The 45,216-nt window shown below is 64.5% G+C and carries 36 protein-coding genes (1 of these 36 running past the window's edge); 23 read left to right on the top strand and 13 right to left on the bottom strand.

Annotated features, from left to right (window positions below):
• A partial coding sequence (locus UP09_RS19860) for a mannose-1-phosphate guanylyltransferase/mannose-6-phosphate isomerase (RefSeq protein WP_044539938.1) occupies positions 1-1,335 on the top strand: 1,335 nt, incomplete at its 5' end.
• A 61-nt stretch (positions 1,336-1,396) separates the two neighbouring features.
• Here UP09_RS19860 and galE read toward each other — a convergent pair.
• Positions 1,397-2,401 (bottom strand): UDP-glucose 4-epimerase GalE, encoded by a 1,005-nt coding sequence (gene galE, locus UP09_RS19855; RefSeq protein WP_044539937.1) that lies wholly within the window; start codon positions 2,399-2,401, stop codon positions 1,397-1,399.
• A gap of 194 nt (positions 2,402-2,595) precedes the next feature.
• Positions 2,596-2,973: a VanZ family protein gene (locus UP09_RS19850; protein ID WP_052833142.1), complete on the bottom strand. Its 378-nt coding sequence runs from the start codon at positions 2,971-2,973 to the stop codon at positions 2,596-2,598.
• Between the two features lie 256 nt (positions 2,974-3,229).
• Here UP09_RS19850 and UP09_RS19845 point away from each other — a divergent pair, with 256 nt between their 5' ends.
• The 11 genes from UP09_RS19845 to UP09_RS19795 all read left to right on the top strand — a co-directional run bounded on the left by UP09_RS19845 (position 3,230) and on the right by UP09_RS19795 (position 18,445).
• The gene (locus UP09_RS19845; RefSeq protein WP_044539936.1) at positions 3,230-3,898 is read left to right on the top strand and encodes a response regulator transcription factor; all 669 of its coding nucleotides are present in this window, start codon (positions 3,230-3,232) and stop codon (positions 3,896-3,898) included.
• Positions 3,899-4,088: 190 nt separating this feature from the next.
• On the top strand, positions 4,089-5,465 hold the full coding sequence (locus UP09_RS19840; RefSeq protein WP_044539935.1) for an ATP-binding protein: 1,377 nt from the start codon (positions 4,089-4,091) through the stop codon (positions 5,463-5,465).
• Positions 5,466-5,608: 143 nt separating this feature from the next.
• Positions 5,609-7,006, top strand: a complete 1,398-nt coding sequence (locus tag UP09_RS19835; protein ID WP_044539934.1) for a hypothetical protein — start codon at positions 5,609-5,611, stop codon at positions 7,004-7,006.
• Positions 7,007-7,157: 151 nt separating this feature from the next.
• Positions 7,158-8,294 carry a c-type cytochrome biogenesis protein CcmI gene (ccmI, locus tag UP09_RS19830; protein WP_044539933.1) on the top strand — a complete coding sequence of 379 codons (1,137 nt, stop codon included), beginning with the start codon at positions 7,158-7,160 and terminating at the stop codon, positions 8,292-8,294.
• Between the two features lie 59 nt (positions 8,295-8,353).
• Entirely contained in the window at positions 8,354-8,857 is a 504-nt protein-coding gene (gene ccmE / locus UP09_RS19825) for a cytochrome c maturation protein CcmE (protein WP_044539932.1), read from the top strand.
• Positions 8,854-10,836 carry a heme lyase CcmF/NrfE family subunit gene (locus UP09_RS19820; RefSeq protein ID WP_044539931.1) on the top strand — a complete coding sequence of 661 codons (1,983 nt, stop codon included), beginning with the start codon at positions 8,854-8,856 and terminating at the stop codon, positions 10,834-10,836. The genes ccmE and UP09_RS19820 overlap by 4 nt, the downstream gene beginning before the upstream one ends.
• The gene (locus tag UP09_RS19815) at positions 10,836-11,342 is read left to right on the top strand and encodes a cytochrome c-type biogenesis protein (RefSeq protein ID WP_044539930.1); all 507 of its coding nucleotides are present in this window, start codon (positions 10,836-10,838) and stop codon (positions 11,340-11,342) included. The genes UP09_RS19820 and UP09_RS19815 overlap by 1 nt, the downstream gene beginning before the upstream one ends.
• 168 nt (positions 11,343-11,510) lie before the next feature.
• Entirely contained in the window at positions 11,511-13,103 is a 1,593-nt protein-coding gene (locus UP09_RS19810; RefSeq protein ID WP_044539929.1) for a Do family serine endopeptidase, read from the top strand.
• Positions 13,104-13,366: 263 nt separating this feature from the next.
• Positions 13,367-14,047, top strand: coding sequence for a response regulator transcription factor (locus UP09_RS19805; RefSeq protein WP_044539928.1), 681 nt, complete (start codon positions 13,367-13,369; stop codon positions 14,045-14,047).
• Positions 14,031-15,485 (top strand): sensor histidine kinase, encoded by a 1,455-nt coding sequence (locus UP09_RS19800; RefSeq protein WP_044539927.1) that lies wholly within the window; start codon positions 14,031-14,033, stop codon positions 15,483-15,485. The genes UP09_RS19805 and UP09_RS19800 overlap by 17 nt, the downstream gene beginning before the upstream one ends.
• A complete protein-coding gene (locus tag UP09_RS19795) occupies positions 15,482-18,445 on the top strand; it encodes a bifunctional [glutamine synthetase] adenylyltransferase/[glutamine synthetase]-adenylyl-L-tyrosine phosphorylase (protein ID WP_044539926.1) in 2,964 nt (987 codons plus the stop codon). The genes UP09_RS19800 and UP09_RS19795 overlap by 4 nt, the downstream gene beginning before the upstream one ends.
• On the opposite strand, the gene UP09_RS19790 is transcribed toward UP09_RS19795, so the two are convergent.
• From UP09_RS19790 to UP09_RS19770, 5 genes are read right to left on the bottom strand one after another with little or no spacing between them, the layout of a single operon-like run.
• Positions 18,442-18,663: a formate dehydrogenase subunit delta gene (locus UP09_RS19790; protein WP_044539925.1), complete on the bottom strand. Its 222-nt coding sequence runs from the start codon at positions 18,661-18,663 to the stop codon at positions 18,442-18,444. The genes UP09_RS19795 and UP09_RS19790 overlap by 4 nt on opposite strands.
• On the bottom strand, positions 18,647-19,483 hold the full coding sequence (gene fdhD, locus UP09_RS19785) for a formate dehydrogenase accessory sulfurtransferase FdhD (protein ID WP_044539924.1): 837 nt from the start codon (positions 19,481-19,483) through the stop codon (positions 18,647-18,649). Before fdhD ends, UP09_RS19790 begins: the two co-directional genes overlap by 17 nt.
• Positions 19,484-19,485: 2 nt before the next feature.
• Positions 19,486-22,362, bottom strand: coding sequence for a formate dehydrogenase subunit alpha (gene fdhF, locus UP09_RS19780; protein WP_044539923.1), 2,877 nt, complete (start codon positions 22,360-22,362; stop codon positions 19,486-19,488).
• Between the two features lie 11 nt (positions 22,363-22,373).
• On the bottom strand, positions 22,374-23,942 hold the full coding sequence (locus UP09_RS19775; protein WP_044539922.1) for a formate dehydrogenase beta subunit: 1,569 nt from the start codon (positions 23,940-23,942) through the stop codon (positions 22,374-22,376).
• Entirely contained in the window at positions 23,939-24,415 is a 477-nt protein-coding gene (locus UP09_RS19770) for a formate dehydrogenase subunit gamma (protein WP_044539921.1), read from the bottom strand. Before UP09_RS19770 ends, UP09_RS19775 begins: the two co-directional genes overlap by 4 nt.
• Before the next feature lie 247 nt (positions 24,416-24,662).
• Between UP09_RS19770 and UP09_RS19765 the strand changes: the two genes are divergently transcribed.
• The gene (locus UP09_RS19765; protein ID WP_044539920.1) at positions 24,663-25,559 is read left to right on the top strand and encodes a LysR family transcriptional regulator; all 897 of its coding nucleotides are present in this window, start codon (positions 24,663-24,665) and stop codon (positions 25,557-25,559) included.
• Here the strand turns inward: UP09_RS19765 and UP09_RS19760 are convergent.
• Positions 25,553-26,500, bottom strand: a complete 948-nt coding sequence (locus UP09_RS19760; protein WP_044539919.1) for a LysR family transcriptional regulator — start codon at positions 26,498-26,500, stop codon at positions 25,553-25,555. The genes UP09_RS19765 and UP09_RS19760 overlap by 7 nt on opposite strands.
• Positions 26,501-26,755: 255 nt before the next feature.
• On the opposite strand from UP09_RS19760, the gene UP09_RS19755 reads away from it, so the two are divergent.
• The 6 genes from UP09_RS19755 to UP09_RS19730 all read left to right on the top strand — a co-directional run bounded on the left by UP09_RS19755 (position 26,756) and on the right by UP09_RS19730 (position 32,656).
• The gene (locus tag UP09_RS19755; RefSeq protein ID WP_044539918.1) at positions 26,756-27,838 is read left to right on the top strand and encodes an ABC transporter ATP-binding protein; all 1,083 of its coding nucleotides are present in this window, start codon (positions 26,756-26,758) and stop codon (positions 27,836-27,838) included.
• A 32-nt stretch (positions 27,839-27,870) separates the two neighbouring features.
• Entirely contained in the window at positions 27,871-28,569 is a 699-nt protein-coding gene (locus UP09_RS19750) for an HAD-IA family hydrolase (RefSeq protein ID WP_044539973.1), read from the top strand.
• 17 nt (positions 28,570-28,586) lie between these two features.
• Positions 28,587-29,894: an NAD(P)/FAD-dependent oxidoreductase gene (locus tag UP09_RS19745; RefSeq protein WP_044539917.1), complete on the top strand. Its 1,308-nt coding sequence runs from the start codon at positions 28,587-28,589 to the stop codon at positions 29,892-29,894.
• A 39-nt stretch (positions 29,895-29,933) separates the two neighbouring features.
• Positions 29,934-30,986: an ABC transporter substrate-binding protein gene (locus tag UP09_RS19740; protein ID WP_044539972.1), complete on the top strand. Its 1,053-nt coding sequence runs from the start codon at positions 29,934-29,936 to the stop codon at positions 30,984-30,986.
• A gap of 78 nt (positions 30,987-31,064) precedes the next feature.
• Positions 31,065-31,877 (top strand): ABC transporter permease, encoded by an 813-nt coding sequence (locus UP09_RS19735; RefSeq protein ID WP_044539971.1) that lies wholly within the window; start codon positions 31,065-31,067, stop codon positions 31,875-31,877.
• On the top strand, positions 31,874-32,656 hold the full coding sequence (locus tag UP09_RS19730; protein WP_044539916.1) for an ABC transporter permease: 783 nt from the start codon (positions 31,874-31,876) through the stop codon (positions 32,654-32,656). The genes UP09_RS19735 and UP09_RS19730 overlap by 4 nt, the downstream gene beginning before the upstream one ends.
• A 13-nt stretch (positions 32,657-32,669) precedes the next feature.
• Here UP09_RS19730 and UP09_RS19725 read toward each other — a convergent pair whose 3' ends face one another.
• Positions 32,670-34,991, bottom strand: coding sequence for a sensor histidine kinase (locus UP09_RS19725; protein WP_044539970.1), 2,322 nt, complete (start codon positions 34,989-34,991; stop codon positions 32,670-32,672).
• 192 nt (positions 34,992-35,183) lie between these two features.
• On the bottom strand, positions 35,184-36,572 hold the full coding sequence (locus tag UP09_RS19720; RefSeq protein ID WP_044539915.1) for a cation-efflux pump: 1,389 nt from the start codon (positions 36,570-36,572) through the stop codon (positions 35,184-35,186).
• 1,055 nt (positions 36,573-37,627) lie between these two features.
• Here UP09_RS19720 and UP09_RS19715 point away from each other — a divergent pair.
• The gene (locus UP09_RS19715) at positions 37,628-38,872 is read left to right on the top strand and encodes a hypothetical protein (protein ID WP_044539914.1); all 1,245 of its coding nucleotides are present in this window, start codon (positions 37,628-37,630) and stop codon (positions 38,870-38,872) included.
• A 304-nt stretch (positions 38,873-39,176) separates the two neighbouring features.
• Here the strand turns inward: UP09_RS19715 and UP09_RS19710 are convergent, their stop codons facing one another.
• Positions 39,177-39,725 carry a hypothetical protein gene (locus UP09_RS19710; protein ID WP_245302068.1) on the bottom strand — a complete coding sequence of 183 codons (549 nt, stop codon included), beginning with the start codon at positions 39,723-39,725 and terminating at the stop codon, positions 39,177-39,179.
• Between the two features lie 127 nt (positions 39,726-39,852).
• Here UP09_RS19710 and UP09_RS19705 point away from each other — a divergent pair, with 127 nt between their 5' ends.
• From UP09_RS19705 to UP09_RS19695, 3 genes are all read left to right on the top strand, one after another.
• The gene (locus UP09_RS19705) at positions 39,853-41,454 is read left to right on the top strand and encodes an alpha-amylase family glycosyl hydrolase (RefSeq protein WP_044539912.1); all 1,602 of its coding nucleotides are present in this window, start codon (positions 39,853-39,855) and stop codon (positions 41,452-41,454) included.
• 24 nt (positions 41,455-41,478) lie between these two features.
• Positions 41,479-42,486: a glycosyltransferase family 4 protein gene (locus tag UP09_RS19700; RefSeq protein WP_044539911.1), complete on the top strand. Its 1,008-nt coding sequence runs from the start codon at positions 41,479-41,481 to the stop codon at positions 42,484-42,486.
• A gap of 127 nt (positions 42,487-42,613) precedes the next feature.
• Positions 42,614-43,771: a diphosphate--fructose-6-phosphate 1-phosphotransferase gene (locus UP09_RS19695; RefSeq protein WP_044539910.1), complete on the top strand. Its 1,158-nt coding sequence runs from the start codon at positions 42,614-42,616 to the stop codon at positions 43,769-43,771.
• A gap of 109 nt (positions 43,772-43,880) precedes the next feature.
• Here the strand turns inward: UP09_RS19695 and UP09_RS19690 are convergent, their stop codons facing one another.
• Together UP09_RS19690 and UP09_RS19685 are read right to left on the bottom strand one after the other, a co-directional pair.
• Complete coding sequence (locus tag UP09_RS19690) at positions 43,881-44,369, bottom strand: hypothetical protein (RefSeq protein WP_044539909.1); 489 nt, start codon at positions 44,367-44,369, stop codon at positions 43,881-43,883.
• A 99-nt stretch (positions 44,370-44,468) separates the two neighbouring features.
• A protein-coding gene (locus UP09_RS19685; RefSeq protein WP_044539908.1) for a hypothetical protein crosses the window boundary here: on the bottom strand, positions 44,469-45,216 show its 3' portion. The gene runs 44 nt beyond the window's last position; only the last 748 of its 792 coding nucleotides appear in the window; its start codon lies beyond the right edge, outside the window; its stop codon occupies positions 44,469-44,471.

Raw genomic sequence — 45,216 nt, 5'->3', positions numbered from 1 at the left:
CCGAAGCAGTTCCTGTCGCTGTTCGGGACGCGCTCGACCTTCCAGGAGACGCTGCTGCGGGTTTCGGACGCGGCGGTGTTCGAGCGCCCGATCGTGATCACCAACGAGGCCTACCGCTTCATGGTGCTGGAGCAACTGGCCGAGATCGGCCGCGAGGCCGATGTGCTCCTGGAGCCGATGCGGCGCGATTCAGGTCCCGCGATCGCGGCCGGTGCGGCGTTCGCGCAAAGCCGCGACCAGGATGCGATCGTGCTGGCGCTCGCCGCCGATCATCTGGTGCGCGACACCGATGCTTTCGTGGCCGCCTGCCGCGCAGGACTGGTGGCCGCGGAAGCGGGCCGCATCGTGACCTTCGGCGTCAAGCCGGAGCGGCCTGCCACCGAATATGGCTATATCAATCCGGGCGAGGTTGTCGCCGGTGAGGTGCGCGCGGTCGCAAAATTCGTCGAGAAGCCGGATGCGGCGACCGCGGCCAGTTATATCGATGCCGGCTATCTCTGGAACAGCGGCAACTTCATGTTCCGCGCCGCCATGCTGCTTGACGAATACCGCAACGTCGATGCGGATAGCATTGCCTCGGTCGAAGAGTCGGTTGCGAAGGCCGGGCACGACCTCGGCTTCGTCAAGCTCGATGCGGCGGCCTTTGCCGCGGCGAAAGCGATCTCGATCGATTATGCCGTGATGGAGAAGACGGCGCATGCGGCAGTGGTGCCGGTGGCGTGCGGCTGGTCGGACATCGGCTCATGGCGCCAGGTCTGGGAACTCTCGGACAAGGACAGCCAGGGCAATGCGGCGCGCGGTGCCGCGGTGTTCGAGGATTCCCGCAACTGCAACGTGACGACCGACCGCGCGCTGGTGGCGCTCGAAGGCGTCGACGACCTCGTCGTGGTGGCGACCCAGGACGCCGTGCTGGTGTCGCGGCAGCAGGACGCCAATGGACTGAAGCGGCTGGTCGCCAAACTGAAGGTGACGGCGCCAGAAGTCACCGAGAGCCACGTCAAGGTGCATCGTCCCTGGGGCTCCTACCAGTCGGTCGACAATGGCGACCGCCACCAGGTCAAGCGCATCATCGTCAAGCCAGGCGGACGGCTGTCGCTGCAGAAGCATCACCACCGCTCCGAGCACTGGATCGTGGTGCGCGGCACCGCGCAGGTGACCGTCAACGAGCTGGTCAAGACCGTACACGAGAACGAATCGATCTACATCCCGATCGGCGCGGTGCACCGGCTGGAGAACCCCGGCAAGATCCAGCTTGAGCTGATCGAGGTACAGACCGGCAGTTACTTTGGCGAGGACGACATCATCCGCATCGAGGACGATTATCAGCGCGCGTGAGATCGTTTGGTCGTGACGCGATCAACCCGGATCGCGTCACGACCCAATCTCGTTAAGCGTCTCACGCGTATCCGCTCGGATTGCTGCTCTGCCAGCGCCAGTGGTCGGCGCACATCGTCTCGAGCGACCGGGTCGCCTTCCATCCGAGCAGCTTCGATGCGTAGTCGGTCGCGGCATAATAGGCGTCGATGTCGCCGGGGCGGCGGGGCTTGACGTCGTAGGGGACCGGCCTGCCGCTCGCGGCCTCGAAGGCGCTGATGACGTCGAGAACGCTGCTGCCCGCGCCGGTGCCGAGATTGACCGCAAAACATTGCGGCGTGTCGAGCAGTTTCAGCGCGGATACGTGGCCCGCGGCAAGGTCCATCACATGGATGTAGTCCCGCACGCCGGTGCCGTCGGGCGTGTCGTAGTCGTTGCCCCAGACGCTGAGCCGCTCGCGCCGCCCGATCGCGACCTGGGCGACGAACGGGACAAGATTGTTGGGAACACCCTTCGGATCTTCGCCGATCAGGCCGCTTTCATGCGCACCGACCGGATTGAAGTAACGCAGGATCGCGATCGCCCAGTTATTGTCGCTGACGTATTGGTCGCGCAGCATCTCCTCGATCATCAGCTTGGTGCGGCCGTAGGGATTGACCGCCTGGAGCGGATGCTCTTCGGTGTAGGGCAGGAACTGCGGCGTGCCATAGACGGTCGCCGATGAGCTGAACACGATCTTGCGCACGCCGGTGGCCCGCATCGCGCGCAGCAGCCGGTGCGACCCGATCACGTTCTGGTCGTAATATTCGAGCGGATCGGCGACCGAATCCTGCACGGATTTCAGGCCTGCGAAATGCATCACGGCGGTGCAGCCATGCTGCGCCAGCGCCGTTTCGAGCGCGGCCTGGTCGCGCACGTCGCCCTCGACCACGGTCAGCGACTTGCCGCAGATCGTCTGTACCCGTTCGAGTGCTTTCGGGCTGCTGTTTGAGAAATTGTCGAAGACAACGACGTCTTCACCGGCCGACAACAGCGCGACGCAAGCGTGTGAGCCGATATAGCCGGCGCCTCCGGTGACCAGGATCATGCGATGTCTCTGCGTTGTGCGACGGAGCGTGACGCGACGGCGTTGCCCGCGCTCTCGCAGCCTTCATAGCATTGCAGTTTTTTCGACGCCAAGCGCTGTTTGTCGTTATGGCGAATATCTGATCCGCGCGATGCAAAAAGCTCACGCATGTTCGAAATACTCACGCACGCGGATCGTCGACGTTGCGTGGTTAACTATCCGGCGGATTGTCCCGGCAGTTTCCTCGCGCGGTCGATCTGATCCTGCACAATCGCCAGGACGAGCCTGCCGGCCCCGATGCCGCAAACACCGCCCACGGCCTTCACCAGCGCGTCGAGCAGGCGGCCGTGGCGATCCGGCGTCAGCAGCTGCAGCGCTTCCAGTGCGAACGCGCTTCCGACGACAATCACAACGATCGCCAGCGTGCGCCGGGGATAGCCAAGCACCAGCGCCAAGCCCAGCAGCGCAAAGGCCGCGAAATGCTCAAGCTGCGCGCCGGCAATCGACGGCCGGTCGTTGATCGGCGACAGCGTCACAAACGCGATAAAGGCGAGTGCCAGCCAGCCCGCAATCCGGGAAATTCTTTGGGTCATAATGGATAGGGGTAGGCGACAGCTGATCCGATAGCAACTCACGTTCCCCCGCCAGGCAGGGTTTGCCGGTCCGATCCGGTAGTTATCGTTAATACCGCAAGGCCGCCATCCGGCGTGCCGGGCTATTCCAAATCTGCTATCAAGCCGGGAAATGACCAAAAAGTAACATTGCACCTGTTGGCCCGTTCATAACCCGTTCAGCGCCGAAAGCCTCATTTGATGACGAATATCGCAATACTCACTCCCGGAGGCCAACGTGCGTCTGCTTGTCGTTGAGGATGATCCCGATCTGAACCGCCAGCTTACGACGGCGCTGACGGATGCTGGCTATGTGGTCGATCGCGCGTTCGACGGCGAGGAGGGGCATTTCCTCGGCGACAGCGAGCCCTATGACGCGGTTGTGCTGGATATCGGCCTGCCGAAGATGGACGGCATCTCGGTGCTGGAGGCCTGGCGGCGGAACAAGCGGGCGATGCCGGTGCTGATTCTCACCGCCCGCGACCGCTGGAGCGACAAGGTCCAGGGCTTTGACGCCGGCGCCGACGATTATGTGGCAAAGCCATTCCACCTCGAGGAGGTGCTGGCGCGGATCCGCGCGCTGCTGCGCCGCTCGACCGGGCACGCCCAGGTCGAACTGGTCTGCGGGCCGGTGGCATTGAACACGCGCACCAAGCGCGTCACGGTCAATGGCAACCCGATCAAGCTGACCTCGCACGAATACAATCTGCTCGACTATCTGATGCACCATACCGGTCGGGTGGTTTCGCGCACCGAGCTGGTCGAGCACCTTTACGACCAGGACTTTGATCGCGACTCCAACACGATCGAGGTGTTCGTCGGCCGCATCCGCAAGAAGCTGGAAGTGGATATCATCCAGACCGTGCGGGGCCTGGGCTACATGCTGGCGCCGCCGTCCGGCGCTTGATCGGCGCCTCGGCATCGGCACGATCCGGCCTCTATAGCCCCGTTCCGATGGAATCGGAACGGGGCTATAGATTCCTGTTTCTTGTTTTGACGCGTTTTCTTGACGCGAACCGGTATCCACTTCGCTCGAAAACGCTCTTGAGGACTGGATTCGCCATGTCGAGGCCTGCTGACATGATTCTCGTGCCCTGATGCGCGGAAGCTCGCTTGCGACCCGCCTGTTCGTGTCGGCGACCGCCTGGGTGGTGGTGATCCTGGCGATCACCGGCGTCATTCTGTCGTCGGTCTACCGCGACGCGACCGAGCGCGCCTTCGATCGCCGTCTCAACCTCTATCTGCGCACCCTGATCGCCGAAGTCGCCACTCCGGACGAGCCGCCGGACCGCCAGTTCCAGTCGCTCGGCGAGCCGCTGTTCGACCTGCCGCTGTCCGGCTGGTACTGGCAGATCACCCGCACCGACACCGAAAAGGGCGAAACCCGTGCCTCGCGCTCGCTGTGGGACAAGAAGCTGCCGAAACTCGAGGAGCACGGCGCGGAATTGACCGCCGCCGGCGTTCGTCTCGGCTATGTCGACGGCCCTGAAGGCCAGAGCCTGCGCATCGTGGAGCGGCCGGTCGATCTCGGCGCCGACGGCAAGTTCCTGGTCAGCGTCGCCGGCGATGCCACCGAGATATTCGATGAGACACGCAGCTTCGACTATTATCTCGGCGGCACTTTCGCGGCGCTCGGTATCGTATTGCTGCTGACCACGATCTTTCAGGTCCGCTACGGCCTCGCGCCGCTGAAGCGTATCTCGGACGCGATCGCCGACATCCGGTCCGGCCGCGCCGAGCGGCTGGAAGGCCAGTTTCCGGTCGAGATCGCGCCGCTCGCGCGCGAGACCAACGCGCTGATCGATGCCAACCGGGAAATCGTCGAGCGCTCGCGCACCCATGTCGGCAATCTCGCCCACGCGATCAAGACGCCGCTGTCGGTGATCGTGAACGAGGCAGCCGCACATGCCGCCGATCCCTTCGCCAACAAGGTGCTGGAGCAGGCCGATGTGATGCGGGACCAGGTCGCCCATCATCTGGAGCGCGCCCGGATAGCGGCCCGCGTCACCATCGTCAGCACCATCACCGAGGTCGCTCCTGTGATCGAGGCGCTGCGCCGGACCATGGAGAAGATCCATCGCGACCGCGCCATCTCGATCGAGGCCAAGGCCGATCCGGCGGCGCGGTTCCGCGGTGAGCGGCAGGATCTGGAGGAGATGGTCGGCAACCTCGTCGACAATGCCTGCAAATGGGCGGTCTCGCAGGTGTTCATCGAGGTGCTCGTCGAGTCGCCGGAGCAGCCGGGCGCCGGGCCCAGGCTGCGTATCGTGGTCGACGATGATGGACGCGGCCTGTCCGAAGCCGAGCGCGCCCAGGTCTCGCGGCGCGGCCAGCGGCTCGACGAATCAAAGCCCGGCTCGGGGCTCGGCCTGTCGATCGTGACCGACCTCGCGGGCCTCTATGGCGGCAACCTGACGCTGCGGAACGCGCCGATCGGCGGTTTGCGGGCCGAGCTCGTGCTGCCGGGAGTATAGGCCGTGTGGACCTGGCACAGCCCCCTGTCTCGGGGCCGTCATTATTCCTAAACGGGTTCTTAACGCGCCGGCTTCTATGATCCGAAGCGGACGGGCTGCGGCGGTCCGCGGGGCGCGCGCACCAACGATTCATCACTTGACGCATGAGCCAGAGTTCGATCGAGCGGTTGAGGGATTATCTCGCGCAGCTTCCGCCGCAGTCGCAGGCGTTGCTGATGCGGGAGTTCGAACGCGCCATCGAGCGCGGCGAAGACGCCGCCGTCGCCAATCTGGTGCTTGAGCAACTGCGCAAGATCGTTCGCGGCGCCGAAGAGGACGAGGAAACACGGCCGCGCACCGATGACCCAGCGCGGCTCTTGTTCCGGCCGCTCGAGCCGTTCCTCGCCGAGACCAATTTTCCGACGCGAGCGGGTCAGATCCGGCGGGCCTCGCTGCTGCCGGTCTGGCAGTGGCTGGCCCGCGAGGGCGCGCCTGAAGCGGCCCGCGAGTTCCAGGCCGTGCTTGCCACCGCATCGGAAGACAGTTCGGCGGAGGCGGCGACCCGCAAGTTCCAACTCGCCGCCGCGGTAGCCATCGTCAAGATCGCGGCGCCGGTCCAAGGCGACGACCGCCAGCGTGCGTTGTCGCGTGTCGGCCAGCCCAGCGTCGTCGAGGACCTCTTGCCGATCGGCCTGGTTTTGCAGACGCGTGATGCGCTGGAGACGCTGGGGAGCCGCCTGCCGGCCCAGGTACGGGTGTTCGCCGACGCCCAGATCGCGTCCGTCACCGAGGCGCTCAAGGTTCCTTCGCTGCAGACGCCGCAATTGCTGCCGTTTGCGCTGTCGTTGATCGCGCAGCGGCTGGTCGCGCCATGGCAGATCGTTCGCCTGGCCATCAAGATGGCGGCCTCCGACGACGAGTTGCGGGTTGCGGCCACGCCTTATGGTGTCGCCGTCACGATCGCGCTGCACGATCTGTCCTTTGTCGCCGCCTGCTTGCGAACCGACATCAGGCGCGGTCATTTCGAATATGTCGGCGAGCAGCTCAAGACCCTGCACGATGGTGTCCGCGGCTTGCGCACCGAGCTTGATCTGCGCAACGATTCCACCTGGGGCCGCCAGCTCACCTCGATCCGCGCCGATACCTCCAACGCGCTTCAGTCTGAGATCGACAGCGTGCCCGGCCGGGTCCGCCGCATCCTGCGCCAGCGTGCCGACAAGGACATTGGCACGGGCGCCAAGATCGATATGTCCGAGGTCGAGGACGCCGCCGCGTTGATCGATTTCGTCGCGGTATGCCGCACCTATGCCAGCGAACTGGCCATCAACGAGGTGACGCTGCGGACCTATTCCGACCTCCAGCACTATGTCGAGCAGTCGACCGAGGGACTGGTGCAGTCGCTGCGCGGCGGGGAAGCGCGGGTGCTTGCCTTCCGCCAGCAGCAGGTCAAGGCCGCGATCCGCTTCTGCGAGGTGCTGTTCGGGCATGATTATGCCTCGCTGATGAACCGCGCGGTCGAGAACGCCATGACTGGCGAGCGCAAATCGACCCGGGCGAGCTGAGCGTTTTCGATCCCGGAGACCCGGTGGAAACCCCTGCGGCGAGCACCCGCTGCCGATCCAGCGATTGTCAATTGCCGGGCTCGCCGCCAGTAGTGTAAAGCGATTCTAAGGCGGTTTGCCGGAAGCCGCCGTTCCGCCCGGGAACCGCTTGATGACGCTGTGGTTTGTGTTCGCGCTGATGACGGTCGCGGCGATCTTTGCCGTGCTGTGGCCGCTCAGCCGCGCCCGACAGGCCAGTCTTGGAGCCAGTCTTGGCGGCAATGAGGCCGTGGTCTACCGGGACCAGCTCGCCGAAATCGACCGCGACATGGCCGGCGGCATCATCGGCGTTGCCGAGGCGGCGGCCGCACGGGTCGAGATCAGCCGTCGGCTGCTCGCCGCCTCAGACCAAAGCCAGAGCGAAGCTCCAGTTCAAAGCAATCTCAAGCTGCGGCGGACGGCCGCGACCCTGGCCCTAGTCGGGTTGCCGGTCATCGCGGCCGGTGTCTATCTCGCGCTCGGTTCGCCGCAACTCGGCGATTTTCCGCTGTCCGAACGCAGCCGGGCCGCCGACGCTAACCAGCCGCTGGCCAATCTGGTGGCGCAAGTTGAGGCTCACCTGGAAAAGAATCCGACCGATGGCCGCGGCTGGACGGTGCTCGCCCCGGTGCTGTCGCGCCTCGGTCGCTACGATGAAGCGGTTCGCGCCTACCGCAATGCCATCATCTATGCCGGAGACAGCGCCGACCGCCGCGCCGACTTGGGTGAAGCGCTGATGGGAGCGACCGGTGGTGTTGTCACGGCGGAAGCCAAGTCGGAGTTCGAGCGCGCGGTCGCGCTAGAGGCCGACGACGCCAAGGCCAATTATTTCCTCGGCCTCGCCGCCGAGCAGGACGGCCGCAAGGCTGACGCCGCGGCGATCTGGCAGGGGATGTTGGCGAAGGCGCCGTCCGACGCGCCGTGGCGGCCGATGGTGCAGGCGGCCCTGGTGCGGGTCGGCGGCGTCAGCGCCCCCGGGGGCGTCAGCGCCCCGGCGCTGCCCCAGGGTGCGATGGCTGCGGCCAAGGACATGAGCGAGGCGGATCGCAGCACGATGATCCGCGGCATGGTCGACCGGCTGGCAACCCGGCTGAAGCAGAATGGCGACGATGTCGAGGGCTGGCTGCGGCTGGTCCGCGCCTATCTCGTGATGGGCGATCGCGACAAGGCGATGAGCGCGCTTGCGGATGCAAGGCAGGCGGTCGCCAATGATGCGGAGCGGTTGCGTCAGCTCAATGAGGGGCTGAAGAATCTCGGGTTGGATGGATAACGCATGACGCCGAAAAGTAAGCAGCGATTTTCGGAGAACGTCATGCGCAGGGATGGATCATGACCAGGAAGCAACGGCGTTTGACGTTGATCGGCTGCGCGCTCGCGGTGCTCGCCATTGCGGCGGGGCTGGTACTGAACGGGCTGCGCGATTCCATCGTGTTCTTCTCGACACCGTCGATGGTCGCCGAGAAGCATATCGGCCCGGGCAGACGCTTCCGCCTCGGCGGCCTGGTGGAGACGGGTTCGCTGAAGCGCGGCGACAATCTCGCGGTGACTTTCACTGTTGGCGACGGCGGGGCGGCGTTGCCGGTCGCTTACAAGGGCATCCTGCCGGATTTGTTCCGCGAAGGGCAGGGCGTCATCGCGGAAGGTGCGCTCGATGCCTCCGGCGTGTTCCGCGCCGACACCGTCCTTGCCAAGCATGACGAAACCTATATGCCGAAGGATGTCGCCGATGCCCTGAAGAAACAGGGCCATTGGAAGGACGACTACGGCGCCAAATCAAGCAATATGCCGACCGCCGCGGCGGTGCCGCCGTCCACACAGGGAGCCATCAGGTGATCGCGGAAAGCGGACATTATGCCCTCGTGCTCGCGCTCGCCCTGGCGCTGATCCAGTCCACGGTGCCGCTGCTCGGCGCGCGCTGGCGCGATGTCGCGCTGATGAACGTCGCGCGCTCGGCGGCGCTCGCCCAGTTGCTGTTTGTCGGCGTCTCCTTCATTGCGCTGGTGACGCTGCACGTCACCTCCGACTTTTCGGTCGTCAACGTCTACGAGAACTCGCATTCGCTCAAGCCGCTGATCTACAAGATCACCGGCGTGTGGGGCAATCACGAGGGATCGATGCTGCTGTGGGTGTCGATCCTGGCGCTGTTCGGCGGCCTCGTCGCGGCCTTCGGCAACAATCTGCCGCTGTCGCTGCGCGCGCATGTGCTGGCGGTGCAGGCCTGGATCGCGAGCGCCTTCTATCTCTTCATCCTGATCACCTCGAATCCATTCCTGCGCATCGCCAATCCGCCGATCGAGGGGCGTGATCTCAACCCGGTGCTGCAGGACATCGGTCTCGCGGTTCATCCGCCGATGCTCTATCTCGGCTATGTCGGCTTCTCGATCTCGTTCTCGTTTGCGGTCGCAGCCCTGCTCGAAGGCCGGATCGATGCCGCCTGGGCGCGTTGGGTGCGGCCATGGACGCTGGTCGCCTGGATCTTCCTGACGCTTGGCATCGCGATGGGGTCCTACTGGGCCTATTACGAGCTCGGCTGGGGCGGCTGGTGGTTCTGGGATCCGGTCGAGAACGCCTCGCTGATGCCGTGGCTTGCCGGCACGGCGCTGCTGCACTCGGCGCTGGTGATGGAGAAGCGCAACGCGCTGAAGGTCTGGACCATCCTGCTGTCGATCTTGACCTTCTCGCTGTCGCTGCTCGGCACCTTCCTGGTGCGCTCGGGCGTGCTGACATCGGTCCACGCATTCGCGACCGATCCGACGCGCGGCGTCTTCATCCTGCTGATCCTCTGTATCTTCATCGGCGGCAGCCTCACGCTCTTTGCCTGGCGGGCATCGGCACTGAAGCAGGGCGGATTGTTCGCGCCGATCTCGCGTGAGGGGGCGCTGGTCCTGAACAATCTCTTCCTCACCACGGCGTGCGCGACCGTGTTCATCGGCACGCTGTATCCGCTGGCGCTGGAGGTCGTCACCGGTGAGAAGATTTCGGTCGGTGCACCGTTCTTCAATCTCACTTTTGCGCCGCTGTTCATGCCGCTGATGATTGCGGTGCCGTTTGGGCCGCTGCTGGCCTGGAAACGCGGCGACCTGCTCGGCGCGGCGCAGCGGCTGGTGGCAGCCGGCATCGCAGCGCTGGTCGCGATCGCCCTGGTCTGGGCGTGGACCTATGGCGGCGCGACGCTGGCGCCGCTCGCGATCGGGCTTGCGGTGTTCGTGATCGTTGGTGTGCTGTGCGATCTCGCCGAGCGCGTCGGGTTGTTCCGTATTCCGCTGTCGATCTCATGGCGCCGCGCTCGGGGACTGCCGCGCGCGACCTGGGGTACCGCGTTCGCGCATGCCGGCGTTGGCATCGCGCTGATCGGAATCGTCTGCGAGACGACGTGGAACAGCGAATATATCGGCACGATGAAGCCGGACGATGTCGCCGCGATCGCCGGCTACCAGTTGCGGCTCGACGGCATGACGCAGCGCCAGGGACCGAATTTCCGCGAGATGATTGCACAGTTCACCGTCAGCCTCGACGGTGAGAAGCTGAGCCTCATGACGCCGTCGAAGCGCAACTTCACGACACGTGGCTCGTCAACGACGGAAGCGGCGTTGCTGACGCGCGGTGCGAGCCAGCTCTACATCTCGCTCGGCGACACCGCGGCCGACGGCGCGATTGCAGTGCGGATCTATCACAAGCCGCTGGTGCTGCTGATCTGGTGGGGACCCGTGCTGATGGCCTTTGGTGGCCTGCTGTCGCTGTCCGACCGCCGCTTGCGGGTCGGCGCGCCGAAGCCGGCCAAGGCGGTGCGCGCGTTGCAGGCGGCCGAGTGATGCCGCTACGGCGCACTGTCATCGGCGTGCTTGCGGCGGTCCTGATGATCGGCGCAGCACCGGCCTATGCGGTGCAACCCGACGAGATCATGGCCGACCCCGCAAAGGAGGCGAGGGCGCGCGATCTGTCCGGAGAGCTGCGCTGCATGGTCTGCCAGAACCAGTCGATCGACGATTCCGAAGCACCGCTGGCGCGCGATCTCCGGCTTCTCGTGCGCGAACGCATTGCGGCCGGCGACAGCGACGGACAGGTGATGGATTTCCTGGTGGCGCGCTACGGCGAATTCGTGCTGCTGAAGCCGCGCTTCAACCCGCATACGCTGCTGCTATGGCTGATCCCGCCGCTTGCGCTGTTCGGCGGCGGATTTGCGCTGTGGCGCACCAGCCGGCGCAGGGCAAATGCGGCGAAAGCCGGCGGCGATACTGACCTCGCGCTGACTGCCGACGAGGAGTCCCGCCTGGAACGGCTCCTGAACGACGAAATACCTCCGAACAGGCCGATTTAGCCCCGTCTAAGCCCTTCATTTGCCTGCGCTATTCTGCCGCACTTTTGGCCGGCTTAATTACCAAAGTTTAATTCCGCAGCCAGCGCGCCGTAAGGCTGCTGACCCCATGTTCAGGCGCATCAGGTGCCTGCCCCCGCACCGAGATTCTGGCCTTGGAGATTTCAAGAAATGACCGACCGTCCCGACCTCTCATCCTTCCCGTCCTACAAGGCGCCGAAGCGCGCACTGTTCTCCGCCCGCAAGTTCGCGCTGATGGCGTCCGTCGTCGCCGGCCTCGGCGTTGCCGGCTATGGCCTCAGCCCTTCGCACGATCCCGCCGACCTGTTCGCGACCCCGGCGCATGCGCAGGTCAACACCGAGGTCAAAAAGATCCAGCAGCCGATCGGCTTTGCCGACATCGTTGAGCGCGTGAAGCCGTCGGTGATCTCGGTGAAGGTCAACATTCGCGAGAAGGTCGCCAAGGACGACAGCGCTAACAACAACAATGACGATTCGCCGTTCCAGCCAGGTTCGCCGATGGAGCGTTTCTTCCGCCGCTTCGGCGGTCCGGATGGGATGCCCCCGGGAATGCGTGGCGGACCGCGTGGCGGTGGTGTGGTCACCGGCCAGGGCTCCGGCTTCTTCATCTCGCCTGACGGCTTTGCCGTAACCAACAACCATGTCGTTGATGGCGCCGACAAGGTCGAAGTCACGACCGATGACGGCAAGACCTATTCGGCCAAGGTGATCGGCACCGACCCGCGGACCGACGTCGCGCTGATCAAGGTCGAAGGTGGCTCCAACTTCCAGTTCGCCAAGCTCTCGGACACCAAGCCGCGCGTCGGCGACTGGGTGCTGGCGGTGGGCAATCCCTTCGGTCTCGGCGGCACCGTGACGGCCGGAATCGTGTCGGCCTCCGGCCGCGACATCGGCAACGGTCCGTACGACGACTTCATCCAGATCGATGCGCCCGTGAACAAGGGCAATTCGGGCGGCCCGGCGTTCGACATGTCGGGTGAGGTGATGGGCGTCAACACCGCGATCTACTCGCCGTCCGGCGGCAGCGTCGGCATCGCGTTCTCGATTCCCGCCTCGACCGTGAAGAGCGTCGTCGCCCAGCTGAAGGACAAGGGCTCGGTCAGCCGCGGCTGGATCGGCGTTCAGATCCAGCCGGTCACCTCCGACATCGCCGACAGTCTCGGCATGAAGAAGGCCGAAGGCGCGCTGGTTGCCGAACCGCAGGCCAACGGGCCCGCGGCCAAGGCCGGCATCGAGTCCGGTGACGTCATCACCGCCGTCAACGGCGAGCAGGTCAAGGATGCGCGCGAACTCGCCCGCACCATCGGTGGCCTGGCCCCCGGCAATGCGGTCAAGCTGAACGTGTTGCACAAGGGCGAGGACAAGGTCGTCAACATCACGCTCGGCCAGCTGCCGAACACTCTGGAAGCCAAGGCTGACACCGACAACGCCGACAAGGGCAATTCGAGCCGCGGTACCGACGTGCCGAAGCTCGGCCTCACCGTTGCTCCTGCCAACAGCGTGGCAGGCGCCGGCAAGGAAGGCGTGGTCGTGACCGAAGTCGATCCGAAGAGTGCCGCCGCCGAGCGGGGCTTCAAGGAGGGCGACGTGATCCTGGAGGTCGCCGGCAAGACCGTCGCCACCGCCGGTGAGGTGCGCGATGCGATCACCGCGGCGCGGACCGACAACAAGAACAGCGTTCTCATGCGCGTGAAGAGCGGCGGTTCGTCGCGCTTTGTGGCAGTGCCGCTGGCCAAGGGCTAACTATATGAGTTGGGAAGTGTCGCCGGCATTAGTCGCCCCCGCCGACGGCGCTTTCCGGGGGGCGAGCGCCTTGCTCGCTCCCTTTGGTACCTTTCGATGGAATACGCCCCCCTCCGTCGGAAGGGCTAAGGGCGGTGAGGTTCCCCAGCTTCACCGCCCGCTTTTTTCACACAATCTGGATTGTGCGCGGTCGTCTTGCATGTGCAGGCCGGCCGCGCCATGGTGAGAGAAGGCCAATTCCCGTGACTGCAACTGCCCCCCAAATGCGCATCCTGATCATCGAAGATGACCGCGAGTCCGCCGACTATCTGGTCAAGGCGTTTCGCGAAGTCGGTTACGTCGCCGACCTCGCCGCCGACGGCGAGGAAGGCCTGTCGATGGCCGACAGCGGCGACTACGACGTGCTGGTCGTCGACCGCATGCTGCCGAAGCGCGACGGGCTGTCACTGATCGGAATCCTGCGCGAAAAGGGCAACCGGACGCCGGTCTTGATCCTCTCAGCTCTCGGCCAGGTCGATGACCGCATCAAGGGCCTGCGCGCCGGCGGTGACGACTACCTGCCGAAGCCGTATTCCTTTGCCGAGCTGCTCGCACGCATCGAGGTGCTGTCGCGGCGCAATGTCGGCCCCACCGAGGAGACCACCTACCGGGTCGGCGATCTCGAGCTCGATCGGCTGTCGCATCGCGTCGCCCGCGGCAAGGACGAGTTGACGCTGCAGCCGCGCGAATTTCGTCTGCTTGAATATCTGATGAAGCATGCGGGGCAGGTGGTGACGCGCACCATGCTTCTGGAGAACGTCTGGGATTATCATTTCGATCCGCAGACCAATGTCATCGACGTGCACATCTCGCGGCTGCGCTCCAAGATCGACAAGGGGTTCGAGCGGCCGTTGCTGCACACGATCCGCGGCGCGGGGTACATGATCCGTGACGGCATTCGGTAAACTGATCCGCACCACGGCGTTTCGGCTGACGCTGGTCTATCTGCTTTTGTTTGCGCTGTTTGCCGCCTCGCTGCTGGCCTATTTCGCGTGGAACACGCGGCGGCTGATCACCGAGCAGATCACCACCACCGTGAACGCCGAGATCGGCGAGATCACCGGCATCTATAATCGCCGCGGCCTGAGCGGCCTCTTGTTCACCATGGGCAACCGCGCGCTGCGCCCGGGTGCCAACCTCTATCTGGTCACGGCGCCGAATGGGCAGGCGCTTGCCGGCAATGTCGGCTCGCTGGCGCCGGGCGTGATAGGCACGGAGGGCTGGTCCGAGACCGCCTACCGGCGGCTCGACGACCAGGACAATACCGACCATCGCGCGCTGGTGCGTGTCACCCAGATGGCCAACGGCTTCCGCCTGCTGGTCGGCCGCGATCTCGAGGAACGGCGACGGATGTTCGGGATCGTCGCCAAGGCCGCGCAATGGTCGATCCTGGTCGTCGTCGTGCTCGGCATTGGCGGCGGCATCTTCGTCGCCCGCCGCGTGCTGCACCGGATCGACGCCATGACCGGCACCACCAAGCGCATCATGGCGGGGGACCTGTCCGGTCGGCTTCCGGTCGGCCGCAGCGGTGACGAACTCGACCGCCTGGCGGAAAACCTCAATGCCATGCTGGAGCGCATCGAGGCGCTGATGATGGGCCTGAAGGAGGTTTCCGACAACATCGCCCATGACCTCAAGACGCCGCTGACGCGGCTGCGCAATCGCGCCGAGGAGGCGCTGGCGAGGTCCGGCGGCGAGGCCGACTATCGCGCGGCGCTGGAGCGGACGATCGAGGAGTCCGACGGCCTGATCCGCACCTTCAATGCGCTGCTGATGATCGCGCGCGCCGAATCCGGCCAGGCCCGCGGCAACATGGACGATTTCGACGCCGCCGACGTCGCCAACGGCATCCACGAGCTCTACGAGCCGCTTGCCGAGGACGACGATATGACGCTGCGGGTGAAGGCCGCTCCGGCGCCGATCCACGGCAACCGCGAATTGATCAGCCAGGCCGTCGCCAATCTGGTCGAGAACGCGATCAAATACGGCAAGCCCGATGCCGCCGTCCAGCCGCTGAACGCCGCCGCCCGGGAAATCCTGATCGAGGCGCGGCGCGAGGGCAACCAGGTCCTGCTCAGCGTCACCGACCACGGTCCCGGCATTCCCGAGGGCGATCGCAAGCACGCGGTGGAGCGCTTTGTGCGGCTCGAGGCCAGCCGCACCTTGCCCGGGTCCGGTCTCGGCCTCAGCCTGGCCTCGGCCGTCGCCACGCTCCATGGCGGCGAGCTCCGGTTCGGCGATGCGCACCCCGGTCTGGTCGCGACGCTGGTGCTGCCGGTGCGCGTCGGCGGCAGTGACAGGCTTGCGGCTCAAACGCAGGATGTGCCACAGAAGGCGGCATGAATGCCGCCGCGCCGGGAAACGCGGATCGACATCGTCTGGCCGCGCGGTTCGCGGACGGACCGCGTGTCGCCGCATCCCTATCCGCAGAACAGCGCCTGACCGACTGGTTCGCCGAGCTCGAACCGGAGCAATCGGCTGCGCTCGACGCGCTGCTGGCGCATCCCTTCGCACGGGACATCCTGCGCGGCATTGCCGAGTTCTCGCCTTATTTGTTCGAACTGGCGCGTGCTGACGTCGCCCGCCTGATCCGGATCCTGTCATGCGACCCGGAGCCGCACCTCGCAGCGCTGATCGAGAACACCTCGCGCGCGGTGTTTTCAGCCGGTAGCGAGGCCGATGTCATGCATCTGCTCCGCCGCTTGAAGGCGGAGGCCGCGCTGATGATCGCGCTGTGCGACATCGGCGGCGTCTGGCCGGTGATGCGGGTGACCGCGGCGCTGACCGATATTGCGGTGGCTTCGGTGCAATCGGCGCTGCGCTTTTTGCTCCGGCAGGAGGTCGCCCGCGGCCGGATGACGGCCGTCGACCCCGAACACCCCGAAGAGGGGAGCGGCCTGATCGTGCTCGCGATGGGCAAGATGGGCGCCGGTGAGCTGAACTACTCCAGCGACATCGACCTGATCGTGTTCTTTGATCCGGCGGCGACGTCGCTTGCCGAGGACATCGAACCGCAGCCGTTCTTCGTGCGCGTGACACAGGCGATGGCGCGGATTCTGCAACAGCGCTCGGGCGAGGGCTACGTGTTCCGCGTCGACCTCAGGCTGCGCCCCGATCCGGCCTCGACCCAGGTCGCGATCTCGACCGTCGCCGCGCTGCATTACTACGAGCGGGAGGGGCGGACCTGGGAGCGCGCCGCGATGATCAAGGCGCGGCCCTACGCCGGTGACCCCAGGGCTGGCGAAGCGCTGGTCGCCGAGCTCGCGCCGTTCGTCTGGCGCAAGCACCTGGATTTCGCCGCGCTTGCCGATGTCCACGACATGAAGCGGCAGATGCAGACCTTTCGTGGCCAGAGCGAGATCTCTGTCGAGGGCCATAACGTCAAGGTCGGCCGTGGCGGCATCCGCGAGATCGAGTTCTTCGCCCAGACCCAGCAGCTGATCGCTGGCGGCCGGCACCCGGACCTGCGCGTGCGGCCGACGCTGGAGGCACTGAATGTGCTCGCCAACAGCAACTGGATCACCTTTGAGGCGCGTGACGAACTGACGGCGGCGTACGAGTTCCTGCGCCGGGTCGAGCACCGGTTGCAGATGATCGCCGACGAGCAGACCCATTCGTTGCCGGAAGAAGCCGACGCGGTCGAGCGCTTTGCGCATTTCTTCGGCTATGAGCATCGCGAGGCGTTCGCGAAGGATCTGCTCGGCCATCTCAAGACCGTGCAAGGCCATTACGGCAAGCTGTTCGAGGGCGACGATCCGACCGGCACCGCGACGCTGCCGCAGACCGATTACGGCGCCGGGCCCGAAGACTCCCGCCTGCTCGACCATCTCGCCAATCTCGGCTTCAAAAAGCCTGTTGCGGTTGCCGGAACCGTGCAGCAGTGGATCGAGGGCGACTACCGCGCGCTGCGCGTGGAAGCGACGCGCGCGGCCTTCCTGGAATTCCTTCCCGGCCTGATCGACGGCCTCGCGCATGCCGAGGAGCCTGATGACGCGGTGGTGGCGTTCGACCGTTTCCTCGGCGCATTGCAACGCGGCGGGCGGCTGATCTCGCTGCTCAGCCAGAACCGCGATCTCGTCGCGCTGGTGGCGCTGATCCTCGGCGCGGCGCCGCGGCTCGGCGACATGCTGGCACGCCAGCCGCAGATCATGGACGGCCTGATCGACCCGCGGTTCTTCGGCGCGATGCCGGACAAGAAAGAGCTGTCGGAGCGACTGGCGGTGACGCTGCAGGATGCGTCCTCCTACGAGGATTTCCTCGACCGTCTGCGGCTGTTCGGCCAGGAGAGCCTGTTCCTGATCGGCACCCGGATTCTCTCCGGCACCGTCTCGGCGCAACAGGCGAGCGTCGCCTTTGCCGACGTTGCCGAGGGCATCGTGCACACGGTGCATGGCCTCGTCACCGATCAGTTCGCCGCGCAATATGGCCGCATCAACGGGCAGGAGACCGCGATCATCGCGATGGGCCGGCTCGGCAGCCGCGAGATGACGGCGTCCTCCGACCTCGACCTGATCCTGCTCTACGACTACGACCAGGAGGCACCGGATTCCGACGGCGAGCGGTCGCTGCACGGCGCGCAATATTTCGCCCGCTTCACCCAGCGCCTGATCAGCGCGTTCACCACCCGCACCAATTACGGCGTACTCTATGCGGTCGACATGCGGCTGCGGCCGTCGGGCCGCGCCGGTCCGGTCGCCTCGCGGATCGACGCGTTTGCCGACTATCAGGAGCGCGAGGCCTGGACCTGGGAGCACATGGCGCTGACGCGCGCGCGGGTGATCTCGGCGTCACCGCAGTTCCGCGCGAAGATCGAGGCGATCATCCGCAGCGTGCTGACGCGGCCGCGTGATGCGGCGAGCACCGCCGCCGATGTCGCCGACATGCGGCGCGCCATCGCGCTGGAAAAAGGCGAGGCCGATGTCTGGGACCTCAAGCTCGCCGCGGGCGGGCTGGTCGACGTCGATTTCATCGCGCAATATCTCGAGCTCGCGCATGCGGCAGCGAAGCCCGAGATCCTCAGCGTCTCGACGCTGCAGGTGCTCGACCATGCGGCGAAGCTCGGCCTGCTCGGCCAGTCCGAGGCCGAGATTCTGCGCTCGGCGGTGCGGCTCTATCACGACCTCACGCAAATCCTGCGGCTCTGCGTCGTCGGCAAGTTCAATCCCGAGCACGCCGGTGAAGATCTGCTGCGCGTGATGGCGCGGGCCGGCGACTCGCCGGATTTCTCCACGCTGGAAGCCCGCCTGCGCGAGACGCAAAGCGAGGTGCGGCGGGTGTTCAACGCGATCGTGGGCGGCGGTTAGGCCTGCAGCTTCAGCTTCTGCAGCGCGTCGAGGACGTTGGGATCGAGGCCGGCGCCGCCGGCGTCGAGATGGGCGAATATCTGCTTGCGCATCCGCGGATCCCAGAACTTCCAGATGTGTTCGGAAATGCCCTGTACCGCACGGTCGTGGCCCTGGCTCTGGAAGAATTTCCCGATCTGGTTTGCCATGTAAACCAGCCTGTCAGGCGACGACGACATAAGCGGACTCCTTGCCGGTCACCGCGCCCGTGACGCGTTCCGGATGGGTGAACAGTTCAAATCCGTCCGAGCGGGCGATTGCGGCGAGCGTGATGCCGGCGGCATCCGCCGTCCGTAGCGCGAGCGCAGTCGGGGCCGATACCGCGACCATCAGCGGTGCGCCGATCGCCGCGGTCTTCTGCACCATTTCGACTGACACGCGGCTGGTCAGCACCACCATGCCCTCGCTGGTCACGATCTTGTCGCGCGCCAATGCACCGGCGAGTTTGTCGAGTGCATTGTGACGTCCGACATCCTCGCGCAGCGCCACGATGCCACGCCCAGGCGTCCAGAATGCCGCGGCATGCACCGCGCGGGTCTGGTGATTGATCTCCTGCAGCGGCGCCACCGCGGCCACCGCGGACATGATCTCGCGCGGCGAGAACGACCGGCCCGCCGGCACGATCGCGGCCGGTCGGATCGCTTCGGTGATGGAGTCGATGCCGCAGAGACCGCAGCCGGTCGGGCCGGCGATATTGCGCCGGCGCTGGGCGATCAGCGCGGCCTTCTCCGGCTTGAGCCACATCCGAAGCTCGATGCCGTCGTCGAGTTCGACGATGTCGAGCGTCTCGATCTCGTCGGCCGATTGCACAATGCCTTCGCTCAGGCTGAAGCCGACTGCAAAATCGCCGAGGTCCTCGGGCGTCCCCATCATCACGGCATAGGTGCCGCCATTGTAGGTCAACGCCAGCGCGGTCTCCTCCGGGATCAGGCGCGCGCCCTCGCTGAACGCGCCGTTGCGCCAGACCTTCCGGTTTGCCTTGTGGACGGGATCGCGCATCGCTACTCCGCGGCCTCCACCACCGGCGCGATGCGCCGGGAGTGGCGGGCCTGCTCGTCATAGGCCTTCTGCCAGTCGGACGGACCGTTCGACGGCGAGATCTGCACCGCGGTGACCTTGTACTCCGGACAATTGGTCGCCCAGTCGGAGAACTCGGTCGTGATGACGTTGGCCTGCGTGTCCGGGTGGTGGAACGTCGTGTAGACCACGCCCGGTGCAACACGGTCGGTGAGCAGGGCGCGCAGCGTGGTTTCGCCGGCGCGGCTCTTCAGCCGCACCCAGTCGCCGTCGCGCACGCCACGCTGCTCGGCATCGTGCGGATGGATCTCCAGCCGGTCCTCGGCGTGCCAGACCACGTTCTCGGTGCGGCGGGTCTGCGCGCCGACATTGTACTGGCTGAGGATCCGGCCGGTGGTGAGCAGCAACGGGAAGCGCGGGCCGGTGCGCTCGTCGGTCGCGATATATTCGGTGACGATGAACTTGCCCTTGCCGCGGACGAAGCCGCCGATATGCATGATCGGCGTGCCCTCCGGCGCCTTCTCGTTGCAGGGCCACTGCACCGAGCCGAGTTCGTCGAGCTTGGCAAACGAAACGCCGGCGAAGGTCGGCGTCAGCGCCGCGATCTCATCCATGATCTCGGACGGATGGTTGTAGTGCATCTCAAAACCCATCGCCTTGGCGAGGCCAATCGTGACCTCCCAGTCGGCAAGGCCGTTCTTCGGCGTCATCACCTTGCGCACGCGCTGAATGCGGCGCTCGGCATTGGTGAAGGTACCGTCCTTTTCCAGGAAGGTCGAGCCGGGCAAGAAGACGTGGGCGTAATTTGCGGTCTCGTTCAGGAAGAGGTCGTGGACGATGACGCATTCCATCGACGATAGCGCCGCCACTACATGCTTGGTGTTCGGGTCGGACTGCAGGATGTCCTCGCCCTGCACGTAGAGGCCCATGAAGGTGCCTTCGATTGCGGCATCGAACATGTTGGGGATGCGCAGGCCCGGCTCCTTGTTGAGCTTGACGTTCCACATCGCCTCGAACTGCTCGCGCACGGCATCGCCCGAGATATGGCGATAGCCGGGCAGCTCGTGCGGGAACGAGCCCATGTCGCAGGAGCCCTGTACGTTGTTCTGGCCGCGCAGCGGGTTCACGCCGACGCCGGGCCGACCGATATTGCCGGTGACCATTGCGAGGTTGGCGATCGCGATCACGGTGGTCGAGCCCTGGCTGTGCTCGGTGACGCCGAGCCCGTAATAGATCGCGCCGTTGCCGCCGGTTGCGAAGATCCGCGCCGCCTCGCGCAGATCCTTCGGATCGACGCCGGTCACGATGGCGGTCGCTTCCGGGCTGTTCTTGGGATCGGAGACAAACGCCGCCCAGTCCTCGAACTCGCTCCAGTCGCAGCGCTCGCGGATGAACGCCTCGTCGGCGAGGCCTTCGGTGACGATGACATGGGCGAGCGCAGTCACCACGGCAACGTTGGTGCCGGGCATCAGCGGCAGATGCAGCGCCCTGACGTGCGGCGATTCCACCATTTCGGTGCGGCGCGGATCGACAACGATCAGTTTTGCGCCCTGGCGCAGCCGTTTCTTCAGCCGCGAGGCGAACACCGGATGGGCGGCTGCGGGATTGGCGCCGATGATCATGACGACGTCGGTGTGCTCGACCGAGTCGAAATCCTGCGTGCCGGCCGAGGTACCGAAGGTCGCCGACAGGCCATAGCCGGTCGGCGAATGGCAGACGCGGGCGCAGGTGTCGACATTGTTGTTGCCGAAGCCGGCGCGGATCAGCTTCTGCACCAGATAGGTTTCTTCATTGGTACAACGCGACGAGGTGATGCCGCCGACCGCGTCACGGCCATACTTCTGCTGAATGCCCTTGAATTTGGTGGCCGCGAAATTGAACGCCTCGTCCCAGGACACTTCCTGCCAGGGGTCCTCGATCCGCTCGCGGATCATCGGCTTCAGGATGCGCTCCTTGTGCGTGGTGTAGCCCCAGGCGAAGCGGCCCTTGACGCAGGAATGGCCGCGATTGGCCTTGCCGTCCTTCCACGGTACCATGCGCACCACTTCCTCGCCGCGCATCTCGGCCTTGAAGGTGCAGCCGACGCCGCAATAGGCGCAGGTGGTGACCACCGAATGCTCGGGCTGGCCGATCTCGATCACGGATTTTTCCGTCAGTGTCGCGGTCGGGCAGGCCTGTACGCAGGCGCCGCAGGAGACGCATTCAGAGCCGAGGAAGCTCTCGCTCATGCCGGGCGAGACGCGGCTGTCGAAGCCTCGGCCGGAGATCGTCAGCGCGAAGGTGCCTTGCACCTCCTCGCAGGCGCGGACGCAGCGCGAGCAGACGATGCATTTGGAAGGATCGTAGGTGAAGTACGGATTGGACTCGTCCTTCGGCATCCAGGCGTCATTATCGCAGCCATGCGACTTGGCGAACACATGGTTCTCGCCCTCATAGCCGTAGCGGACATCGCGCAAACCGACCGCCCCCGCCATGTCCTGCAATTCGCAGTCGCCATTCGCGGCGCAGGTCAGGCAGTCCAGCGGGTGATCGGAGATGTAGAGCTCCATCACGCCCTTGCGCAGCTTCTTCAACCGCTCGGTCTGGGTGTGGACCACGAGGCCGTTCATGGCAGGCGTGGTGCAGGAGGCGGGTGTGCCGGCGCGTCCCTCGATCTCGATCAGGCAGAGCCGGCAGGAGCCGAAGGCGTCGACCATGTCGGTCGCGCACAGCTTCGGGATCTGGGTGCCGGCCTCCATCGCCGCGCGCATGATCGAGGTGCCCTCGGGCACCGTGATCGTGTTGCCGTCGATGGTCAGCGTGACCATCGTCTCGGATTTGGACTTGGGCGTGCCGAAATCGGTTTCCTGGATCAGCGACATCGTGATCTCCTTTATTCCGCGGCCTGAAGGCGCGCAGGGGCGGGACCTAAATCTCCGCCAAAATCTTCCCGGAAATGTTTCAATGCGCTCATCACGGGGTAGGGCGTGAAGCCGCCGAGTGCGCAGAGCGAGCCGAATTTCATGGTGTTGCAGAGGTCTTCGATCACGGCGAGGTTCTCGGTCACGCGCTCGCCATGGATGATCTTGTTGATGGTCTCAACGCCGCGGGTCGAACCGATCCGGCACGGCGTGCACTTGCCGCAGGACTCGATGGCGCAGAACTCCATCGCGAAGCGCGCCTGCTTGACCATATCGACGCTGTCATCGAACACCACCACGCCGCCATGTCCGATCAGGCCGTCACGCGCAGCGAAGGATTCATAATCGAACGGCGTGTCGAACAACGCGCGTGGGAAATAGGCGCCCAGCGGGCCACCGACCTGCACCGCGCGCACCGGGCGACCGGTGAAAGTGCCGCCGCCGATCTCGTCGATCAGCTCGCCGAGCGTGACGCCGAATGCGGTCTCAAACAGCCCGCCATATTTGATGTTGCCGGCGAGCTGGATCGGCATCGTGCCGCGCGAGCGGCCCATGCCGAAATCGGCATAGGCCTTGGCGCCGTTGTCGAGGATGAACGGGATCGCTGCGAACGACAGTACGTTGTTGATCACGCTCGGCTTGCCGAACAGGCCCTTGTGCGCGGGCAACGGCGGCTTGGCGCGCACGATGCCGCGGCGGCCTTCAAGGCTTTCCAGCAGCGAGGTCTCTTCGCCGCAGACATAGGCGCCGGCGCCGACCCGGACTTCAAGATCGAAGCTGTGATTGGAGCCGCCGATGTTGGCGCCGAGATAGCCGGCCTTGGTCGCCGCTTCGATTGCCGCGTTCATCGCGATGACCGCGTGCGGATATTCCGAGCGGATGTAGATGTAGCCCTTGGTGGCGCCGACCGTGATACCCGCGATCGTCATGCCTTCAATCACGACGAAGGGGTCGCCTTCCATGATCATGCGGTCGGCAAAGGTGCCGCTGTCGCCTTCGTCGGCGTTGCAGACGATGAATTTGCGGTCGGCGCTGGCCTGCGCCACCGTCTTCCACTTGATGCCGGTGGGGAAGCCGGCGCCGCCCCGGCCACGCAGGCCTGAGGTGGTGACGTCGGCAAGGATCTGGTCGGGGGTCAGCGTCAGCGCCCGCTCAAGGCCCCTGTAGCCGCCATGGACCCGATAGTCGTCGACCGAGCGCGGATCGACCACGCCGCAGCGCGCGAAGGTCAGGCGAGTCTGGCGCTTCAGCCAGGGAATCTCGTCTGTGACACCAAGCCGCAGCGGATGCGGGCCGTCGCCGGCCATTGCGTCGAGCAGGGAAGGGACATCCGCTGTGGTCACCGGACCGAACGCGATGCGGCCTTGAGCCGTCGCCAACTCGACCATCGGCTCCAGCCAGTAGAGCCCGCGCGAACCGGTCCTGACGATTTCGACAGCGACGTTGCGCGCGGCGGCGGCCTGCGCGAAGGCGAGTGCGACGTCGTCGGCGCCGACGGCGACCGCACCGGCATCGCGGGGAACGAAAATCCGCATCGTCATCGCTGTGCCTCCGCGACCAGCGCATCGATCCGCGCCGCGTCGAGCCGGCCGACCACGCGTCCGTCAAGCATCGCCGACGGCGCCGTGGCGCAGAGGCCGAGGCAATAGATCGGCTCCAGCGTCACACGCTGATCCGGCGTGGTGTTTCCAAGTGAAATGCCGAGTTGCGTCTCTGCGCGCGCGGCCAGCGCATCGCCGCCGGCGGCCTGGCAGGCCTCGGCGCGGCAGAGTTTCAGGACATGCCGTCCGGCCGGCTGTTTGCGGAAGTCGTGGTAGAAGGTGAACACGCCGTGCACCTCGGCGCGGGAGAGGCTGAGCGCCTCCGCGACCATCGGGATCGCCGGCTCTGGCACGTAGCCGAACGCCTCCTGCAACGCATGCAGGATGACCAGCGTGGCGCCTTCGAGCTTGGCATGTTCGGCGATGATTTCGGCGCCGCGCGCCTCGTCCCAAGGTTCGTATCCCGATGCCATCCGCGCTCTCACGATCAGAGTTCTCGACTCCCCACATGTGAATTGGAATCCCTCAAAATATCAATAAAGCTGTCTCATGCGGCGATTGCGAAAAGCGATTAATAGCGTTGCCGAATGGAGTAATTTAGGATCGCAATAATGGTCTGGAGTCACGGACTTCCGGGGCGCTTTTGGAATTAGGGGTCGCACCGCGGTCGTGATACCTGTTAGCCGTGCTGGGACACCGTTTTCTGATGGGGTTTGATCCTTGATCGACAAGCTGGAACTTTTGCTGGCGCTGGCCAAGGAGCGGCATTTCGGGCGGGCGGCGGAGGCCTGCGGCGTCACCCAGCCGACCATGTCGACCAGCCTCAAGCAGCTCGAGGAAATCCTCGGCGTCATGCTGGTCCAACGCGGATCCCGCTTCCAGGGCTTCACGCCGGAAGGCGAACGTACGCTCGACTGGGCGCGCCGCATCGTCGGCGATACACGGGCGATGAAGCAGGAGATCAATAGCCTCAAGGACAAGCTGTCGGGCGAAATCCGGATCGCCGCGATCCCGACCGTGCTCGGCATGGTGGCGTCGCTGACGACGCCGTTTCGGGCAAAGCATCCCGATGTGCGCTTCCAGATCCAGTCCTGCACGTCGGCGGATGTGCTCGGCCTGCTGGAAAATCTCGAGGTCGATGCCGGGCTGACCTATATCGAGAATGAACCGATCGGCAAGGTCCGCACCATCCCGCTCTACAACGAGAGCTATCGTCTGCTGACGGCGCCGGACAGCATGTTCGGCGACCGCAAGCAGGTGACGTGGAGGGAGGTCGGGCAGGTGCCGCTCTGCCTGCTCACGCCCGACATGCAGAATCGCCGCATCATCGATCGGGCGCTGACCTCGGTCGGCGCGGAGGCCAAGCCGACGCTGACCTCGAATTCGCTGCTGGTGCTCTACACCCACGTCAAGACCGGCCGCTGGGCCAGCGTGATGCCGGCGAAACTTGCGGAGACGCTCGGCCTGGCCGATGCCGTTCGCAGCATCCCGATTGTCGATCCCGTTGTGAACTACAGCATCGGCCTGGTGATCCCGCAGCGCGATCCGATGACGCCGCTGATCGCGGCGCTGGTGCAGGTCGCGCGCGAGGTCGCGCCGACGCTGGAAGCTCAGTAACTCGCAGCTATCAGCTTCAGGCGCGGATAGAGCTTGTCGATCGCAATCATGTCGGTGCGCATCTGCGTGATGATCCAGTCCCTGATCTCGGCGACGACAGGCCGCACCGAGCGGTCGGGCGGATAGACCAGCTCGCACAGGCGCCGTGTGGTGGTGAGCGTCTCCGAGGCCGGCACCAGCGCGCCGGTCAGCAGCCAATGGGCTGCGACCGTGAGCCAGCCCAGCGCGATACCCTGGCCGAGCAGGGCGGCCTGTACAACCACCGCATAGTCCGAGAAGCTCAGCGACTTCGCAGGCCCGGCGCGTCTGGTCAGGAAGGTCTGATACTGGGCAGCCCAGTCGCCCGGTGTTTCGGCGAGGCGGATGATGGTGTTCGCCTCGATCGGCCCATCGGCGCGCGCGGCGTCGCGATAGGCCGGACTGCAGATCGGCAGCATCACTTCCTTCATCACCAGCGCGCCGTTCTGTTCGGGATCGAAGCGATCGCGAAAGCGCATGCCGAGATCGACATTGTCGACCGGCCCGCGCAGCGGACCCGAGATCAGCTGGAAGCGCAGATCGACGGTCGGGAACTGCCGCTGCAGCTTATCGATGCGCGGCATCAGCCAATGCGTCGTGAAAGCTGATGACACCGACAGCGTCACCGTCTCCATGCCCTTGCGACGGCGGTCGATCTCGATCAATCCGCTTTCGATGCTGCGGAAGCCGTCGGACACGCGGCGGTAGAGAATCTCGCCGTCCTCCGTCAGCACGGCGCCGCCGGCCGTGCGGTCGAACAGGCGGACGCCGAGATAGTCCTCGAACTGTCCGAGCATGCGGCTGACCGCCGGCTGCGTCACGTTGAGCTCGGCGGCGGCCGCCGTGAAGCTGCCATTGCGCGCCGCCGCGTCGAACACGAAGAGGGCGTGAGTGGAGGGCAGCTTCCGGCGGAGCTCAGACATAACGTGAGATTATGCCTCTGGTGAGAATTTGGCAATTGCCGGTTCTCGGCAAGTCTGTTTGCATTGACGGAATGGCCCGTTCGTGCGGGTCGGTTGTGAAACCCAAAGCAGCAAGGCCGCCGCGAAAGGCTGGCCGACCTACGCGGGTCTATAAGACGAGATCATGCCGGTTCACCGGCCACAGGCGGCAACCCGCCGGTGGCAACGATGGTGCGCATCGTGGCGCAACCATCCGCAACGCAGCGGGGTCGTCCATTGGACAAGGGCGGAGAGAGCGTCGACATCAGGTCCGCGAGCAAGCATTACGACGCGGTTCGCGCCCTCGATAACGTCTCGCTCAACGTTGCGCCGCGCGAGTTCGTCTCGCTGCTCGGCCCGTCCGGCTCCGGCAAGACCACGCTGCTCGGCATCCTCGGCGGCTTCATCCCGCCGTCTTCGGGCTCGATCCATTTCGGCGACCGCGATGTGACGCTGCTGCCGCCGCACAAGCGCGACATCGGTGTAGTGTTCCAGAACTACGCGCTGTTTCCCCATATGAGTGTCGGCGAGAACGTCGCCTTTCCGTTGCGGGCACGGCAGCTGCCGAAGGCCGACTGGCCGGACAAGGTGCGCGCCGCGCTCGCGATGGTCGGCCTTGCCGGCTACGAGTCGCGCGGCATCTCCCAGCTCTCCGGCGGCCAGCGCCAGCGCGTGGCGCTTGCACGCGCCATGATCTTCGAGCCACGGTTGATCCTGATGGACGAGCCGTTGTCGGCGCTCGACAAGCAGTTGCGCGAGGCGATGCAGATCGAGCTGCGCGAACTCCACAAGCGCATCGGCGCGACCATCATCTATGTCACGCATGACCAGCGCGAGGCGCTGACCATGAGCGACCGCGTCGCGATCCTCAAGGATGGCAAGCTCGTGCAGATCGACAAGCCGCAACGGCTGCACGATCATCCGGCCGATTCCTTCGTGGCGAGTTTCATCGGGGAGGCCAGCCTGCTGCCGGTCCGCCGCGCCGATGCCTGCAGCGTCGTGCTCGGTCCCGCGATCCTGCGCAGCACGCGTCCGGTTCCGGACGGCGACGAATTGATGCTCGCCGTCCACAGCGAGAAGCTGTTGATCGACGACGGCGCCGGCGATGCCGCGCGCAACCGCCTGACCGGCAAGGTCACCGACGTCGTCTATCAGGGCGAAAGCCTGCGCGTGTTCCTGCAGCTTGCGGACGGCACGAGCTTGAGCCTGCGTCAGCCGAGCCACTATGAAGCTGCGCGCCGCATTCCGCCGCTCGGCGGCGAACTCACGGTCACGCTGCATCCCGAAGACACCATCGTCGTGCCGAAGGCGCGGCCATGAGCCTCCATCGTCCAACAACAACAGAGATGACCATGTCCTACGATAGCTTCAAGGTTCTCACGTTCGACGTCGTCGGCACCTTGATCGATTTTGAGACCGGTGTGCTGGAAGGGGTGCGCCGGGTCGGCGGCCCGAGAGCTGCGTCGCTTGGTGATGACCAGATCTTCGCCGCCTACAAGCGCGGCCGTGACGCGCATCCGGAGCGGTCGAGCGAGGTCATGTTCCATGTCTACCGCGATCTCGCGAAGGAACTCGACCTGCCGTCGGATGACCATGCCTGCGATGCGTTCCAGCTCGCGGTGCTGCGCTGGCAACCGTTTGCGGACTCCGTCGAGGCCTTGAAGCGCCTGCGCACCAAATTCCGTCTGGTCGCGATGACCAATGCCGATCGCGTCGCGCTGTCGGCGTACGCGCACGCGCTCGGCAATCCCTTTCACGACACGGTGTGTGCCGACGATACCGGCGTCGCAAAGCCGAATCCCGAGTTCTTCGCTTTCAACAAGGGGCGGCAATCGGCGTTCGGCTACAAGCAGTCCGATATCCTGCATGTTGCGCAGAGCCAGCATCATGACATCGGGATCGCGCGGAAGCTCGGCTACAAGGTGTGCTGGATCGAGCGTCGCCAGGGCCTGAAGGGATTCGGCGGCACGCCTGAAGTGGCGGAGCTGACCAAGCCGGATTTCCATTTCGCGTCGATGAAGGCGTTCGCTGACGCCGCGGTCGGAAGCTGAAGGGCAGGCACGCGGTGATGGCAAACGCCTGGACCCCGATGATTCCGGCGGCTTCGCTCTGGGCCGACACCGCGGAGCCGCTGTCGGCCTTTCCGAGGCTGAAGGGCGAGCAGCAGGCCGACGTCGTGATCATCGGGGCCGGCTATACCGGCCTGTCGGCCGCACATCACATTGCCAAGAGCGGCCTTGCGCCCATCGTGCTCGAGGCCAACCAGCCCGGTTGGGGCGCCAGCGGCCGCAATGGCGGCGTCATCACCGCCAAGTTCCGGCTGTCGTTCCGCGAGATCGATGCCGCGCATGGCCGGGCCATGGCGCGGCGGATGTACGAGATCGCGCATGAATCGGTCGACATGGTCGAGGAGCTGGTGTCCGAATTCGGCATCACCGGCGCTCGGCTGACGCGGACCGGGCAGGTCAAGGCCGCGCACAATGATGCGACGCTGCGGGCCGCGATCGACGAGGCCGCATGGATGACGCGCGAGATGCGCGACACCGAAGTCAGTATCCTGGATCCCCATCAGGTGCGCGATGAAACCGGCTCAAGCGTCTTTGTCGGCGGCATTCTCAATCCCGGCTCCGGCGGGATCCACCCGCTGAATTATTTGCGCGGCCTCGCCCGGGGCCTCAGGCAACGCCGCGTGCCGATCTTCCAGGAAAGCCCCGTGCTCACGCTCCGCCGCGACGGCGCCGGTGTCATTGCGGAGACACCCGATGGTGTCGTGCGGGCACGCCACGCGATCATTGCCACCAACAGCTATTCCGACCTGACATCGGCCACCGCGCGCGTCCAGCGGACGCTGGTGCCGTTCCGCAGCGCGCTGATCGCCACGGAGAGACTGTCGCCCAATCTGGCTGGCAGCCTGATGCCGACGGGGCGAAGCTACACCGAGACCAAGCGGATGATGCGCTGGTTCCGCAAGGTCGACGACCGCGTCGTGTTCGGCGGCCGCGGCGCCTTCGGCAAGCAGGATTCCGACAGCGCATTCGACGCGCTGCGCAAGGCGATGGTCGGTATCTTTCCGGAGCTTGCAGATATTCCGCTGGCGTTCAAATGGTCCGGCCTTGTCGCCATGACGCTGGATTCGGTGCCGCATGTCGGCCGCCTCGACGATCGCACCCTGTACGCGGTCGGTTACAATGGCGCAGGGGTTGCGATGTCGAGCCTGATGGGCCGCTATCTCGCGGCGCTGGTGCGCGGCGAGGCGGTCGATCTCGGCCTGCTCGATGCTGACAGTCTCAAGATCATTCCGTTCTATGCGTTGCGTGAACCGGCCGTCCGTGTGGTGGCCGGCTGGTACCAGTTTCTGGATGCGGCCGGCCGGTAGCCATCACTGGCCCGGCCATAACGAGAGGGATTGAGGATGATGATTGCATTGACCAGCCGGCGCGCAATTCTCGGTGTCTCCCTTGGTGCATTGGCGGCGCTGTCGGGCCTTCCGGCCAGCGCCGACGAGATCACCTTCGTCTCGCAGGGCGGCGCCTATCAGAAGGCGCAGACGATTGCGATCCTCGATCCTTCAGCCAAAAAGCTCGGCATCACCATCAACCAGGACAGCATTCCCGACGCCTGGGCCGCGATCAAGTCGCAGGTCGCGAGCGGCAAGCCGACCTGGGATGTGGTCGACGTGCCGACCGGCTATTGCCTGCGCGGCGGCGAGCAGGGCCTGGTCGAGAAGCTCGACTTCGCCAAGCTGCCGAACGGCGCGGCGATGCCTGAAGCCTATCGCTCTCCCTATTCGGTTGCTTACGAATTCTATTCCAGCGTGCTGGCCTATAGTCAGAAGACGTTCCCGGGCGCTGCGCCATCGAGCTGGGCTGATTTCTGGGACGTGAAAAAATTCCCCGGCCGCCGCGCGCTGCGCAATCACCCGTTCGCGACGCTGGAAGCCGCCCTGATGGCCGATGGCGTCGCGCCCGACAAGCTCTATCCGCTCGATGTCGACCGTGCCTTCCGCAAGCTCGAGCAGATCAAGCCCGACATCACGGTGTGGTGGACCTCGGGAGCGCAATCGGCGCAACTGCTCAATGACGGCGAGGTCGACATGGTGATGGCCTGGAACGGCCGTGTCAGCGCGCTGACCAGCGAGGGCGCCAAGGTCGGCTTCACCTTCAACCAGGGCATCCTGCAGAGCACCTCGCTCTGCATCCTGAAGGGCGCCCCGAATCTCGCGACCGCAACGCGCTTCCTCAACGAGGCGGTCGATCCCGTGCATCAGGCCAATCTGCCGCTCAATATCGACTACGGCCCGGCCAATCCGAAGGCATTCGACACCGGCGTGATCAGCTCGGAGCGCGCCGCCAAATTGCCGAGCGCGCCCGCGAATGCCGAGAAGCAGGCGCTGATGTCCTACGCCTGGTGGTCGTCGCCGGCCGGCGAGGCGGCGGAGAAGCGCTGGGTCGCGTTCATGCAGAAGTAGTCGCTTCGGAGGATCGACGCCGTGCCAGCTCCAATGCCCGATATCTCGCGTCAGTATCAGCGCCGCGAACAGCTGACGATGCTGGCGCTGGCGTTTCCGGCGCTGCTGATGATCCTGCTGCTGGTCGTGCTGCCGGTCGGATGGCTGGCCTGGCAGTCGATCTGGCATGACGGGTTCACGCTGGAGAATTATCGCCGCATCCTGGCTGAGGACATCTACTGGCGCAGCTTCGCCTTGACCTTCGAGATCAGCCTGACGGTCACGGTGCTCGCGGTGCTGCTCGGCTATCCCATAGCCTATGCGGCGAGCATCGTTTCGCGCGGCTGGAGCATCGTCATCCTGGCGCTGGTGGTGCTGCCGTTCTGGACCAGCGTGCTGGTGCGCGCCTATGCATGGTTGGCGCTGCTGCAGCGGACCGGCGTGATCAACCAGCTGTTGCGGCAGCTCGGCCTGATCGACGCGCCCTTGGCGCTGGTTCACAACACCTTCGGCACCGTGGTCGCGACGCTGCATATCCTGCTGCCGTTCATGGTGCTGCCGCTCTACGCCACCATGCAGAAGATTCCCCGCGATCTGCTGCAGGCCGGTGCGAGCCTTGGGGCGGGGCCGGTCCTGACCTTCTGGCAGATCTTCCTGCCGCTGTCGCTGCCGGGCGTGCTGGCCGGCTGCACGCTGGTGTTCGTGCTCAGTCTCGGCTTCTACATCACGCCGGAGCTGCTCGGCGGCGGCCGCACCGTGATGGTCTCGATGCTGGTGAGCCGCAATGTCGAGCTCTACGACCAGTGGGGCGCGGCAAGCGCCGTCGGCGTCGTGTTGCTGCTGGCGGTGGCCGCGATCTTCTTCGTCGTCAGCCGGTTCGTCCCGCTCGATCGGGTGCTGGGGCAGCGATGAACATGTCACGCCCATATCGCGTCGCTTTCGTGCTGGTTTGCGTGCTGGTGCTGCTCTATCTGATCCTGCCGATCCTGATCATCGCACCGATGTCGTTTTCCGGCGCGCGATACCTCGCGTTTCCGCCGCCGTCGCTGTCGACGCGCTGGTACCAGGAATATGTCGGCAACGCCGCATGGATGCAGGCCACGCGCGTGACGCTGACGGTCGCCGTGCTGACGGTCGCGATCGCAACCCCGCTCGGCGTCGCCGCGGCCTATGCCGTCAGCCGCTCGACATGGCGCATCATGCGCGTGATCCACATCACGCTGCTGCTGCCGCTGGTGGTGCCGATCATCATCACCGCGGTCGGCATCTTCTTCGTCTATGCCAAGGTCGGCCTGGTCGCGAGCCTGACCGGGCTGGTGCTCGCCAATGTCATGCTCGGCCTGCCTTATGTCATCATCTCGGTGGTGGCGGGATTGCAGAGCTTCGATGCCACCCAGGAGATGGTGGCGCGCAGCCTTGGCATGAATCGGCTGCGCAGCTTCTTCGCGGTGACGCTGCCGCAGATCAAGGCGAGCGTGATCGCGGGCGGCATCTTCGCATTCATTTCCGCGATGGACGAGACGATCGTCGCGCTGTTCATCTCCGGCGGCCAGTATCAGCCGCTGACCAAGCGGATGTTCACCGCGCTGCGTGACGAGATCGACCCGACCATTGCCGCGATCTCGACGCTGATGACCGCGGCCTCCTTCATGCTGGTGCTGATCGCGACGACGCGGCGGAAGGATAGCTGACCGGCACCGGCTGCTACGCCGCCGCCGCCAGCTTCGCTTGCTGCGCGCGCGGATCGCGCGGCAGCGTGACGCGGACGACGGTGCCGACGCCGAGCTTCGAGCGAAGCCGCATCGTGCCACCGTGCAGGCCGGTGAGCGACCGCGCGATCGCGAGCCCAAGGCCGGAACCCTGGTAGCTCTTGGTGAGCTGGCTCTCGACTTGTTCGAACGGCTTTCCGAGCCGCCGCAGCGAGTCCGGCGCGATGCCGATGCCGCTGTCGGCGATCAACAGCACGATCGAGTCGTCCAGCATCTGGCCACGCACCAGCACGCGGCCGTTGTCGGGCGTGAATTTCACCGCGTTGGAGAGCAGGTTGACGATGATCTGCTTGACGGCGCGGCGATCGGCGACCGCCGAAATCGTGCTCTGGATATCGGATTCCAGCGTGAGGTGCTTGTCCTCGGCGCGGCCGGAGACCACCCGCAGCGACTCCGCGAGGATGCCGGAGAGGTCGAGCGGCTCCATGTCGAACTTCATGCGGCCGGCCTCGATCTTCGACATGTCGAGGATGTCGTTGATGACTTCGAGCAGGTATTTCCCCGATGTCAGGATGTCGTGGCAATATTCCTGGTACTTGTCGGAGCCGAGCGTGCCGAACAGGCCTGAGCCCATGATCTCGGAGAAGCCGATGATGGCGTTGAGCGGTGTGCGCAGCTCGTGGCTCATATTGGCCAGGAATTTCGACTTCGCCGCATTGGCGTCCTCGGCGCGGGTCTTTTCTTCCGAGTATTTTTCGGCGAGGTCGGCGAGCTCGACGGCCTGCCGCTCCAGTTCGCCCTGCGAGCGCTTGAGATCGATCACCGAGGCGCGCAGCCGCAGATCGTTGTCGACCAGCTTCTGCTCGTGCGCCTTGATGCGGGTGATGTCGGTACCGACAGAGACGTAGCCGCCGTCCTTGGTGCGGCGCTCGCTGATGTGCAGCCAGCTGCCGTCGTCGAGCTGCGCCTCGAAGGTCCGCGCGCCCGGCGCCGGTGCGCCGTTTTCGTGCAGGCGGGTGCGGACCTCCGGCATGCTGCCGACTTCGATCACGGTCTCATAGGAGGTGCCGGGGGAGACGGCGGTATCAGGCAGCTTGTGCAGCCGCTGGAAATGCGAGTTGCAGAGCACCAGGCGGTCCTCGGCATCCCACAGCACGAAGGCCTCCGGAATGGTCTCGATCGCATCGCGCAGGCGAAGATCGGCTTCGACCGACTTCTCGGCGAGGCTCTTCTGCTCGGTGATGTCGACGGCGATGCCGATCAGATGCAGGCCGCCGTCGGCTGCCGCCTGGCTGAGCTCGCAGCGGACGCGCAGCCAGATCCAGTGACCGCCGACATGCTGCATGCGGAAGCTCTGGTCGATATGCTTGAGCTTGCCGGCGATCAGCTGGTCCGCGATGTCGAACAGGTTGATGTCGTCGGATTTCACCAGCGCGTTGACCTCGCCGAAGGTGAGCAGGTCGTTGCGCGAGTCGAGCCCGAGCAGGGTGAACATCGACTGCGACCAGAATATCCTGCCGCGCGACAGGTCCCAGTCCCAGAGGCCGCAGCGGCCGCGGTTGAGCGCAGTGTCGATGCGGCCGCGCACGGCGTCGTTGATCAAATCGCCCTCGCGGGCGCGGGTCGACTGCCAGTGGAACGCGAAGCCCAGGATCAGCACCACGAAGCTCGTGGTCGCCGACAGCGTCACCGCGAGCGCCGCGTCCGATCCCCAGATCGGCTCGTTCATCTCCTGGATGACGACGATCTGGCCCGGCAGCGACTTGACGAGTTGCGAGATCGCCAGCGCGCCGGTGCCGTTGGGCAGCGTCATGTCGCTGACCACACCCTGCTGGCCGGGCGCGGCCAGGAGTTGCGCGGTGGAGATGGCATCGAGGATGCGGTCGCTCTCGCCGACGCCGTCGATCGGCATCCGCGCCAGCACGCGGTGATCGGCGCCGGTGACGATGACGTGGCGGCCGAGCGCGATGCCCCAGGATGGAATCAGGTCAGGCAGCAGTTCCTGCAGGTGCTCGATGTTGCTGACCCGATCTCGTCGCACCGAGGTCAGGCGGTCGAGACGCTCGGCAAGGATGTCGGAGAGCGCGGCAAGGTCGCGCTTCGTCGCGCCGCGTTTTTGCCGGCTCTGGTCGATCACCTGGACGAAGGCGCCGAGGCAGATGGTGATCAGGAAGGCGATGATGAGAGTGGGCACAGCGCGGCGCAATGCGGGCTCGGCCGTCAGGAGCCTGTGATAGGCCGGTTTTGCGATCGATTGTGCCAATCCCTTGATCGAATCGGATTGGACACACGCGTTCGCCGCATGCGCGCGCGCCATGCCGTAGACCCCCATTCCAAGCTGCTTTTCACGCGGTTCGGACGCTCCCCACGATGCATCCGAATCATGATGATTTGAATCCAGATTTTCGGGGCTGTCGAGAGTCAACGATTCGTTAATGCGAAATAAATCTTGTCCAATAGAGAATCGGTCTGCGCAAAGTGAGTCCGAAACAGGAACGGCTCCGTAGAACTACGCGCGCGTCGGCTCGGCGTGACTGATCACGCGCTTGATGGTCGGGAACGCGCGACGCAGCGCGCGTTCGATCTCGTCGACAGCTTCGTGCACCTTGATCACGCTCATCGAGGGCGCGGCCCGGCAGTGGAAGTTGACGATCTCGCCGGCATCGGTGTTGCGGACCCGCACATTGTGGATGTCATGGATCGCACCCTCGGCGGCGAAGCGCGTCAACGCCGCCTTGATGCTTTCGACGCGGTCCGGCGCGGCGTCGGTTCCGGACGGCAGTTCCGGCTCGAGCGGCTCGATATGGGTGTCGACCTCGACGTCCTCGCCAAAATCCTCGCGGATCGCGCGCTCGAGGTCGTGGGCGATATCGTGCGCCGCATCCAGCGCCATCTCGCCGTCGACCTCGAGATCGATCGCGACCGTCAGCTTGCCGCCGAGATCGTGCACGGTGACGTGGTGGATGGCGAGGCCGGAATTGCGGGCGATCACCATGATGCGCTCGCGCACGCTTTCATTGTCGCGCGCGACCGGGACCGCCGTGAAGGTCAAATCGGCGTCGCCGAACGTTTTGGTCACAGCCTCCTGCGCCCTGCGCTTGATCTCCTCGACGCGGTCGATCGGATAGGTGCGCGGCACGCCAACGATCGCATCGATGAAATGTGTCGGCCCGACGGTGCGGACGCGCAGGCGCTCGACATCGACCACGCCAGCCACCGCCTTGATCGCGGCGGTGGCTTTCTCCTGCGCGCCTTCGGGCGCGCGGTCGAGCAGGGTCTCGACCGTTTCCCGCGCCATCCGCAAGCCAAGGAGGGAGATCATAACTGCGACCGCGATCGCCGCCGCGGCATCGCCCCACCAGTAGCCGAGCCCCGCCAGGATCAGGCCGACGATGACGGCCGACGAGCCCATGACGTCGGAGGCGAAATGCAGCGCATCGGCCGCCAGCGCCTGGCTCTTGGTGTCGCGCGCAGCCCGGTGCAGCGCACGGGCGCGCCACAGGTTGACGCCGATGTCGATCACGAGCACGACGAACGGGATCGCCGAGACCGCCGGCGGCGCCATTCCTTCGCGGAGGTGGCTATAGGCCTGGACCAGGATGCCGCCGGCCAGCACGTAGAGCAGGGCGATGATGCCGAGCGCGGAGACGCTCTCGAACTTGCCGTGGCCGTAGTGATGTTCGGCGTCGGCCGGCTGGTCTGACACCCGCACCACCGCCCAGGTGATGATGGTGGCGACCAGGTCGATCGTCGAGTGCAGCGCTTCGGAGATCAACGCCAGCGATCCGATCGCGATGCCGACCGCGAACTTCGCCGCGGCCATGCCTGCGCTGGCGAGGATCGAGATCGCGGCGACCGATGACTTGGTGTTGGAAGGATTGGTGTTGGGAGATGTCATGGGCGGCGGTTTAGCAGGGACTCGATGAACATCAAGTGTCGTTCGTAATGCGCGATCGCCACTCACTTGCAACAGCAGCTGTGTTGCGAATTATTCCGAATTCAGAAACGGCTTCGCGCGGGCTCATCAGCCCCATTCGAGATGCGCATCGCCGTCGTCCCTGCGAAAGCAGGGATCCATAACCACAGGGTTGTGTTGTTGAAGTAAGCTGCGGCCCCAGCATTGCGCAACGATAACCATCGGTGGTTATGGGTCCCGGGTCGCGCTGCGCTTGCCCGGGACGACACTGAATTGGTACCTGAGTCATACATCCACGTTCTCGCGGCGTGATTTCGCCCGAGCTTTGCTAAATCTCTCGCCCTCGAAGCAGAGGGCGCAGGGAATGCCGGGTGCACGCTGCACCCGCGGTCTCGTGTGCACAGTGAGAGAAAGAAACGCACACGAGCATACAGGTTCAGCGGAGGCACTCCGGCATTCCCTGCGCGATGGTTTTACGGTTTATACGTGCTCTCCCCGGCGAAACCGGGCTTGTTTGTCACCGTCGCCTGCAAGAAGTGTTGGCTTCTTGCAAGCTTTCAGCCTGCCACTGGGGCTCGGGACCACACGACTTCACCGTCCGCATCATGCGCTCTCGTCAGTTGCGCATTCCGCGGCCACCGCATCTCACCGCAACACCCGTGACGATCGCGAACGCCCCTCAATCGGATGAGATGAGGGATTCATACACTGATTTGTTATTAAGATAAACCGAAATATTTTCCGTGCGACGGCTTGACGGGTTTTTGCTGAGTTGCCCGTCGTGTCGAATGCGCAACACTGATGGCCACAACGACCCTCACTGTAGGATGGGTAGAGCAGAGCGAAACCCATCATCTCACCGCGCGGACCCAGTCGATTGACATCGCTGCGCTCAACCCATCCTACGCCGACTGGGCGAATTTTTCTTCTATCCGAGGCGTGGGCAATGAGCCATCGTCAGATGGCTTCATAGACATCAATCAGCCTTAAATTGAAGAGCATTTGTTGCGATCCGCACGATTGCTCGGGGGCGTCAAATGGCTTTAAAGCACGCTTTCATAGCGTTGGCGCTACTTCCTGCTGCAGCCTACGCCGATTGTGAAAGTGCGGCAGGCAAGGCGCGGGAGAGCATCCTCGCTTCCGGCCCTTTTCACTACAGCAGCCGACAATGGAACAAGAATTTCGATCGGCTGGAAGTCGGTATGATAGAGCCCAACAAGGCTGAGCATATTGTCGAGACAACTCAAAACGGCCAGCGAGGTCATGAGACGATCTACATCGACAAGCAGAGCTGGGACAATGACGGCTTTGGCTGGCTTCCACCGCTGGCGACGATGTGGTCGCATCAGTTCAGGGTGCCGGACAGCCCCTATCAAGCCGTGAAGACGAAATGCCTTGGAGACGTGGAGATCGAGGCGAAGCGTCTTATCGGATATGAAGTGGAAGCGAAGAACTCAGTGCAGATGTTTACTGAGAAGATCTTTGTGGACCCGGATACCGGGTTGAGCGTCCGATATGAAAGGACGGGAGACAGGCCCGAAGCGATCAATGTCATCAACACCTATCGCTATGATGCCTCAATTAGGATCGAGCCGCCGGAGATCGACCTTGCGAGCAGGAAGGCCAAATCTCTCGAAGCATTTCAGCGTGCCGTCGATTCCGCCGATGCCAAATGCAGGCAAGAGGTGATTGACAAGATAGATCACAGTCAAACGTCTCTTCCATTCCGGTACGAAATTGCCGGATCATTCTGGAGCGGCATATCGGGGATCCACGGCACTTTCGTTCCACCCGGTTCAGTCCACAACACACTCGATGGCGCTCCCTACCATGGGGGTGGAAGTGAGACGCTCATCATCGGCAATCGGGTATGGAGGAGGGGCGCCAGGCGGGAGTGGGTTCAGGCAAATGACCCGTCCCCATTGGCAGGCGCGGCGTCCGCAAGCTGGTCGGGTGGTCTCTTCTTCCCTGGCTATCTCAACAAAGTTCCAAACCACGTCGGAGGCGCCGCATGCCTCGGCGAGATTGAGAAAGATCAAAGCCGGTATCGCCTCTATGAATATGAGGTCTATGTGGACACCGACACGGCGCGGATACTTGCATCGGAGCGGCGTATGTTCGTTGATGCGGCGACGGACCTTCCTGCATTTTTCGAAGATCTTGGCTACAGGGGACAGGTCGTGCGACGGGAGACCAGAACATACGATAAGGACATCACGATAACACCTCCCAGCCTTGCTCCGCCGCCCGGGCAAGATACGCCTGTTCCCGGACGCTTTTAGATTAGCTATTACGGCGACAGTGCTGGACTGCACCCCATGAGCGCGACACGGTAATTTCTGTGACAAGGTTATCCTGGAGGATGACCTATGGCAGATAGCTTGTAGCCCGCATGAGCCAACGGGTCGCGCGAACGCGCGCCCGATGACAGGCTCAGCGACATGCGGGGTCTCGGCGTCCCGGATATCGCTCCGCTCATCCGGGCTACGCTTGCTGCGCTCCACCCATCCTGCGCGCGAGGTCACGGCTGGAGCCGGCGCCGCGAAGAAGAGGCGCTCGAAGTGTGGCCTGCTTGCGGTCGGCGTGTCAGCAGATTTTCTGGAAGCGCGCCCGCCAGCGCGGCACCTTGGCCGGCGGCAGCACGTAGCTTTTGCCATCGGCCGAGATCGTCAGCGGCTGCCCGGAGCCCAGAAGATCGAAGACGCGATTTTCCAGCGCGCGCCATTTGTCTTCGTCAAGCTCGGGATAGCCGAGGTCCGGCTGATTGAACATCGTGGTGTTCGCCGGGAAGGACTCTGGCCCGACGTAGGTGAAGCCGGCGAAATCCAACTGCGTCTTGCCGTTGGCGATTGTGATCGAGGCCTCGGTGTGTTCCTGTTTCCGCGCATCCCCCGGATAGACCGCATCGATCTCGAAATGCGTGCCGCAGCCGATGCGAAATACTGTCTTGCCCCTGGTGTCGTAAAAGCCGAGCCATGGCCGATCCTGGCGGTCGATCTCGAATTTCCAGGCGCCCTTCCAGGTATCTTTTGATGGTCCGCTATCTTTCGATGGACCGTCGGCCGCTGATGCCACAGACAGCCCGAGCCACGATAGAGCGACAATGATTCCAAGCAACCTTGCATGCGGCGTCATGGCAAGTCCCCAAAGCGATCCGCGATCATCCCGACAACCGATCCGAAGTACGAGATCCGGAGAATAACCGTCGACTTCAGATCACAACAGGTAGAGAGTTAAGTTTCACCCTCGAACCGGCTTCAGCATGACCGCGCTCTGGTGGCAGGCGGGGGTGATCTATCAGATCTACCCACGCTCCTTTCAGGACACCAACGACGACGGCATCGGCGACCTCGCGGGGATCGGGCGGCGGCTCGACTATCTTGTCGGCCTTGGGGTCGACGCGATCTGGATCTCTCCCGTCTATCCGTCGCCGATGGTCGATTTCGGCTATGACGTTGCCGACTATTGCGACGTCGATCCACGCTTCGGCACACTGGCAGACTTCGACGATCTGCTGATGCAAGCCCATCGGCGGGGGCTCAAGGTCTTGCTCGACTTCGTGCCCAACCACACATCCGACCAGCACAGATGGTTTGTCGAGAGCCGCGCTTCGCGAGAAAATGAGAGAAGAAACTGGTACATCTGGCGCGATCCTGCCGCCGACGGCGGACCACCCAACAACTGGATCAGCGATTTCGGCGGCTCGGCCTGGCAATGGGACGAGGCGACCGGACAATATTACTACCACGCCTTTCTGAAGGAGCAGCCGGACCTCAACTGGCGTGATCCGGCCGTGCAAGCGGCGATGTACGATGTGATGCGTTTCTGGTTCGACCGCGGCGTCGATGGCTTCCGTATCGATGTGCTGTGGCACATGATCAAGGCGGCAGACTTTCCGGACAATCCACCCAACCCGGCCTATCGGTCCGAGATGGGCGAAATGCACCGCCTGCTTCAGCTACATTCGACAGACCAGCCCGAGGTGCACCGGATCGCCGCCGAGATGCGTGACATCGCCGACAGCTATGGCGCCGGGGGGCAGAGCGAGCGCGTCCTGATTGGTGAGATCTACCTGCCGGTCGACCGGCTCATGCAATATTATGGTGAGACGCGCCCGGAAGTGCATCTGCCGTTCAATTTCCAGCTCATCGATGCGCCGTGGGACGCGCGGTCGCTTGCGGCCTTGATCGTCAACTATGAGGCGGCGCTACCGCCCGGTGGCTGGCCAAACTGGGTGCTGGGCAACCATGACCGGCCGCGCGTGGCCGCCAGGCGCGGCCAGGCTCAGGCCCGCGTCGCCGCAATGCTTTTGCTGACGCTCCGCGGCACGCCCACGCTCTACTATGGCGACGAACTCGGTTTGAGTGATGTCGGGATCGAACCATCCGAGGTCCGGGACCCGCGCGAGTTGCGCGAGCCCGGTTTGTCGTTGGGCCGCGACCCCGTGCGCACGCCGATGCCATGGGATGAGAGTGAACATGCCGGTTTCACCACGGCCAAGCCGTGGCTGCCGCTCAATGCCGACTGGCCTGCGCGTAACGTGGCGCGCATGACGGAAGATCCTCAATCGATCCTGACACTTTATCGTCGGCTGATTGCGCTCAGGCGGAATTGCCTGGCGTTGTCGACCGGTGATTTCGTCCTGTTGAGTGGGGCAGGCGAGATACTTGCTTACGAGCGCCGGCACGATTCGGAGCGGCTGCTCGTGGCGCTCAACCTCGGGGGAGGGCCGCACCGGCTGCAGTTGCCGGATTGGGCACATGGGAGCAGGGTGCTGTTGTCAACGCTCGACGATGCGACGCTGGTTGAAGGCGGGGCCATCCTGCTACGGTCGAATGAAGCTGTCGTGCTCAGCGCCGGATAACACCGAGCAGGGAAGGAGGGTTGCTTGCGTATCGCCATGCTGGCGCCGATCTCATGGCGTACACCGCCGCGCCATTACGGTCCCTGGGAACAGGTGACGAGTCTCTTGACCGAGGCGCTGGTGGCGCGCGGTGTCGATGTCACCCTGTTCGCTACCAAGGATAGCCAAACCGCGGCCAGACTCGATGGCGTTTGCCCGGCGCCCTATTCCGAGGACCCCACGATCGACGCCAAAGTGTGGGAGATGCTCCACGTCGCCCATGTCTTTGAACAGGCTGGTCGGTTCGATCTGATTCACAACCAGGCCGACTTCGTCCCGCTCGCCTTCTCGCGACTGGTCGGGATCCCCATGGTGACCACGATCCACGGTTTCTCGTCGGAGCGCATTCTACCTGCCTACAAGCAATACGAAGACCGCGTCCATTATGTCGCCATCAGCCAGGCCGACCGCCATCCGGATCTGCGCTATGCCGCAACGATCCACCATGGCATCCCGCTCGGGGATTTTCCGTTCGACCCGCTTGGCAGCGACGATCTGCTTTTCTTCGGCCGCATTCATCCGGACAAGGGGGCTGCCGAAGCGATCACGGCAGCCCATCGATCCGGACGGAAATTGATCATGGCCGGCATCGTCCAGGACCAGACTTATCACAACGACAAGGTCGCGCCCGCGCTCGACGGCCGGTCCGTCGTCTACCTCGGCGCGGTCGGCGGCGCGGCGCGGGCCAGGACTCTCGGCTCCGCGCGCGCGCTGCTCCACCTGATCAATTTCGATGAGCCGTTTGGCCTCTCGGTGGTGGAAGCGCTCGCCTGCGGAACGCCGGTGATTGCCTGCAACCGCGGATCGATGCCCGAGCTGATCGAAGATGGCGTCACCGGCTTCCTCGTCGACAGCCTCGATGCGGCGGTCGATGCGATCAATCGTATCGGCGAAATCGATCGCGCCGCGTGCCGTGCGGCGGTATCGGCACGCTTCACGGTCGATCTCATGGCCGATCGATATTTGGCCCTGTACCGATCGATCCTTGGCTAAGATCCTTGGCTAATAATCGGTGGTTGCAGAAAATCTACGGCCAACGTTGCGGGATTGGCCAATCTTCGCTTCAATCGTCTCTCACAGTCCACGGGCGGCATAGCAAGAAACAAGTTATGGAGGATCCATGCCATCGATCGTCATCGCCCAGGGCGGCGGCCCCACCGCTGTGATCAACCAGACCCTGTGTGGCGCCATCCTTGCCGCGCGCAGGCATGATCCATCGTTGCGCATTCTGGGCGCGCGCTATGGCGTGCGAGGTCTCACGGCGGGAAACGTCGTCGATCTCACCGCCATCCCCGAGGCCGAACTCCGCCGCCTCGGCAACACGCCCAATTCGGCGCTCGGCTCGACCCGCGACAAACCCAATTCTGGCGCGTGCGCAGATATCCTGACGGCTCTGGAGCGGCTGGACGCCCGCGCCTTCGTCTATATTGGCGGCAATGATACCGCCGGAACGCTTGAATTGCTGCGGCAACAGTCAAGTGGTCCCTGCCATTTCGTGCATGCCCCCAAGACCATCGATAACGACCTGATGGAGAACGATCACGTCCCCGGCTTCATCTCGGCCGCCGCCTTCGTCGCCAATGCCCTGGTCAGCGTCGATCTCGATTTTCGCGCCATGCCGGGCATCTATGTGGCCATCGTCATGGGCCGCCATGCCGGCTTCCTCACCGCCGCCGCCGCGGGCTGGCAGCAATCGCCGGATGACGCCCCGCATCTGATCTACACTCCGGAAAGACCGTTTTCGGTTGTCCAGTTCCTCAGCGAGGTCGATGCGGTTTATGCGCGCCTGGGCCGCTGTATCGTCTCGATGTCCGAGGGCGTGCAGGACGAGATGGGAAGGCCTCTCGCCGAGGCGCTGGCGGGCGAGGCGGTCGAGCGCGACGCCCATGGCAATCTGCAACTAACCGGCGGCGATCTCGGCATCGAGATCCAGAAAGCGCTGAAATCGCGTTTTCCCAAGGCGAGGGCGCGCGTCGACACGCTGGGCTATCTGCCACGCGGATATATCGGCGTGATCGACGAAATCGACCGCAAGGAGGCTTTTGCCGCTGGCGCCTTTGCCGCGCAAAGCGCGTTGGCCGGCAGTGGCTCGGTGGTGCTGCATTATGACGGCAACCGCATCGAACCTCTGCTCGTGCCGCTCGAGCATGTGGCCGGCAAAACGCGCCATATGCCGGACGACTTCTTTGCCGGCAGCAACACCGTTTCGGATGAAGGACGGCGCTATTTTCGGCGGCTTCTCCCCAAACGGCCCGATATCTTCGTGCCGTTCGTGTGAAGTTGCCGGATTGAGCATTCTCAACGGGCACTGTCATCGGAATTCGAAACCGCGCTGCGTTGTCCGGGCGTGCTGCCAGACGCTCGGACCATGCCCTGGCTATCCTTCGCTAGTGGGCGTGCTCTCCCTCTATGATCTCTCCCTCCTTGTGATCGTCGTCGGGACCATTCAAATCGCCGGCATTGTTGTCGCCGCCGTTCGGCCCGTCGCCATTCTGATGGCCGGTATCTCCGAGGTCGGTCGGAGTGTCGTCGTCCTGTTTGGCCTCCATCTCGGCTTTTATCTCTTCGCCGAGCTTCAAAGCGTCATTTATGATCAGTGGGGGGAGCGGAGGCTCGATATGCACACCGTGCGCCGGATCCAGACCGTGTTCCGCCTGAAACTCTGCCAACGTCTTCCTGGCGTCCGCCAGGACCTCGGATGCGACGACGTTCATCGCCGATTTTTCTTCCGAAGTGAGTTGCCGCTGATTCCGAAGCTCCATGAAGGCGTCAAAGATGGTCCTCTGGTCCTCGATGGAAAGATACTCGAGGGCTATCTTGGCGATGTCCGGGGGCGACGAATTCACAAAATCGAGCATTTCCTGTATTTTTCCCATTGCTGGCTCCTGCCATAGCTGTCGGGTTACGGGGTTCTCCGGCCGGGCCTGCGCGGAATCGTGAGAGGCGGCGCAGGCCGGCTGTGGCGACCGCGTGCGTTACGGCACGACCGGGGTGACCAGCTTGATGATTTCCGGCTTCAGCACGCAGTACATGCCGCGGTCGCCCCATTCCACCAGCTTGGTGGTCCCGAGCTGCGGCATCATCAACGCGCAAGTCCGGTCGTGATAGCCGGTGCCGTTTTCGTCGTCGTCGAACACCTGCGAATTGAACTCGAGCTTCACGCCATAGTTGGGTTGCGGGCCGGGTTTGGTCGGAACGCGGAACAACATTTGCGCGGTGAACTCCATCGACGCATGCTGGGCGGGTGCCTCGCCCGCGACCTGAAGCGTCCAGGACGCGTTTTGCCCGTCGCTGGTGATGCTCCGGTTATTGATGCCGATGTCGGGCACGCTCCGCGTCACGCTGTGTCCGAACGTCACTGACCCGCCGATGGTCGCGGTCGGGTCCGCGCCGAAGAAGCCGCCGCTCGCCGAGAACGACTCACTCATCGACGTGGTGTACGAGGTCGACCCCTGCGTGGTATCGGGCGTGACCGCGACCAGTTCGGTCAATGGTACGATCTGCCCATTGGCATCGACGAGACGGCAGTCGTAATTGTACTCGTGCAGCTTGAACGTGCCGTCTACGGACGTGAACAGGATGCTGTCGATTTCGACCATGTAGTAGGAGTACCACATGTCGTCGGCTGATTTCCCGGTGACGGCCCATGATTGGATGGCGTGCTGATACCGGCTGCCGCCGCCCATGCCGAAGCCGCCCGGCAGCGTCTGATGGACGAGTGAA

Source organism: Bradyrhizobium sp. LTSP885 (assembly GCF_000938305.1).
Taxonomy (GTDB): domain Bacteria; phylum Pseudomonadota; class Alphaproteobacteria; order Rhizobiales; family Xanthobacteraceae; genus Bradyrhizobium.
This window is presented reverse-complemented; position numbering and strand designations above follow the sequence as displayed.

Bases quoted from the DNA above. Each gene is read 5' to 3' on its own strand.
- UP09_RS19720 (WP_044539915.1), bottom strand. From the start codon at position 36,572: ATGACATCTCCCAACACCAATCCTTCCAACACCAAGTCATCGGTCGCC.
- UP09_RS19740 (WP_044539972.1), top strand. From the start codon at position 29,934: ATGATTGCATTGACCAGCCGGCGCGCAATTCTCGGTGTCTCCCTTGGT.
- UP09_RS19705 (WP_044539912.1), top strand. From the start codon at position 39,853: ATGACCGCGCTCTGGTGGCAGGCGGGGGTGATCTATCAGATCTACCCA.
- UP09_RS19695 (WP_044539910.1), top strand. From the start codon at position 42,614: ATGCCATCGATCGTCATCGCCCAGGGCGGCGGCCCCACCGCTGTGATC.
- UP09_RS19745 (WP_044539917.1), top strand. From the start codon at position 28,587: ATGGCAAACGCCTGGACCCCGATGATTCCGGCGGCTTCGCTCTGGGCC.
- UP09_RS19760 (WP_044539919.1), bottom strand. From the start codon at position 26,500: ATGTCTGAGCTCCGCCGGAAGCTGCCCTCCACTCACGCCCTCTTCGTG.
- UP09_RS19835 (WP_044539934.1), top strand. From the start codon at position 5,609: ATGAGCCAGAGTTCGATCGAGCGGTTGAGGGATTATCTCGCGCAGCTT.
- UP09_RS19850 (WP_052833142.1), bottom strand. From the start codon at position 2,973: ATGACCCAAAGAATTTCCCGGATTGCGGGCTGGCTGGCACTCGCCTTT.
- UP09_RS19805 (WP_044539928.1), top strand. From the start codon at position 13,367: ATGCGCATCCTGATCATCGAAGATGACCGCGAGTCCGCCGACTATCTG.
- UP09_RS19750 (WP_044539973.1), top strand. From the start codon at position 27,871: ATGTCCTACGATAGCTTCAAGGTTCTCACGTTCGACGTCGTCGGCACC.
- UP09_RS19815 (WP_044539930.1), top strand. From the start codon at position 10,836: ATGCCGCTACGGCGCACTGTCATCGGCGTGCTTGCGGCGGTCCTGATG.
- UP09_RS19795 (WP_044539926.1), top strand. From the start codon at position 15,482: ATGAATGCCGCCGCGCCGGGAAACGCGGATCGACATCGTCTGGCCGCG.
- UP09_RS19730 (WP_044539916.1), top strand. From the start codon at position 31,874: ATGAACATGTCACGCCCATATCGCGTCGCTTTCGTGCTGGTTTGCGTG.
- UP09_RS19790 (WP_044539925.1), bottom strand. From the start codon at position 18,663: ATGTCGTCGTCGCCTGACAGGCTGGTTTACATGGCAAACCAGATCGGG.
- UP09_RS19710 (WP_245302068.1), bottom strand. From the start codon at position 39,725: ATGACGCCGCATGCAAGGTTGCTTGGAATCATTGTCGCTCTATCGTGG.
- UP09_RS19810 (WP_044539929.1), top strand. From the start codon at position 11,511: ATGACCGACCGTCCCGACCTCTCATCCTTCCCGTCCTACAAGGCGCCG.
- fdhD (WP_044539924.1), bottom strand. From the start codon at position 19,483: ATGCGCGATCCCGTCCACAAGGCAAACCGGAAGGTCTGGCGCAACGGC.
- UP09_RS19690 (WP_044539909.1), bottom strand. From the start codon at position 44,369: ATGGGAAAAATACAGGAAATGCTCGATTTTGTGAATTCGTCGCCCCCG.
- UP09_RS19735 (WP_044539971.1), top strand. From the start codon at position 31,065: ATGCTGGCGCTGGCGTTTCCGGCGCTGCTGATGATCCTGCTGCTGGTC.
- UP09_RS19725 (WP_044539970.1), bottom strand. From the start codon at position 34,991: ATGGCGCGCGCGCATGCGGCGAACGCGTGTGTCCAATCCGATTCGATC.
- ccmI (WP_044539933.1), top strand. From the start codon at position 7,158: ATGACGCTGTGGTTTGTGTTCGCGCTGATGACGGTCGCGGCGATCTTT.
- galE (WP_044539937.1), bottom strand. From the start codon at position 2,401: ATGATCCTGGTCACCGGAGGCGCCGGCTATATCGGCTCACACGCTTGC.
- UP09_RS19775 (WP_044539922.1), bottom strand. From the start codon at position 23,942: ATGACGATGCGGATTTTCGTTCCCCGCGATGCCGGTGCGGTCGCCGTC.
- UP09_RS19840 (WP_044539935.1), top strand. From the start codon at position 4,089: ATGCGCGGAAGCTCGCTTGCGACCCGCCTGTTCGTGTCGGCGACCGCC.
- fdhF (WP_044539923.1), bottom strand. From the start codon at position 22,362: ATGTCGCTGATCCAGGAAACCGATTTCGGCACGCCCAAGTCCAAATCC.
- UP09_RS19715 (WP_044539914.1), top strand. From the start codon at position 37,628: ATGGCTTTAAAGCACGCTTTCATAGCGTTGGCGCTACTTCCTGCTGCA.
- ccmE (WP_044539932.1), top strand. From the start codon at position 8,354: ATGACCAGGAAGCAACGGCGTTTGACGTTGATCGGCTGCGCGCTCGCG.
- UP09_RS19770 (WP_044539921.1), bottom strand. From the start codon at position 24,415: ATGGCATCGGGATACGAACCTTGGGACGAGGCGCGCGGCGCCGAAATC.